This window comes from Bradyrhizobium sp. 2TAF24, assembly GCF_052115025.1.
In the GTDB taxonomy this organism is placed as follows: Bacteria; Pseudomonadota; Alphaproteobacteria; order Rhizobiales; family Xanthobacteraceae; genus Bradyrhizobium_A.
Genome location: NZ_JBFRFW010000008.1, coordinates 228159 through 283067 on the forward strand (window position 1 = coordinate 228159; position 54909 = coordinate 283067).

The following is a 54909-nucleotide window of genomic DNA, read 5'->3' on the forward strand; positions in this document are numbered from 1 at the left end:
ATCAGGGTCGCAAGATCGATCATGTCCACTCCACGGGTCACGCCGGCGAAGCGCCGGACGCATGTTTTGAATGACAAAGATCATGCAATGCGGCAAGCGCCCACCCCCGGGACACACCGACACACCTGCCATGCAACGGGGCCGACCAACACCCGGCAGATGACGAGCTGGGGGATGGAACCCGTGCCCTTTCCCATTGCATACAACGAAGAAATACTGATGATTTTTTAGCCATCCAACGGCGTGGCGGATTTTTGAGCGCCCCGCATATTTGAAAAAGCAAAGGCAAAACAAGCATCTGATACCGGCCGCCTGCTCCCGCGCCATTGGCATGAAGCTTGCGATCCCATTAACGGCCCCGCCCACGGTCGCGGGGCAACGCATGTGTCGGCAATCGCCCTCCGGAGGGAGCACTCCATGCCATTCCACACCCTGTCTCGACGACATCTTCTGCAAGGCGGCGCGGCCCTGACGCTGGGAGCAGCCGCAGGTCTGCGGCCCGCGCTCGCCAAGGACACCACCATCGGCTTCATCTATGTCGGCTCGCGTGACGACTACGGCTACAACCAGGCGCACGCGCTCGGCGCGGCCGCGCTGAAAAAGCTCGGCGACATCAAGGTCGTCGAGGAAGAGAAAGTGCCGGAGACCGACGCGGTCGAGAAGACCATCGAGTCGATGATCAATCTCGACGGCGCGACGCTGCTGTTCCCGACCTCGTTCGGTTACTACAACCCGCACATGATCAAGATGGCGACGAAATTCCCGAAGCTGCGCTTCGAGCATTGCGGCGGCCTGTGGAGCGACAAGGACCCGAAAAACGCCGGCAGCTATTTCGGCTACATCGACGAGGCGCAGCATGTCAGCGGCATCGTCGCCGGCTACAGCACCAAGTCCGGCAAGCTCGGCTTCGTCGCCGCCAAGCCGATCCCGCAGGTGCTGCGCAACATCAATGCGTTCGCACTCGGCGCACGGCTCGCCAATCCCAAGGCCACCGTGCAGGTGATCTTCACCGGCGACTGGTCGATGCCGGTCAAGGAAGCGGAGGCTACCAACAGCCTGATCGACCAGGGCGTCGACGTCATCACCTGCCATGTCGACGGCCCCAAGACCATTGTCGAGAACGCCGCGCGCCGCGGCGCCATGGTCGGCGGCTATCACGTCAACCAGTCGTCGCTCGCGCCGCAGGCGTATCTCACCGGTGCCGAGTGGAACTGGGAGGTGCTGTACCCGCGCTTCGTCAAGATGCTCGCCGCCGGCGAAGCCATCCCGAACTTCTATCGCGGCGGCCTCAAGGAAGGCCTCGTCAAGGTCTCGCCCTACGGCCCGATGGTGTCGGAGGCGGCGCGCAAGCATGCCGACGACGTCAAGGCGCAGCTGACCGCCGGCACCTATACCATCTTCAAGGGCCCGATCAGCGACAACAAGGGCAAAGCTGTCATCACCGCCGGCACCGAGCGCGGCCAGACCGATCCCGAACTCGAGAAGATGGACTATCTGGTCGAGGGCGTGATCGGGGCGACGTCGTGACCATCGAGGTCGACAAGCCGCTCGCGGCGACCGGCGCATCCGCCGGCGTCGCGGCCGGCTGGCGCCGGCGCATCACCGAAAATGCCGACTATGTCGTGATCCCTGTACTGGCGCTGGTCGTCGCACTGGGGTTGTTCGGCATCTTCGTGGCGCTGTACGGCAAGAGCCCGCTCGACCTCTATTTCTACATGTACCAGGGCGCGTTTGGCACGTGGTTCTCCTGGCAGAACACCCTGACCCGCGCGGCGCCGCTGATCCTCACGGCGCTGTGCACGGCGCTGCCGGCACAACTCGGCATGGTGATCATCGGCGGCGAAGGCGCATTGCTGATCGGCGCGTTGACCGCGAGCGGCGCGGCGCTGATGATGCCGGCCGCCCCGCCGCTCGTCGTGCAATGCGCGATGGCCACGGCCGGCATGACCGGCGGCGGGCTGTGGATCATGCTCTCCGGAGGACTGCGCCACTATCGCGGCGTCAACGAAACCATCTCCAGCCTGCTGCTGGTCTATATCGCCCTCGCCGTTCTCAACCATCTGGTCGAGGGGCCGATGCGGGACCCGGCCAGCCTCAACAAACCCTCGACGCGCGAGATCGGCGCCGCCAACATGATCGGCACGATCCCGGGCACCGACATCCACTGGGGCCTGGCGTTCGGTCTCGTCGCCGCCGTGCTTGCCTATGTGCTGATCTTCCACACCACGTTCGGCTTCGCCGCGCGTGTCGCCGGCGGCAACATCCGCGCCGCGAAAATCGTCGGCCTCGGCGTCGGCAGGCTGATCCTGATCACCTGCTTCCTCGCCGGCGGTGCGGCCGGGCTCGCCGGCATGGTCGAGGTCGCCGCCGTGCAGGGCCGCGCCAACGCCAACCTCGCGATCGGCTACGGCTTCACCGGCATCCTGGTGTCGTTCCTCGCCCGCCACAATCCGCTCGCCATCATTCCGGTGGCGATCCTGCTCGGCGGCATCAGCGCCAGCGGCGGCCTGCTGCAGCGCCGCCTCGGCCTGCCTGACGCCTCCGTGCTGGTGCTGCAGGGCATCATCTTCGTCTGCGTTCTGGCGAGCGACACGCTGTATGGCCGGCTCGGGCGGCTGTTCAAGGGGAGGAGTTGACCATGGCGGACGCCTCCGCGATCGGGCTATGGACCATTCCCCTCGCCGTGCTTGGCGGCGCCATCCGCGTCAGCACGCCCTTCCTGTTCGTCAGCCTCGGCGAATGCATCACCGAGCGTAGCGGCCGCATCAATCTCGGTCTCGAAGGCACGCTGGTGATGGGCGCCATGAGCGGTTACGGCGTGTCCTACCTCACGGGATCGCCCTGGCTCGGCGTGCTCGCCGCCGGCGGCGCCGGTGCCCTGCTCGGCGCGCTGCATGCGGCGATCTGCGGCCTGCCGCGGGTCAACGACGTCGCGCTCGGCATCGCCCTGATGCTGTTCGGCACAGGGCTCGCGTTCTTCCTCGGCAAGCCGCTGATCGAGCCGACCGCCGCCCACCTGCCCTCGCTCGACCTCGCGTGGTGGAGCGACATCCCGCAACTGCGTGCGGCGCTGAAGATCAATATCCTGTTCGTGATTGGTCTTGTCCTCGCGCCTGTTCTGGTGTGGGCGCTGAAGACGACACGCTGGGGCCTCCTCATCCGCACCGCCGGCGAAAGCGCCGACGCGGCGCGCGCCATGGGTTACTCGGTCAACGCCATCCGCATGCGCGCCACCATGGCCGGCGGTTTCCTCGCCGGCGTCGGCGGCTCGTTCCTGTCACTGTTCTACCCCGGCAGCTGGAACGAAGGCCTGTCCAGCGGACAGGGCATCACCGCGGTGGCGCTGGTGATCTTCGCCCGCTGGGACCCGATGCTGTGCCTGTGGGCATCGCTGCTGTTCGGCGGCGCCGCCGCGCTAGGCCCGGCGCTGCAGTCCGTCGGCATCACCTCGGGCTATCACCTGTTCAACGCCGCGCCCTACATCCTGACGCTGCTGATCATGATCCTCACCTGCTCGCCCAAGCGCACGCTGACCGGCGCGCCGGCCGAGCTGTCGATCACCAAATGACGCTGTCCCGCATGCAACGAGGCCGCCGCCGATGACCGAGACCCGCATCGCCTCCTCGCCCTACGCCTGGCCCTACAACGGCGACCTGCGCCCGCAGAATACGGCGTTGATCGTCATCGACATGCAGACCGACTTCTGCGGCGTCGGCGGCTATGTCGACAAGATGGGCTACGACCTGTCGCTGACCCGCGCGCCGATAGCACCGATCGGCCGCCTGCTCGCCGCCATGCGCCGTCGCGGCTTTCACATCATCCACACCCGCGAGGGCCACCGCGCGGACCTCAGCGACCTGCCCGCCAACAAGCGCTGGCGCTCGCGCCAGATCGGCGCCGGCATCGGCGATCCCGGCCCGTGCGGCCGCATCCTGGTGCGCGGCGAGCCCGGCTGGGAGATCATCCCCGAGCTCGCGCCGATCGCGGGCGAACCGGTCATCGACAAGCCCGGCAAGGGTTCGTTCTGCGCCACCGACCTCGAACTGATCCTGCGCGTGCGCGGCGTCGACAACATCGTACTGACCGGCATCACCACCGATGTCTGCGTTCACACCACCATGCGCGAGGCCAACGACCGCGGCTTCGAATGCGTGCTGCTCGAGGACTGCTGTGGAGCCACCGACCGCGGCAACCATGAGCACGCCATCAAGATGATCAAGATGCAGGGCGGCGTGTTCGGCGCCGTCTCCACCTCCACCGCGTTCATCGAGGCCATCGGCTGATGCCCGTCGACCTGCACCCGCCCGCGCCCGACCCGATTGGGGTCGAGGCTGTCGCGATGACCAAACGCTTCGGCGACTTCGCTGCGCTCGACGACATCTCGCTGAAGGTCAGGCCCGGCTCGTTCCATGCCCTGCTCGGCGAGAACGGCGCCGGCAAGAGCACCCTCGTCAAGTGCATCATGGGCTACTACCAGCCCGACGAGGGCGACATCGTCGTCAGCGGCCGCGAGCAGCGCATCGGCAACCCGCGCGCCGCTCATGCGCTGGGCCTCGGCATGGTCTACCAGCATTTCACCCTGGTGCCGGCGATGACGGTGGCGGAAAACCTGGTGCTGGCGCGCGACACCCTGCCCGCCGTGATCGACTGGGCGCGGGAGACTCACGAGCTCGTGGCGTTTCTGCAGCGCATGCCGTTCAAGGTACCGCTGCACGCCCGCGTTTCGGCGATCTCGGCCGGCGAGCGGCAGAAATGCGAAATCCTCAAGCAGCTCTACCTGCAGCGCCGCTTCCTGATCCTCGACGAGCCGACCTCGGTGCTGACCCCGGCAGAGGCCGACGAGGTGCTCGGCCTGCTGCGCCAGATGGTCGAACGCAGCGAGCTCACCATCCTGATGATCACCCACAAGTTCCGCGAGGTGATGGCATTCGCCGACGACGTCACCATCCTGCGCCGCGGCAAGCTCGCCGGCCAGGGCCGCGTCGCCGACCTGACACCGGATGCCATGGCCCGCACCATGATCGGCGCCGAAGAACTGACCGTGCAGCCGCCGCGAACAGGCACGTTCGGCGACGCCCGCCTTGCGCTCACCGCGCTCAGTGCGCGCGACGACGCCGGCGCCATTGCGGTCGACAATGTCTCGCTGAGCGTGCGCGCCGGCGAGATCGTCGGCGTCGCCGGCGTCTCCGGCAACGGCCAGCGCCAACTGGTCGAGGTGCTGGCGGGCCAGCGCGAGGCCGAGGGGGGCGAGGTGCGGATCGGTGGCGATCTCTATCATGCCACGCGCGCCGACATGCGCCGCCACAAGCTGTCGCTGCTGCCGGAGGAGCCGCTGAAGAACGCCTGCGTCGGCGGCATGAGCGTCGCCGACAACCTCGCCTTCCGCGAGTTCGATCGCGCGCCGTTCGCCCGTGGCGGATTCTGGCGCAACGGCGCCGCGTTCCAGGCCAATGCGCAGAGCAAGATCGCGCGCTACAGGATCAAGACCCGCACGCCCGACACGCCGATCGCGGCGCTGTCCGGCGGCAATGTGCAGCGCGCGGTGCTGGCGCGGGAGCTTGCCTGCGACGTCGAGGTGCTGGTGGCGGCCAATCCCTGCTTCGGCCTCGACTTCGCGGCGGTGGCGCAGATCCATGCCGAGATCATGGCCGCGCGCAACCGCGGCGCCGCGGTGCTGCTGGTCAGCGAGGATCTCGACGAACTGCTGGAGCTGTCCGACCGTGTCGTCGTCATGTTCCATGGCCGCCTCGTCTACGAGGCGCGCGCCAGCGACGCCGACCTGACCGAGATCGGCCGGCACATGGCCGGCCATTGAGCCCGCCACGCCGCCTTACGCCGCCACGCTCTCCACCGGAATGACGTCGACGCCCACTTCCAGCTCCTGCGCCCCGGAGCCCAGGAACACACCATAGATCGGCGACACATCGGAGAAGTCGCGCCCGGTCGCCAACACGATGTGGTCGTTGCCGACATCGATGGCGTTGGTCGGGTCGATGCCGAACCAGCCGACATCATGGCCGCACCACACCGACACCCAGGCGTGGGAGGCGTCCGCGCCCTCCAGGCGTTTCGTGCCCGGCGGCGGGATGGTGCGGATGTAGCCGCTGACATAGGCGGCCGGCAGGCCGAGACCGCGCAGGCCCGAAATCATGATATGCGCGAAGTCCTGGCACACGCCGCGGCGCTGCGCGAACGCCTCATCGAGCGGGGTCGATACCTCGGTGGAATTCGGCCGGTACGCGAACTCCTTGCGGATGCGGCGCGCAAGATCACGCGCGCCATCGATCACCGGCATGCCCGCAGGAAAGCTGAGCGCGGCATAGTCGGCAATTTCCCGCGGCAGCGTGATCCGCGGGCTGGAAAACAGGCAGTGCACCGGCGACGCCGCCGCGAGCGAGGTATCGGCGATCGCGGCCGCCGCCACGCTGCGCCAGTCCGGGCTGGCGCCGGCGAGCAAGCCGACTGGACGGGCGACCTCGACACGGGCCGTCGCCTCGACCTCGAGGTCGATCAGGCCGGTGTCGATCAGCGCCACCATCACGTCATTGCCGAAGAAGTCGCGCTCGCGGATGAGTTGGCGCGGCTGCGGCCTGATCGCGAGCTCGTGCCGGATCAGGCGCTGGCCGCCGCCATCGGCCGGCGTCAGCCGCAACGCGAGCTTGGCCGAGGAGACGCGCACCTCATAGGAATATTTTGTGACATGCCGGATATCGTAGATCACGCCAGACCGCTCGCGCTTTTCACTTTGAGACCCTCCGGCCGTTGCAGGAAGTAGCGCGACGCGATGGCGTCGGCAAACCGCATCAGGGTCTGCTCGAACGCCAGCACCGACGACGGCTCGATGTCGTCGGCCGCGGCGCTGGCGATCTCGCCGGCGAACAGATCGATGAAGCGCTTGGGCTCCTCGGGAATGCCGTCGTCGTTCAGCGTCGGCAGCGTGTCGATGTGGTCACGCAGCTGGCTGATCTGGAAGCTGACCGAACGCGGATTGTAGGGGTCGAGCAGCGCCATGTCGCGCACCGGCGCCAGCGCCACGCCGATCAGGTAGCGCGAGCGGTAGGTGATCTGGGAGTCGATCAGGTCGAGCAGGATGTCGAGATCGTCAGCGCTGGCGTTGTCGCCAGCGAAGCTGCGCACCATGCGGCAGGTGTTGATGGCGCGCTCGACCCGGCGGCCGATGTCGAGGAAGCGCCAGCCGGCGACGCGGTTGAAGTTCTCCTGCACGAGGCCCGAGATCGCCGCCAGCGTCACCAGCGCGCGGTCGGCCGCCTCATAAGCCTCCGCTTCGGTGGCAAGATCCGCGGTCTTCAGCTGCAGCTGGGTTTCCAGTGCCCCCAGCAGCTTCCAGCTGTCCACTGACAGCCGCTCGCGGATCACGGACGCCGCGCCGTAGGCCATGCGCACACTGCACAGCACTGAGCCATACTGCGTCTCCGAGCCGAGTGCGGTGGCGATGGTCGCGAGCGTGCGCGGCGCCGCCTGCTCCGCCGGCACCGCGCCCCAGGCCAGCAACAGCCCGGCAAGGCGTTGCAGCGAATCCGCCGCGACACCGGAGGCAAGATCGATGTCGACGCTCCGCGCGCACAGGCAGCGCACGATGCGCAAGGTCGCCTCTGCCCGTTCGAGATAGCGGCCGAACCAGAACAGGTTGTCGGCGGCGCGGCTCGGCAGATTGCCGAGGATGCGGCGAATGTTGACGTTCTCCTTCGACGGCAGCAGCGTCTCGACCGGCACCGGGTTCTGCGACAGCACCCAGACGTCGGCGGACTGCACGCCGTCGCCCATACTGACCGCGCGCGCGTCAGCCTTGTCGGAGATCAGGCAGAAGCCGCCGGGCATCACCTGCCAGCCGTCCGGCGTCGCGGCGGCGAACACCCGCAGCACGAACGGTCGTGGCACCAGCTTGCCGTCCTCAAACACCGGCGCCGTCGACAGCCGCACCACCTCCTGGCCGACATAATCGAGCCCGCGCGCCGCGATCGCCGCCTTGACCTTTGCAGCCGCTGCAGGCGCGAGGTCCGCGCCCAGCAGGTTACGCTCCGCAAAACCGGGCACGCGATCCTCGAACGCGCCGGCGATCGACAGCGTGTCGAAGCCGCCGAGCACCCGCTCGCGCGCCTCTCGCTGCCCGCACCACCACGTCGCGATGTTCGGCAGCGCCAGTTCCTCGCCGGTGAGATGCTTGGCGATACGCGGCATGAAGCTGAGCAGCGCCCGCGACTCGATGAAGCCGGCGCCGGGCATGTTGGCGACGACGACGCTGCCGCTGCGGATCGCCGAGATCAGCTGCGGCACGCCGAGCCGCGACGCGCCGTTCAATTCGAGCGGGTCGATATAATCCGCGTCCACCCGCCGCCACAGCACGTCGGCGCGCTTCAGCCCGGCAATGGTGCGGACATGCACCCTGCCGTCGTGCACCACGAGGTCGTCGCCCTCGACCAGCAGGAAGCCGAGATAGCGGGCGAGATACGACTGCTCGGAATAGGTCTGGCTGTAGGGGCCCGGCGTCATCAGGCAGATGCGCGGCTCCGCGCGGCCGGCCTGCGCCGCGAGTCCGCTGCGGAAGGCGCGGAAGAACGGCGCCAGCCGCTGCACATTCATGCCGGCATAGGTGGTGTGATAGGCGCGCGAGATCGCGAGGCGGTTCTCCAGCGCGTAGCCCGCGCCCGAGGGCGCCTGGGCACGATCATTCAGCACCCACCAGCGGCCGTCGGGGCCGCGGCCGATGTCGGCGGCGTAGAGATGCAGCCAGCGTCCGCCCGGCGGTTTCACGCCGGCGAGCGGCCGCAGATATTCCTTGCTGCCCGCCACCGCCGCCGCCGGCAGCACGCCGTCGGCCACCAGCTTCGCCGGCCCATAGACATCGGCGAGCAGCGCCTCGAACATCGACGCGCGCTGCACGATGCCGGCCGAGATGGCCTGCCAGTCGCTCTCGTCGATGACCAGCGGCAGGCTGCTGACCGGCCAGTTACGCTCCTTGGCCTCGTCGCCTACGCGATAGGAGATGCCGAGATCGCGGATGTGGCGCCGCGCCACCGCCAGCGAGCGCTCCATGTCGTTGGCGGAGAGATAATCGAGCAGCCTGCGCCAGTGCGGCCTGGGCTGGCCGTCGGCGCCGATGAATTCATCGGGAATGCCGGGCAGCGGCGCATAGTCCGCGTAGGACGCAGCCCAGTCCTCCTCGAACGAGGCGGCGGCGGCCTTGCTGCCTGCAGCGGGATTCATGGGTCGGGTCCGGGCTCACCAATCGACGCGTCGCCGGAGGTCGAGCGTCAGCGGAAACTCCCCGCTCGGCTCCAGCGGTGGGGAATCGACGGGGCCACCAGTATGGCCGTGATCCTGAAACCGCGCCAGTCGCCGCGCCTGGGCCTCATAGGAATTGACCGGGAAGGTCTCGTAGTTGCGACCACCCGGATGGGCGACATGATAGACGCAACCACCGAGCGAGCGCGCGTTCCAGCTATCGATCAGGTCGAACGTCAGCGGCGCCTGCACCGGAATGGCCGGATGCAGCCCGGTGGGGGGCTGCCAGGCCTTGAAGCGCACGCCCGCCGCCGCCTCGCCCGATACCCCGGTCGAGGTCATCGGCAGGCGGCGGCCATTGCAGGTGACGACATGGCGGCCGGGCACGAATCCGGTGGCCTTGAGCTGCAGCCGCTCCACCGAGGAATCGACGAAGCGCACGGTGCCACCACCCACGCCCTCCTCGCCGAGCACATGCCAGGGCTCGAGCGCCTGGCTCAGTTCGAGGCGCACGCCGCCATATTCGACCGTGCCATAGAACGGGAAGCGGAATTCGCGCTGTGCCTCGAACCAGGCGGGATCGAAAGGGTAACCGGCGCCGCGCAGGTCGGCGAGGATGTCGAGGAAATCCGCCCAGACGAAATGCGGCAGCATGAAGCGGTCATGCAGCGCCGTGCCCCAGCGCACCAGCCCCCCGCTCAGCGGCGCGCGCCAGAACCAGGCGATCAGCGCGCGCAGCAGCAGCTGCTGCGCGAGGCTCATGCGTGCATCCGGCGGCATCTCGAACGAGCGGAATTCGATCAGGCCGAGCCGCCCCGTCGGACCATCTGGCGAGTACAGCTTGTCGATACAGATCTCGGCGCGATGGGTATTGCCGGTGACATCGGTCAACAGATTACGGAACAGGCGATCGACCAGCCATAGCGGAATCTGTCCTGTGCCGGGATCGGGCACCTGCGCCAGCGCGATCTCGAGTTCATACAGGCTGTCCAGACGAGCCTCGTCGATGCGCGGCGCCTGGCTGGTCGGACCGACGAACAGGCCGGCAAAGAGATAAGACAGCGACGGGTGGCGCTGCCAGTAGATGAGGAGGCTGCGAAGCAGGTCTGGCCGGCGCAGGAACGGCGAATCCTGCGGCGTCGCGCCGCCGAGCACCACATGATTGCCGCCGCCGGTGCCGACATGACGGCCGTCGATCATGTACTTGTCGGTGCCGAGCCGGCACTGCCGCGCCTCCTCATAGACGCCAGCCGTGGTCGCGACCGCATCGTGCCAGCTCTCCGCCGGGTGGACGTTGACCTCGATCACGCCCGGATCCGGCGTGACCTTGATGACGTTGAGCCGCGGATCGACCGGCGGCGGATAGCCTTCGATATGCACGGGCAGGCCGGTCTCGCGCGCGGCGCGCTCGATCACCGCAATGAGCGCCAGATAATCCTCCAGCCGCTCCACCGGTGGCATGAATACACAGAGAATGCCGTTGCGCGGCTCGACCGACAGTGCCGTGCGCACGACGCCGCCGATATCGGCGCCACCGATTGGCGACGGCGCGTGCACGACACCGGATGCGCGCGGCGGCATCTGGGTCTGCAGCTTTGCCAGTTCGTCCGGTGTCGGCAGCGGCGGCAATTGCTGTGTCGGGTCCTGCGGGTGGATGTAGGGATAATCCGCGGCGGCGATCCATGGCAGCCCGCCGAGCGGCAGCCGCAGCCCGATCGGGGAATCGCCCGGCATCAGGAACAATCGGCCGCGCCGCAGCTGCCAGCGCTCGCTGCGCCAGCGCCAGTCGCGCGCCGCGGCGTTCCAGGCCTGCACCGGCAGCACATAGCCGGCCGGCTTCGACAGGCCGCGCTCGAAGGTGCGCACCATGCGCGCACGGACTTCGGCATCCTCGATGCGCGGGTCAAGCGCGTCGACATTGACCGGCAACTCGCCTTCCCTGAGCAGCCAGTGCGCCGGATCCTCATAGGCCGGCAGCACGTGATCCGCCGCGATGCCGAGATGGGATGCAATGCCGGTCGCAAGCTGCTCGGCCTGCTCTGCGGTCGCGCCGCGCGGACCGCCCTCGTCGGCGACCAGCGCCGGGTCGCTCCAGATCGGCACGCCGTCCTTGCGCCAGTACAGCGCGAACGCCCAGCGCGGCAGGCTCTCGCCCGGATACCACTTGCCCTGGCCGTAGTGCAGAAAACCGTCGGGCGCGAAGCGGGCGCGCAGCCGCCGCGCGAGATCGTCGGCGAACTGCCGCTTGGTCGGACCGACCGCGGCGGTGTTCCACTCGGCGGCCTGGAAATCATCCACCGCGACGAATGTCGGCTCGCCGCCCATGGTCAGGCGCACGTCCTGGTCTTTGAGGTCACGATCGACGGCTTCGCCCAGCGCATCGAGCTGTGCCCACGCCGCGTCGGAGAACGGCCAGGTCACCCGCGGCGCCTCGTGCACCCGCGTCACGTTCATCTCGAAGCCGAACGCGGTCTCGGCCGGCTCGGTCATGCCCGAGATCGGCGCCGCCGCGCGATAGTGGGGCGCAGCGAACAGCGGGATATGCCCCTCGCCGCACAACAGCCCCGAGGTGGCGTCGAAGCCGATCCAGCCGGCGCCGGGAATGTAGATTTCGGCCCAGGCATGCAGGTCGCAGAAATCGTGCTCGGTGCCCTTCGGCCCGTCGAGCGGATCGATATCGGCCTTGAGCTGGATCAGGTAGCCCGACACGAAGCGCGCGGCGAGGCCGAGATGGCGCGCGATCTGCACCAGCAGCCATGCCGAATCCCGGCATGATCCCGAGCCCAGCGTCAGCGTCTCCTCGGGCTCCTGGACGCCCGGCTCCATGCGGATGACGTAGCGGATGTCGCGCTGCAGCCGCGCATTGAGCTCGACGAGCAGATCGACAGTGCCGATATCACCCTTCGGCAGGCTCGCCAGCAGCGCGGCGAGCCGTGGCGCGGCTACCTCCGGCGTGCGATAGGCCGCGAGTTCACCGATCAGTTCCTCCGGATAGGTGAACGGGAAGCGCTCGGCAAACGGCTCGACGAAGAAGTCGAACGGATTGACCACCGACATGTCCGCGGTGAGGTCGACCTGGACCGCGAACTCCTCGGCCTTTTCGGGGAAAACCAGCCGCGCGAACCAGTTGCCGTGCGGATCCTGCTGCCAGTTGATGAAATGGTTCGATGGCGTGACCTTGAGCGAGTAGCTCCTGATCCTGGTGCGGCTGTGCGGGGCCGGACGCAACCGCACCACTTGAGGGCCAAGCGAGACCGGACGATCGTAACGATAGCGCGTCAGGTGATGCAGCGAGACAAGGATGGACACGATCAAATGGTCCCGCGTTGTGAGCGTCGCCCGCCAGAGTTGAGCGCCGATCCGCCCCTGTCAATGCCGGGAAGATGACAATACCAGCTAATTCATTGAAATTGCCGGCCTTTGCAGCAAATTGCCCAGAAAGCGGCCAGCGGACGCCGCCGTTCGCGGCAGTGTGAGGTCAAGCGTGGAACCGGACGCCGGTTGCCTCATTGTTACGGGCTGCGGCGAACCGGTCCGCCGCAGCGGACGAACGCGGGCGGTGCCATGAGACTGTTCAAGTGCGCGGTCTGCGCCCAGCTCCTCTATTTCGAAACCACGCGCTGCGACACCTGCGGCCATGTGCTCGGCTATGAGCATGAACAGAACCGGCTGCTGGCGCTGGAGACGGAGGATGAAGGCGCGCACGCGACCTGGCGCACGGCACCGCCGTCCGAGGCGCGCTATCGCTTCTGCAGCAATGCCGCCTACGGCGTATGCAACTGGCTGATCGACGCCGCATCCGCCGACGCCTTCTGCCTCGCCTGCCGGCACAACGGCATTATCCCCGACCTCTCGCAACCGCCGAACGCCGTCAACTGGCAACGGATCGAAATTGCCAAGCACCGCCTGCTCTACACGCTGCTCCGCCTGCAGCTGCCGCTGCAGACACGCGCTGAAGATCCCGAAGGCCTGCTGTTCAATTTTCTCGCCGACTCGCCGTTCGATCCCAACGCGCGGGTGATGACCGGCCATGACAGCGGGCTGATCACGCTCGCCATCGCGGAAGCCGACGACGCCGAGCGCGAACGGCGGCGCTCGCTGATGGGCGAACCCTACCGCACCCTGCTCGGCCATTTCCGCCATGAGACGGGGCATTATTTCTGGGATCGCTTGGTACGGGACCGCAACGATCTGGATGCGTTCCGCGCCGTGTTCGGCGACGACACACGCAGCTATCCCGATGCGCTGCAGGCTTATTACAGCGAAGGCCCACCGACGGACTGGCAAGCACATTTCGTCAGCGCCTATGCCAGCGCCCATCCCTGGGAAGACTTCGCCGAAACCTGGGCGCACTACCTGCACATCATCGACACCATGGAGATGGCGCGTGCCTTCAACCTGCGCGTCGAGCCGCGCATCGACGACAGCGGCCAGCTCGAGGCGACGATCGATTTCAACCCCTACAAGATCGCATCGTTCCAGACCATCGTCGACGGCTGGCTGCCGGTGTCGTTCGCCATGAACAACATCAACCGCTGCATGGGCCAGCCCGACCTCTATCCCTTCATCCTGTCGCCCGAGGTGATCGGCAAGCTCAGCTTCATCCACGATCTGGTGCGGGAAAAGCCGGCGACGCCAGCCGAAGCCGCGCCCGTTCCGGCCGCGGCCACCTCAGGTTGAACGATCCGCCGGCGCCGGTCCGCCTCCGTCATGCGCATGCAAATTTGACGGTTCTCAAGACTGAAAACGTTGCTAGCATCACCGCGAGGTCAATCTCGACAAGAAGGATGCCCGGTGGGGACACATCAAGAGCTTCTGCAGGCCACGGCCTGCGATATCGTCGATCGTCTGCGCGGCAACGACATCACGACTCACGATCTGCTCGATGCGCTGGAAGCGCGGATCAGCGAGGTGGACAGCAAGGTCAACGCGCTGCCGACCCTGTGCTTTGATCGCGCTCGTTCAAAAGCAAGTGCACTTTCCGGCAAGCCCGCCGAGGCGCGCGGCTTGCTCGCCGGCCTTCCCGTTCCGATCAAGGATCTCACCGAAGTCGAAGGCGTGCTGACCACCCACGGCTCACCGATCTTCCGCAACAACATCCCGGCCAGGTCCGACATTCTCGTCCAGCATCTCGAAGCCGCCGGCGCCGTGGTCTACGCCAAATCGAACACCCCGGAGTTCGGCGCCGGCGCCAACACCTTCAACGAGGTGTTCGGCGCCACGCGCAATCCCTGGGATCTCACGCGCTCTGCGGCCGGTTCGTCCGGCGGCGCCGCGGCCGCGCTCGCCTCCGGCACGGCATGGGTGGCGCATGGTTCGGACATGGGGGGGTCGCTGCGCAATCCGGCGAGCTTCTGCGGTGTGGTCGGCTTGCGACCGAGCATCGGCCGTGTCGCCCATACCCCGGCTCCCAAGATCGACAGCACCCTTGGCGTGCAGGGGCCGATGGCGCGCAACATCGAGGACGTGGCGCTGCTGCTCGACGCCATGAGCGGCGAGGAGCCCACCGACCCGCTGTCGCTGCCGCGACTGCCGAACTCGTTCCTGGCCGCGGCGCGCTCCGGCCGCCGCCCGCGCAAGGTCGCCTACTCGCYCGACCTCGGCATCACCCCGGTCGATCCGGAAGTCGCCGCGCTCACCCGGCAGGCGGCACAGAAGCTTGCCGACATCGGCGTCATCGTCGAGGAAGCCCACCCCGATCTGCGCGAAGCCCATGACTGCTTCCAGACACTGCGCGCGTTCGATTTCGCGATCGGCATGGCGAAACTGCTGCGTGAGCACCGCGACCTGCTCAAGCCCGAAGTGATCTGGAATATCGAGAAGGGACTGCAGCTCACCGTCGAGCAGATCGAGAAGGCCGAAGGCCAGCGCGTCGCGCTCGTGGCGCGCGCTCACGCCTTCTTCCAGACCTATGATCTGCTGCTTGCGCCTGCGACCATCGTGCCCGCCTTCCCGGTCGAGCAGCGCTACCTCACCGAGTGCGCCGGCAAGACCTTCGACAATTATGTCGAATGGCTCGCCATCGTCTACGCCATCACGCTGTCATGCAGCCCGGCGCTGTCGATGCCCTGCGGCTTCACCGCAAGCGGACTGCCGGTCGGCCTGCAGGTGATCGCGGCGCCGCGTGCCGAAGCGCAGTTGCTGGCAGGCGCCAAGGTGATCGAGGATCTGCTCGGCCTGCGCGGCATCACGCCGATCGATCCTCGGGCCGCGGCCCGCGTCGCCTGACGACGCCAAGGTGCTGCCAGTCCGCCGCACACTGAAAGCCGCACACTGAAGACCGCGGGATGAGATCACGCTCATCCCGCGGTTTTTTGCTGATCGGGCGAAGTCCGGCTTACTCGGACTTGTCGATGTTCCAGAACACCGGGGTCGCTGGGCCGTCGAGCACGCCGGTCAACTCCTTGCGCCATGCTGCCGGGGCCAGGAACTGGCCAAGCGGAATGTAGGTGACCTGCTCGAAAGCGTATTCCTGCACCTGGGTCGCGATCTTGGTACGCTCCTCCGGCGTGCTGGCCCGCGCGAAGGCATCGCGCAGCTGCTCCATCTTCGGATCGTCTGCCCAGCCGAACCAGCCACCATTCTTGCCGCGGCTGTTCAGGCTCGAGTTCACGACAGGATTGAGAATGTCCGCCACCACCCAGTTGGTGAAGAACATGTTCCAGCCGCCCTCCTTCGGCGACTTCTGGCTGGCGCGGCGGGTCACCACGGTCTGCCAGTCGGTGGCGACGACATCGACCTTGAAGCCGGCATCGCGCAGCTGCTGGGCAACCACGATCGGCTGCGGCTTCAGCGTCACCACGTCGCCCGGCGCCATGATCACCACCGGGGTGCCATCATAGCCGGACTCCGCGAGGAGCTTCTTCGCCTCCGCAAGGCCATTGCCCTTGGTCAGGCTCTCGGAGCCGACATCGGTGCTGAACGGCGTGCCGCAACCGAAGAACGAGCCGCAGATCTGATAGTACTTCGAACTGCCGACCAGCGCGTCCAGCACGTCCTTCTGCTTGACGGCGAGCAGCGCCGCGCGGCGCACCTTGGGATTGTCGAACGGCGGGTGCAGGAAATTCATCCGGCCGAGCGTCTGGAAGCCGAACTTGTTGAGGTTCTCGACCTTGAGATCCTTGTTGGCTTCGAGCGCCGGCAAGAGATCGCTCGGCGGGAATTCGATGAAGTCAATGTCGCCCGACTGCAGCGCGTTCACCGCGGTCTGCGCGTCCGGCATCGTCACCCACTCGACCCGGTCGACCTTCACCACCTTGCCGCCCGACGTCCAGCTCGGCGGCTCCGAGCGGGGAACATAGTCCTTGTTCTTCTCATAGACCGCCTTGACGCCGGGCTGGAACTCGGACTGCACGAACTTGAACGGCCCCGAGCCGACCTGCTCCGGGATCGCCTTGTCCGACGGCGTCTCGGCGATGCGCTTGGGCATCATGAACGGCACCACCGAGGACGGCTTCGCGATCGAATCCAGCACCAGGCCATACGGCTCCTTGAGCTTCAGCGTGATGGTCTTCGCATCGGTGGCCTCCAGGCTGGCAGTGTAATCCAGCAGCTTCTGGCCCATGCTGTCGCGCGCGCCCCAGCGCTTCAGCGACGCCACGCAGTCTTCCGCCGTGACCGGCTTGCCGTCATGCCATTTCAGGCCGTCGCGCAGGGTGAAGGTGTAGGTCAGCTTGTCGTCGGACACTTTCCAGTCGGCCATCTGCGGCCGCACCTTGAAGCTGGAGTCGACCGCCAGCAGCGTATCGTAGACCATGTAGCCGTGATCGCGCGAGATATAGGCCGTGGTGATGATCGGATCGATCACCCGCAGGTCGGAATGCATCACGGCAGTGATGGTCTTGCCCGCCTGCGAGGCCGACGAGAAGCCGAATACGACCGCGGACGCGAGCAGCCCCCGCAGCGCGATCCGCGCCAGCGATTTTCGTTCACGCAAGACAACAGACATACCATCCTCCAGAATTGTTCTCGTCCCCGATGGATTTTCCTGGGCGACAGGTTGGCCACAACGGTGAGGCTTTTCCGGCATCCCGCTCAAGATGCTGACGCGCCATGACGATGCGATGTTTTAAGCTTCAAGACTTGCATCAACCACGCAGGGCGTCAATCGTGATTTCGGCGGCGCTGTGCACGGCACCTGCGACACCCCGCACCGGATGCCGTGCACGCGGTTGCGGCGCGCGGGATTTTCAGGACCGCCGCTTGCGGTCACCGGCATCAGACTGCATCATCGCCCCGCCGCCAGGGAGCGCTCGGCAGCCGACAATGACACAGAGAGGGACACGCCCGTGATCAATCCGGCACAACTTCCGTTCGACGTCGACACCATGCTGCAGGGCCTGCGCCCGTGGGTGGAATGCGAGAGCCCGACCTGGGATGCCGCAGCCGTCAACCGCATGATCGGTCTCGCCGCCCGCGACCTTGCAGTGGCCGGCGCCGAGATCGAGCACATCGCCGGGCGCAATGGCTTCGGCGGCTGCGTGCGCGCCCGCTTCCCGCATCCCCGACGCGACGTGCCCGGCATCCTGATCGCCGGCCATCTCGACACCGTCCATCCGGTCGGTACGCTCGCCAAGCTGCCCTGGCGGCGCGAGGGCAGCAGGTGCTACGGCCCCGGCATCTTCGACATGAAGGGCGGCAACTACCTCTCGCTGGAGGCAATCCGGCAATTGCAGCGCGCCGCCATCGCCACGCCTCTGCCCGTCACCGTGCTGCTGACGCCCGACGAGGAGGTCGGCACGCCCTCGACCCGCGACCTGATCGAGGCGGAGGCCGCGCGCCACAAATATGTGCTGGTGCCCGAGCCCGGCCGCGGCAGCAGCGGCGTCGTTTCCGGCCGCTACGCCATCGCCCGCTTCAACCTCGAGGCCAAGGGCCGCCCCAGCCATGCCGGTGCGACGCTCGCGGCCGGCCGTTCTGCGATCCGCGAGATGGCGCGCAAGGTGATCGAGATCGACGGCATGACCGCCGAGGACTGCACCTTCAGCGTCGGCCTCGTCCATGGCGGACAGTGGGTCAACTGCGTGCCGTCGCTGTGCACCGGCGAGGCGCTCAGCATGGCGAAGCGCCAGGAGGATCTCGACCGCGGTGTCGCGCGCATGCTGGCGCTGTCCGGCACCGCCAACGACGTCACCTTCACGGTCACGCGCGGCGTCACCCGCCCGGTGTGGGAGCCGAACGACAAGACCATCGCGCTGTTCGAGACCGCGCGCGGCATCGCCAGGACGCTCGGCATCGATCTCATCCATGGCAGTGTCGGCGGCGGCTCCGACGGCAATTTCACCGGCGCGATGGGCATCGCGACCCTCGATGGCCTTGGCGTGTGCGGCGATGGCGCCCACACGCTGGAAGAACATATCGAAGTCGACAGCCTGGTGACCCGCGGCCGCCTGATGGCCGGGCTGCTCGCAACGCTCGACTGAGCCGGAACCGGTCGTTCTGCATCGTTTCCCGGCACCGCCATGCCACGGGATGAGAGTCACCTCATCCCGTTTTCATGTGCCAAAGCAGACACAACGCAGCACGATCCGCCATCCGAATTGCGTTGCACAATGAGACGGCAACGCGGAGCGAAATTTAGCCTTGCCCAATCGGAAGGCCCATCCTAGGCTTTGAGCGTCCGTATTGACGTTGCGGGAGAGATCGAAAGGGATGTGCAAGCATTCGTTTCGGCGCCGACGGAGCAACCGCCCCGGAAACTCTCAGGCCCAAGGACTGTGACGTCAGGACAATCTGGAGAGAGACGCCATCGCAACGATGGGGTCCACCGAAGGGGATATCCTTCTTGCGCTTCGGCGCGGGTGGATGAAGCTCTCAGGTACCGTGACAGATGGGGCGCATGCACCGGTTTTTGGCCGGTGACAACGCGACTCAAACGCACGGGAGCCTGAAGACCAACCATGACCCATTTTGCAGTGATCGGCGCCGGTATCACCGGCGTGACGACGGCCTATGCCCTGTTGAAACGCGGCTACGCGGTAACGGTGCTGGATCGTCATCGTTACGCCGCGATGGAAACCTCCTTCGCCAATGGCGGGCAGTTGTCGGCGAGCAACGCCGAAGTCTGGAACAACGCCGCGACCATGCTGAAAGGTTTGCGCTGGATGTTCCGGCGCGATGCGCCGCTGCTGATGAACCCGGCGCCCAGCTGGCACAAATACTCATGGCTCGTGGAATTCGCCCGCGAGATCACCAACTATCGCGACAACACCATCGCCACCACACGCCTCGCCATCGCGGCGCGGCAGCATCTGTTCGCCATGGCCGAGCAGGAAAATATCGCCTTCGATCATGAGCGACGCGGCATCCTGCACATCTATCATGACAAGGCGGGCTTCGACGCCGGCCTGCGTGTCAACACCTTGCTCAGGGAAGGCGGCCTCGATCGCCGCGCGGTGACCCCCGCGGAGATCCGCGACATCGAGCCGGCCCTGCAGCGCAGCTATCACGGTGGCTTCTTCACGCCGTCAGATTCGACCGGCGACATTCACAAGTTTACCCGCGGCCTCGCCGCGGCGTGCATGCGGCGCGGCGCCCGGTTCGTCCACGAGGTGCAGGTCGATACGATCACGCCGGTGCAAGGCGGATATGATATCCGCTGGCAGCAGTCCTCGGATAACGACGTCGGGGCAGCGCAGCCGCTCCATGTCGACGGCATCGTGGTCTGCGCCGGGGTCGGCAGCCGGCACATCGCTGCGCAGCTCGGCGAACGTGTCAACGTCTATCCGGTCAAGGGCTACTCGATCACGGTGCATCTCGACACAGCGCAGAGCCGCGACGCAGCCCCTTATGTCAGCCTGCTCGACGAATCCGCCAAAATCGTCACCAGCCGGCTGGGAGCCGATCGTTTCCGTGTTGCCGGCACCGCCGAGTTCAACGGCTTCAACCGCGACATTCGCGCCGATCGCATCCAGCCACTGACCGACTGGGTGCAGCGCAACTTCCCTGGCGTGGAGACCGCGCGGGTCGTGCCCTGGGCCGGCCTGCGTCCGATGATGCCGAACATGATGCCGGTGGTGCGATCCGGAACCAGGCCCGGGGTGTTCTACAACACCGGCCATGGCCATCTCGGCTGGACGCTGTCGGCGGCCACCGCCGAAGCGATCGCGCTCGCAGTCGAGAGCTGGCGGCACGCTGCGGTGCATACGGCCATGATCACCTCGCGCGGGACATCGGAATTGTCCACGGCGAAGTTTGGCGGCACGCCGGCCCTTGCCCCCTCGCCGGCCTTGGCACACAATTTACCTGGAGCCGAGCAAGTGCCGGCACCAGCGACAGAAACGACCAGCGAAGCGCGACGCGAGCGATGTGCATGACGGAAACCGGACACCGATCCAGCAGGGTCTTGCGACCCAAATCCTGGGACAACGGGAGATAACGCGCATGGCTGGCTATCTGATCCGGCGCCTGCTGGCCTCCATCCCGGTGATGGGCGTCGTGGCGTTGTTTGTGTTCCTGCTGCTGCGGCTGACACCGGGTGATCCGGCGGCGATCATCGCCGGCGACACCGCCACCCCTGAGCAACTCGAGCGCATCCGCACCTCGCTCGGGCTCAACGAGCCGCTGGTGACGCAGTTCGTCACCTGGCTCGGCAAGATCCTGCAGGGCGATCTCGGCGTCTCGCTGATTTCCAACGTGCCCGTGCTGACCATGATCGGCCAGCGCCTCGAGCCAACCATCAGCATCGCCCTCACCACCATCGTACTCGCGGTGGTTGTGGCGGTTCCACTCGGAGTGGTTGCCGCGTGGAAGCAGGGTACCTGGATCGACCGCTGCGTGATGGGGCTGTCGGTGCTGGGCTTCTCGGTGCCGGTGTTCGTGATCGGCTACGTGCTGGTCCAGGTGTTTGCGATCGACCTGCGCTGGCTGCCGGTGCAGGGCTTCCGCAGCATCGGCAAGGGTGTCTGGCCGTTCTTCGAGCGAGCGCTGCTACCGACCCTCGCCCTCTCCTTCATCTACATCGCGCTGATCGCGCGCATGACCCGCGCCTCGATGCTCGATGTGCTCGGCGAGGACTATGTCCGCACCGCGCGCGCCAAGGGTCTCACAGAGCGGCGGGTGCTGCTGACGCACGCACTGCGCAATGCCGCGGTGCCGGTCATCACCGTGATCGGTACCGGCTTTGGCCTCCTGATCTCCGGCGTGGTCGTCACCGAGAGCGTGTTCAACCTGCCGGGCATCGGACGGCTGACGGTCGATGCGGTGCTCGCCCGCGACTATCCGGTGATCCAGGGCGTCATCCTGCTGACCAGCGCGCTCTATGTGGCGATCAATCTCCTGATCGACGTCGCCTACACCTTCCTCGATCCGCGGATCCGCTACTGATGACCGTCGAACCCTACACGGACTCCGCCGTCGCGGCCCCCGCCGGCTCGCGGCTTAAATTCCTCGCCTCGGGCCCGATCGTCACCCTTGCGACCGTATGCCTCGCACTGGTGGTCGCCTCGGCGCTGTTCGCGCCATGGCTCGCGCCGCACGATCCGCTGCAGCTTGCGCCGGCGCTGCGGCTCAAGCCGCCGAACGCGGAATTCCCGCTCGGCACCGACGCCTATGGCCGCGATCTGCTGTCGCGCATCCTCTACGGCGGCCGCATTTCTCTGCTGATCGGCATTGGCGCCGCGGCCGTCAGCGTGGTGATTGGTCTTGCGATCGGCCTCGTCTCCGGTTTCTTCCGCTGGTTCGATGCCGTCATCATGCGGATCATGGACGGCCTGATGGCGATCCCCGGCATCCTGCTCGCCATCGCGGTGATCTCGCTGTCGGGCGCCAGCATCAAGACGGTGCTGATCGCCATCGTCATTCCCGAAATTCCCCGCGTCGTCCGTCTGGTGCGCTCCGTCGTGCTGTCGGCGCGCGAGGAGCCCTATGTGGAGGCCGCCATTTCCATCGGCTCGAGCCTGCCGAAGATCCTGTGGCGGCACCTGATGCCCAACACCATCGCGCCGCTGATCGTCCAGGGCACCTACATCTGCGCCTCCGCGATCCTGACCGAGGCGATCCTGTCCTTCCTCGGCGCCGGCATCAGCCCGGAGACGCCGACCTGGGGCAACATCATGGCCGAGGGCCGCGCCGTGTTCCAGATCAAGCCATCACTGATCTTCTGGCCGGGCCTTCTGCTCTCCATCACCATCCTGTCGATCAACCTGATCGGCGATGCGACGCGCGACGCGCTCGATCCGCGCATGAAACAGCGGGAGGGCAGCCGATGACCGATCAGGCCGACAACGTCGTTCTCGACATCCAGAACCTGATCGTCGGGCTGCAATCCCAGAGGGGCAGCGAGGGCATCATCAACGACATCTCGCTGCAGGCCCGCACCGGCAAGACGCTGTGCGTGGTCGGCGAGAGCGGCTCGGGCAAATCAGTGACCTCGCTTGCCGTGATGGGGTTGCTGCCGAAGAGATCGCTCACCGTGACCAGCGGCAGCATTCGTCTCGCCGGCGAGGATATCCGCGCCGCATCCGAGCGGCGGCTGCGGCAGCTGCGCGCTACCACCATGGCGATGATCTTCCAGGAACCGATGACCGCGCTCAATCCGGTGATTCCGGTCGGCCGCCAGATCGACGAGGTGCTGCGCACCCACACTTCGCTCGATGCCCGGGCGCGGCGCCAGCGCATCCTTGCCATGATGGAGCAGGTGCGGCTGCCGGACGTCGAGCGCATCTTCGGCTCGTATCCGCACCGCCTGTCCGGCGGCCAGCGCCAGCGCATCATGATCGCCATGGCGCTGATCCTCGAGCCCAAGCTGCTGATCGCCGACGAGCCGACCACTGCGCTCGACGTCACCACCCAGAAGCAGATCCTGTCGCTGATCCGCGACCTGCAGAAGGACCACGGCACCGCGGTGCTGTTCATCACCCACGACATGGGCGTGGTCGCAGAGATCGCCGACGAGGTCGTGGTGATGCGGCGCGGCCGCCTCGTCGAACAGGGACCGCTGCGTCAGGTGCTCAGCAACCCGACGCAGGAGTACACCCGCAACCTGCTCGCCACCGTGCCGAGCCTCGTGCCGCGCCCGGCGCGCGCGGCCAGCGATGCGCCGATCGTGCTCGAGACCACGGACCTCGGCAAAGTCTACCGCGAACGCTCGCTGTTCGGCGGCGTGCGCGAGGTCGCCGCCGCCAAGGACGTGACGCTGTCGCTGCAAAAAGGTCGCACCCTCGGCATCGTCGGCGAGAGCGGCTCGGGCAAGTCGACCGTCGCGCGCTGCATCGTACGCCTGATCGATCCGACATCCGGCGGCATTCGCCTTGTCGGCCGCGAGATTTCAGACCTGTCGCGCCGCCTGCTGCAGCCGCACCGCAAGCGCATCCAGATGATCTTCCAGGACCCCTATCGCTCGCTCAACCCGCGGCTGACCGTCGGCGAGACCATCGCCGAGGGACCAGTGAACTACGGCACGCCGCACAAGGATGCGCTGACCCGGGCGCGCGACCTGCTGCGGCTGGTCGACCTGCCGACCGACGCCATTGCGCGCTACCCGCACCAGTTCTCCGGCGGCCAGCGCCAGCGCATCGCGATCGCGCGGGCGCTCGCCATGGATCCCGACGTGCTGGTGGCGGACGAGGCGGTGTCCGCGCTCGACGTCTCGGTGCAGGATCAGGTGCTCAAGCTGCTCGACGATATCCAGGCCCGGCTCGGCATCGCGCTGCTGTTCATCACCCACGATCTGCGCGTCGCCGCCCAGATCTGCGACGATGTCATCGTGATGCAGCACGGCCTTATCGTCGAACAGGGCCCCGCTGGCGAGATTCTCACCCACCCGCGGCAGGCCTATACACGCCAGTTGCTGGATGCGGCACCGGGCCGGGACTGGGATTTCGCCAACTTCCGACCTATATCCGCCCAATTGTCCTGATCCTCCAGCAACGTCACAAGACGCAGCCAACGCGCCAGGTTCTCCATGTCCTTCCGTATCGCCATCGGCGGCTTTCTCCACGAGACCAACACCTTTGCTCCGACCAAGGCCGAGTATGACGGCTTCGTGCATGGCGGCGGCTGGCCGCCGATGGAGAGAGGCGCCGACGTCGTCGCGAAAATCCGCGGCATCAATGTCGGCCTCGCCGGCTTCATCGACAGCGCCGAACAAAACAACTGGGATCTCGTCCCCACCATCTGGTGCGCAGCCAGTCCCTCCGCCCATGTCCGCAAGGACGCCTATGAGCGGATCGCGGCCGTGATCGTCGATGACATCGCCAAGGCAGGTCATCTCGACGGTGTCTACCTCGACTTGCACGGCGCCATGGTCACCGAGCACCTCGACGACGGCGAAGGCGAACTGCTGGCGCGGGTGCGCCGGATCATCGGTAAGGACGTGCCGCTGGTGGTCAGCCTCGACCTGCACGCCAACATCACCCCGGCCATGGCCGAACATGCCGACGCGCTGATCGCCTACCGCACCTATCCCCATGTCGACATGGCCGACACCGGACGCGCGGCGGCACGGCATCTCGCATTGCTGCTCGGCACGCCGCGCCGTTTCGCCAAGGCGTTCCGGCAATTGCCGTTCCTGATCCCGATCAGCTGGCAGTGCACCAACGACGAGCCCTGCAGAAGCATCTATGCCGACCTTGCGAAGCTGGAAACCGACGCGGTGCCGACGCTGTCGTTCGCGCCCGGCTTTCCGGCGGCGGACTTCCCCGACTGCGGGCCGGTGGTCCTTGCCTATGGCAACACCCAGGCCGACGCTGACCGTGCCGCCGATGCCGTTGCCAAGCTTGTGACCGACCAGGAGGCCGCGTTCGACGGCCGCATCTTCACGCCCGACGAGGGCGTCACGCACGCGATGAGCCTCGCCGCCACGGCGCGCAAGCCGATCGTGATCGCCGACACCCAGGACAATCCAGGTGCCGGCGGCGATTCCGACACCACCGGCATGCTGCGCGCGCTGTTGAAGAACGGCGCGAAGAAAGCGGCGATCGGTGTCATCGTCGATCCCGAAGCGGCGCAGGCGGCCCATGCGGCCGGCGCCGGACAGAGCGTGACGCTGGCGCTCGGCGGCAAGTCCGGCATTCCCGGCGACGCGCCGCTCACCGAGACGTTCGTGGTCGAGCGCTTGTCGGACGGCCGCTTCCTCGCGCCCGGCCCCTATTTCGGCGGCAGCCAGATGAATCTCGGCCCGTCCGCCTGCTTGCGCATCGGCGATGTCCGCATCGTGGTCGGCTCGCGCAAGGCCCAGCTCGCCGACCAGGCCATGTTCCGCTTCGTCGGCATCGAGCCTACCGAACAGGCGATCCTGGTCAACAAGAGCTCGGTGCATTTCCGCGCCGATTTCGAGCCGATCGCGGAAACGATCATCGTCTGCGCCGCGCCAGGCGCGATGCCGGCCGACACCGCCGCGCTGCCCTGGACGCGCCTGCGTCCTGGGGTCCGCATCAAGCCCAACGGCCCGGCGTTCGCCAGCCGGCCGCAATAACAACCTGATCTCCCCTCAACTGGATCACGCCCATGCCCAACATCGCGCGCATCGACAGCTACGCCGACGAACTGACCGCCATCCGCCGCGACCTTCACGCCCATCCCGAGATCGGCTTTGAGGAGCACCGCACCTCCGGCATCGTCGCGGACAAGCTCGGCCAATGGGGCATCGAGGTGCATCGTGGCATCGGCGGCACCGGTGTCATCGGCCTGCTCAAGGGCAAGGGCACCGGCAGCCGGCGCATCGGCCTGCGCGCGGACATGGATGCGCTGCCGATGGAGGAGAAGACCAACCTGCCCTGGCGCTCCACCATCCCCAACCGCTTCCATGGCTGCGGCCATGACGGCCATACCACCATCCTGCTGGGAACCGCGCGCTATCTCGCCGAGACGCGCAACTTCGATGGCACCGCGGTGTTCATTTTCCAGCCGGCGGAGGAAGGCCTCGGCGGCGCACGTGCGATGATCGCCGACAAGCTGTTCCAGCGCTTTCCCTGCGACGAGGTCTATGGCCTGCACAACGCGCCGGATCTCGGACCGCGTCAGGTCACGGTGTTCCCGGGACCGGCGATGGCGGCGGCCGATTTCTTCGACATCACCGTCACCGGCTACGGCAGCCATGGCGCCATGCCGGACCGCTCGCGCGATCCCGTGGTGATCGCGATGACTCTGGGACAGGCGCTGCAGACCATCGTCAGCCGCAACGTCGATCCGCTGAAGTCAGCCGTGGTGTCGATCACCCAGTTCCACGCCGGCTCGGCCTATAACGTCATTCCGAACGAGGCCAAGCTCGCCGGCACCGTGCGCACCTTCTCCGAAGACGTTCGCGTGCAGGTGCGCGAGCGCATGCGCACCCTCGCCGCCGGCATCGCCAGCGCCTTCCAGGTCGAGATCGACGTCGACATCCGCGACATCTTTTCGGTGCTGGTCAACCATGAGCAGCATGCCCATGCGGTCGCTGACGTGGCCCGCGAAATCGTCGGCACTGCGAACGTCTCGACCACGCCGGCGCCGAAGATGGGCAGTGAGGATTTCGCCGACATGCTGCACGCCGTGCCCGGCGCCTATTTCTGGCTGGGCCACGAAGGCTCGGTGCCGGTGCACAACCCCGGCTTCGTGCTCGACGACGCCATCCTGCCGGTCGGCGCCAGCCTGTTCTCGCGCATCATCGAGAGGCGTATGCCGCTCGCCGGCGCGTGACGCTTTGATCCTCATGGTGAGGAGGCGCGAAGCGCCGTCTCGAACCATGAGGCCACCACCTCGGCCTCATCCTTCGAGACGCGGCCCCTTCGGGCCGCTCCTCAGGATGAGGTGAGAAGGTCGCGCTGCTCGTCACCCCTTGTCGGCGTAGCTCACCCGCAGCTCGCGCTTGAGCAGCTTGCCGGCGGTGTTGCGCGGCAGGGTCTCGGTGAAGAACACCTGCTTGGGCACCTTGAACGGCGCGAGATGCTCGCGGGCGTGGGCGAGCAGCGCGGCTTCGTCCGGCAGGTGTCCGGGCCGCAGCACCACGATCGCAGTGACCGCCTCGATCCATTTCGGGTCCGGCAGCCCGACGACGGCGACCTCGGACACGGACGGATGCTCGAACAGCACTTCCTCGACCTCGCGGCCGGCGACCACGACGCCGCCGGTCTTGATGATGTCCTTGACGCGGTCGACGACGAACAGATAACCGCCCTCGTCCATGTAGCCGACGTCGCCGGAGTGGAACCAGCCACCCTCGAACGCCTCGCGGGTTTCCTCCGGCTTGTCCCAGTAGCCCATCAGCAATTGCGGCGAGCGGTGCACGATCTCGCCTTGCGTGCCCGGCGGTACGTCGCGCATCTCCGGATCGACGATCCGGGTCTCGACATTGAGGATCGGCCGGCCGGCTGACGCCGGCCGCGCGTCGTGCTCCTCCGGCCGCAGCACGGTCGCGAGCGGGCCGATCTCGCTCTGGCCGTAGCAGTTGTAGGCGCCGATGCCCGGCAGCCGCTGCCGCAATTCCTGCAGCACCGGCACCGGCATGATGGAGGCGCCATAATAGACATTGCGCAGCGACGACAGATCGCGCTTGTCGAAATCGCCATGGCGCAGAAGACTGATCCACACCGTCGGCGGTGCGAAGAACGAGGTGATGCGATGCTGCTCGATCAGCTTCAGCACCACTTCCGGCACGGGCGTCTCGATCAGATGCGTGGTCGCGCCGACCAGCAACTGCGGCATCGAGAAGCAGTGCATCTGCGCAGAGTGGTAGAGCGGCAGCGCCGCCAGCGCGACATCGGAGCCGCGGAATTCGAGATCGACGATGCAGCTGGCATACTCGGCGAGCAGCGCACGATGGGTCATCATCGCGCCCTTGGGGGCCGCGGTCGTGCCCGACGTATAGAGCAGCTGGGCGAGATCGTCGTCGGACACATCCGCCTCGATCAGGCTGGGCGCATGCGGATCCCGAGCGATCGCCAGCACGTCGAATTCGTTGCTGCCGGCCGCAGCGAAGCGGCCATAGAACGCGACCTCGACCTCCGGCCGCACCGTGGCCACCGTCTCGGCCAGCCCGCCGTCATAGACCAGGGCGCGGGCGCCCGACTGGCTGAGGATGTATTTGAGTTCGCCGCTGGTCAGCGCATAGTTGACGGGAACATGCACGAGCCCGCTGCGGTTGCAGGCCAGCCATAACAGCAGATAGGCGTCGGAATTGCGGGCATAGGCGGCGACACGGTCGCCCTTGTGCAGGCCGAGCGTGACCAGCCGGTGCGCCACCCGCCCCGCCGCCAATTCGAGTTCGTGGAACGTCCATTGCCGATCCGCGAAGGTCAGCGCAATGCGATCGTGGAATTTCGCGGCAGCCCGCCGTGTCGCATCGGCAATGGAGTTGCGGCGCAGGATCTCCGGCCCCGCCTGTCCCGTGGTCATTCATGTCCTCCCGGATGTCGTTCTTGATAACGTCGGGAGAGATTAAGGCAGGACCGGCCATGGTGGAAACCGATTTTCGGCGCGCAAAACGCAGCGCAATATCCGGTCAAAAAGAAAGGGAGCAAATGCCGCTATACGGCAAATGCTCCCCTTCGATCTCGACGATGAGACGATCGCGCGTCAGGTCGGCTTCAGCTCGAACGCCTTGATGTCCGCGGCGCGGGCGGACTTGGCCGCCGCGCGATGGTCGGTCGCGATCGCCACATACACCGCCGGCAGCACGAACAGCGTGAACAGCGTGCCGATCAGCATGCCTGCGACGACGACGAGGCCGATGGAGAAGCGGCTCGCCGCACCGGCGCCGTTCGCCGACAGCAGCGGGAACAGGCCGGCCACCATGGCGGCGGTGGTCATCAGGATGGGACGCAACCGCACCCGCGCGGCCATCTCGATCGCGGAGCGGCGATCGAGGCCTTCCTTGAGCTGGAGCTCGTTGGCGAACTCGACCATCAGAATGCCGTGCTTGCTGATCAGGCCCACCAGCGTCAACAATCCCACCTGGGTGTAGATGTTGATGGTGGCGACGCCGAAGAACAGCGGCAGCAGCGCACCCGACACCGCCATCGGCACCGACACCAGGATCACCAGCGGGTCGCGCAGGCTTTCGAACTGCGCCGCCAGCACCAGGAAGATGATGATCAGCGCGAAGCCGAAGGTGACGGCGAGCTGATTGCCCTCCTTCACGTACTGGCGCGAGTCCGCCAGATAATCGTGGCTGTAGCCCGCCGGCAGCTTCTTGGCTTCCTTTTCCAGGAAGTCGACCGCCGTGCCGATGGTGACACCCGGCATCGGCACCGCCTGGAAGGTTGCCGAGTTGAGCTGGTTGAAATGGGTCAGCGCGTTCGGATCGGTGCCGGTCTCGATCGACACCAGCGTCGACAGCGGAATCTGCTGCCCGTTGGGCGCCGACACGTAGTAGCCGCCCAGCATCTCCGGCGACAACCGCAAGCCCCGCGGCACCTGCGGGATGACCTGGTAGGAGCGCCCTTCCAGGTTGAAGCGGTTGATGTAGTTGCCGCCCAGCAGCACGGCCAGCGTATTGCCGATCTGCTGCATGGTGACGCCGAGCTCGTTGGCCTTGGAGCGGTCGATCTTCACCCGCACCACCGGCTGGTTGAAGTCGAGGTCGCTGTCGCTGACGATGAACATGCCGCTCTTGCGGGCTGCATCCTTCAGCTTCTGCATCTCCTCATAGACTGCCTTGAAGTCGCGGGTCGAGCTGATCACCATCTGCACCGGCAGGCCGCCGGGACCGCCAGGCAGCGGCGGCAGGTTGAAGGCGAACGCCTGGACACCCTCGATCTTGCTGAGCTCGTTCTGCACGTCCTGCTTCATCGCCGTCGACGAGCGCTTGCGCTCATCCCATGGCTTGAGGATCATGCCGGCGATGCCCTGCCCCGGGGAGGGAAGGCCGTTGAGCACGAAGCGCAGGTCGGTCTCCGGGAACTTGGCGAACGCCTTGTCGAGCTTGTCGCCGTAATAGTCGACATAGTCGATGTTGGCGTATTTCGGCGCCTTGGTCACCGAGAACAGGATGCCCTGGTCCTCCTCGGGCGCGAGCTCCTTGGAGGTGTTCATGTACATGAAGCCGACCAGGCCGAGGATGGTCACGGCAAACACCGTCGTGATCGGCCGGTAGTCGAGCGAGCGGTCGAGCTGACGGCCGTACCACCGCGTCACCGCCCGGAACACGCGGTCGACCGCCTTGGCGAAGCGCCCCTGCTCCACATGGGTCAGCAGCACCGAGCACATCATCGGCGACAATGTCAGCGCGATCACGCCGGACACGATGACCGAGCCGGCGAGCGTGAAGGCAAACTCCTTGAACAGTGCGCCGGTGACGCCGCCGAGGAAGCCGATCGGCGCATACACCGCCGCCAGCGTGATGGTCATCGAGATCACCGGCCCGACGATTTCGCGCGCGCCGATCAGCGATGCCTGTACTGGTGATTTGCCTTCCTCCAGGTGGCGGTGAATGTTCTCCACCACCACGATGGCGTCGTCGACCACGAGACCGATTGCCAGCACCATGGCCAGCAGCGTCAGCAGGTTGAAGCTGAAGCCCAGCGACAGCATGAAGATGCAGACACCGACCAGCGACAGCGGGATGGTCACCACCGGGATGATCACCGAGCGGAACGAGGCCAGGAACAGGAAGATAACGACGATGACGATGACCACCGCCTCGATCAGGGTCTTCTTCACCTCGTCGATCGACGACTGGATGAACTTGGTCGAGTCGTAGGCCACCTTCATCTTCAGCGACGGCGGCAGGTTGCGCTCGATTTCCGGGAACAGGGCGCGCACGCCCTTGACGATGTTAAGCGGGTTGCCCTGCGGCGTCGCGTTGACGCCGATGAAGATGGCGTGCTCGCCGTCCATCGCCACGCTCGCGTCCGTGGTCTGGGCCGCCAGCTCCACGGTGGCGATATCCTCGATCCGGATCAGCGCGCCGTCCTTGACCTTGACGGTCATCCGGCGGAACTGGTCGAGGCTGGTCAGGTCGGTGTTGGTCGAGACGTTGGCGACCGTGAAGTAGCCCTTCGACTGACCGGCGGCGGCCTGGAAGTTGTTGGCCTGGATCGCCTGCGCCACGTCGCTCGCCGACACGCCGCGACCAGCCATGCGCGCCGGGTCGAGCCAGATGCGCATCGAGAACTGCTGGTTGCCGAGGATCTGCGCTTCCGCAACGCCGTCCACCGTGGACAGGATCGGCTGCACCACGCGCGTCATGTAGTCGGAGATCGCCGAGCCGCCCAGCTCATCGCTGGAGAAGCCGATATACATGACCGACGTGGTCTGGCCGGTCGATTTCAGGATGACCGGGTCGTTGGATTCCTTCGGGATCAGGTATTTGACCGAGTTGACCTTGGCCAACACCTCGGTCAGCGCCTGGTTCGGGTCGAAGTTGAGCTTCACATACACCGAGATCGTGCTGGTGCCCTGCACCGAGGACGAGGTGATGTAATCGACGCCTTCGGCGGAGGCCACCGCCTGCTCGATCGGCGTGGTGATGAAGCCCTGCATCAGGTCCGGCGACGCGCCCGGATAGGACGTCGTCACGGTGATGACGGTGTTCGACAGCTTGGGATACTGACGGATCGGCAGGTTGAACGCCGCGTTCAGGCCGATCAGCAGGATCAGCAGGCTGACGACGACCGACAGCACCGGTCGCTTGATGAAGATATCAGTGAATACCATAGGTCCGGGCCTTCGATCAGTAGCGCGGCGTCGGGTTCGGGGTCGACGGCAGCGGATCCTTGGAGATCACGACCGGCACGCCGGATTGCAGCTTGAGCTGGCCGACCGCGACGACACGGTCGCCGGCCTTCAGACCGGAAAGAATGACGGTACGGCCGTCGACCCGCGTGCCGCTGCGCACGAAGGTGCGCTCGGCGACGAGATGGGCCTCGCCCTTGTCATTCTTGGTCTCCTTCACGACGAACACCGAGTCGCCGTACAGTGTGTAGTCGACAGCGGTTTCCGGCACGGTGACGACAGCCGGATCAGGCGGCAGCAGCACCGTGGTCGACGCGAACATGCCCGGCTTCAGGCTGTGATCGGTGTTGTCGATCGTCGCCTGGATCTTGACGTTGCGGGAGTCGGGGCTGATCTGCGGGTCGATGGTGGTGATCTTGCCCTCGAACACGCGGTTCGGATAGGCGTCGACCTTGACCCGAACCGTCTGGCCGACGGCGAGAATCGCGCGATCCTTTTCCGCCGCGGTGAAGTTCAGGTAGACCTTCGACAAATCGGTGAGCGAAACGATCTGGTTGCCGGCGCTCAGGAACTGGCCGACCTCGACGCGACGCACGCCGAGGTCGCCGCTGAACGGCGCCTTGACCAGCTTCTGCGAGATGATCGCCTCGGTCTTGGCGATCGCGGCGTTCGCCTGGTCGAAAGACGCCTGGTTCTGGTCGACGGTCGCCTGCGGGCCGAACTGGCGGGCAGCGAGCGACTTGGAGCGATCGAGCGCGAGTGCGGCGGCGGTCGCCTGCGCCTTGTAGCTCGCAAGGTCCGCCTGCTCGGGTTCATCGAACAACTGCACCAGCGGATCGCCGGCCTTCACCGGGGCGCCCGCCTCGAACATGATCTTGGTGATGCGGCCGGCGACATCGGTGGTGACGTCGACCTGGTGCACGGCGGCGAGATCGCCGATGCCGAACAGCAGGTGCGGGATCACCTCGGACTTCGCCTCGACCACCGAGACATTCGCCGGCGGCGGCTTCATGTTGGCGAAGAACTGCGCGATCATATGGTTGCGGAAGGTGTTGAAGCCCCACAAGGCTCCCACCAGCAGCACCAGCAGCACGCCGACGATCGCGAACCAGCGCTTCATCCGCACCGGACGCACGCGCGGCTTCTCTTCGATCGACTTGGTCGAAATGTTCGCCTCGGTGGAGATCGTCATGTCATGCACTCTCTGAAACCAATTGGGTCGTGGCTTGGTCGACCGGCAAAGCGCGGTCGAGATAAGTCTGGATTGCGCGCTCTTTAAGGCCCAATCCGCGAAGGGTGAACTCACTCACCTGCCGCTGCAGGCTGTCGGTATCACCGTAGGTCAGTGAAGGGACGGCCGGCATCCGGGTCAGCGCCACCATGTGGATCATCTGGTGGGCGAACCAGAACAGGTTCATCGGCGGGGTGCCGACGGACATCGCGTCCCCGGACTGCACCGCACGGTCGAGCGACACGGTGAAGATCGGGGCGATGATGTCGGAGATCTTCTGATACAGCAGCCGCGCGAATTCGCCATCCTCCAGATGGCTGGAAATCAACAGCTTCATCCGCTGCACGTCTTCCTCGTCGGGGCGTTCGACCGCCGCCAGGAAATGCCGCACCATTTCCCGCACCAGAAAGACCAGCGTCTCGGTCGACGGCTCGAGCGCCTGCAGCCGCTGCAGATCGGGATCAGCCTCGCAGGCTTCGTCGAGAATTTCAGCGTAGAGCGCCGACTTGCTGGAGAAGTGCTTGAACAACAACGCCTCGGAGATGCCTGCCGCCGCCGCCACGCTCTTGGTGGTCGTGCCGGCGAAGCCATGGCGCGCGAAGCACGCCTTGGCGGCAGCCAGAATCGTTTCCCTGCGGGCTTCGCTCGACAATCGGATCGGGGACATTTGTTGAGTAAGCACTCACTTATCACAAAAGTCAAGGACGTTTCGCAATTGCGAAGGGGAAATGCATGAAAAACGGTCACTGCTCAACCCGACGCAGCGACCGAGGAGTCTGACAACTTGTAAGGATTGGTTCACGGATACCGGGTTCAGTACCCCGCCACACATCCCGGGATTGGTGATGCCAGCCTCGCTCAACCTGTTCGACCTCATGGTCGCCGCAGCCGCGCTGGTGGCGGCCTTCACCGGCTTCAGGGCCGGGCTGATCCGCAGCCTGGCCATGATCCTCGGCTATGCCTCCGCCATGCCGCTGGTACTGCTGGTGATGGGGCATGCCGGCCCGGCTTTCGACACGACCGGCTTGACCCGGAATGCCTTCGTATTTTTCGGCCTGTTCGTCGCCGCCGGCTTCCTGATCGGATCCCTGCTCCAGGTCGCGGTCAATGATCTGCTGGGGCCACGCATCAGCGTCCTCGACCGGATCGCCGGCTCGGCGCTTGGCGTCGCGCGGGTCGGCCTCGTGGCGATCGCGCTGGTCGTGGTGTTCGACCGCATCGTCCCGAGTGACCGCCAGCCGGCGATGCTGCGCGACTCGCGGCTGCACCCGATGCTGTCCGGCGCCGGACAGTTGGGCCTCGGCGCGCTGTCGCCCGAAGTCGCCGCCGCGATCGACCAGCTCAAGCGTGAACAGAAGATCTGAGGCTGGCACGCCAGCCTCCGCACCGGCGCATTTGCCGGGCAGCCCTGCCCGATCGCGCTTTGCCGAACCGCCGGGGTATGCGAGGTAAGGGACCGCCTCGCAGGAGATTGTCATTATGGTTGTGCGCGCTGGCCGCGAATTCCTTGCCATCCCCGGTCCGACGACGATGCCGGACGAGGTGCTGCGCGCCATGCATCGCCCCGCCGTCGACATCTATGCCGGCGAGCTGATCGCCCTGACCGACAGCCTGCACGCCGACCTCAGCAAGCTGTTCCGGACCCGCGGGCGGACCTACGTCTACATCGCCAACGGCCATGGCGCGTGGGAAGCGGCGCTCACCAACGTGCTGTCACGCGGCGACAAGATCCTGGTGCTGGAGAGCGGCCGGTTTGCGCTCGGCTGGGGCGACGCCGCCGAAAAGCTCGGCGTCGAGATCGAGATCCTGCCCGGTGCCTGGGACCGTGCCGTGCGCCCTCACGAGGTCGAGGCGCGGCTGCGCCAGGACAAGGAAGGCCGTATCAAGGCCGTGCTGACCGTGCAGGTCGATACCGCCTCCGGCGTGGTCAACGACATCGCCGCCATCGGACGCGCCATCAAGGCCGCCGGCCATGACGCCCTCTTCATGGTCGACGCGGTGGCCTCGCTTGGCTGCATGCCGTTCGAGATGGACGGCTGGCATGTCGATGTCGCCATGTCGGCGTCGCAGAAGGGTCTGATGACCCCGCCGGGTCTCGGCTTCGTCGCCGTTGGCGAGCGCGCCCGAGCGGTTCACCATGCCGCGAACTTGCGCAGCCCGTACTGGGACTGGACGGCGCGCGAAGGCCACGAACATTACCAGAAGTATGCCGGCACGCCGCCGGTGCACCTGCTCTACGCGCTACGCCAGGCGCTCGACATGTTGTTCGCCGAAGGCGCCGAGCACACCTTCCTGCGCCATCGGCTGCTGGCGGAGGCGGTACGCCGCGCCGTCGGTGTCTGGGCCGAAGGCGGCGTGCTCTCCTTCAACATCCTCGAGCCGTCGGAACGCGCCGATACGGTCACCACCATCCGCGTCACCGGCGACGGCACCGCCGAAGCGCTGAAGGACTATTGCCGCGACAAGTGCGGCGTGGTGCTCGGCAACGGCATCGGCGCGCTGTCCGGCCGGGCCGTCCGCATCGCGCATATGGGCCACATCAACGCGCCGATGATCCTCGGCACCCTCGGCGTTGTTGAAGTCGGCCTCAATGCGCTGCGCATTCCGCACGGCCGCGGCGGCGTGCTGGCCGCGACCACCTGGCTCGGCGACAACGTCCCGGCCTGACCTCCCAGCGACGACCTCCGATCGGCAACGCAGCCACCCGGTTTTGCGCCACGCGCGGCGTTGCGTCCGCGCGCCGCGCTGCCACAATGGCCGGCGACAAGAACAGCCGATCATCCGGAGGAATCCCGTGTCGCAGCAAATCAGCCATCAGTACGTGACCGTTGTGCGCAAGGGCCGCGTCACCGTCGTGACCTTGAACCGTCCCGAGGTGATGAATGCCCTGCACACCGATGCGCACAACGAACTGCATGACGTCTTCAATGCCTTCGCCGCCGATCCGGAGCAGTGGGTCGCGATCATCACCGGCGCCGGCGATCGCGCCTTCTCCGCCGGCAACGATCTGAAATGGCAGGCCGCCGGCGGCAAACGCGGCTGGAACACCAGCGGCTTCGCCGGCCTCACCGCGCGCTTCGACTGCGACAAGCCGATCATTGCCGCGGTCAACGGCGTCGCCATGGGCGGCGGCTTCGAGACCGCGCTCGCCTGCGACCTGATCATTGCGGCTGAAAACGCCACCTTCGCCCTGCCCGAGCCGCGCGTCGGCCTCGCCGCGCTCGCCGGCGGCCTGCACCGCCTGCCGCGCCAGATCGGCCTCAAGCACGCTATGGGCATGATCCTCACCGGCCGCCATGTCAGCGCGCGCGAAGGCTTCGAGCTCGGCTTCGTCAACGAGGTGGTGCCGAAGGGTGAGGCGCTGCAGGCCGCCGAGCGCTGGGCAGCGCTGATCTGCCAGAACAGCCCGATGTCGATCCGCGCCTCCAAGCAGACCATCACCCGCGGCATGAAGGTGTCGCTGGAGCAGGCGATCGCCGAGCAGCGCGAGTACCCGGCGGTGCAGGCGATGGTCGCCTCGCAGGATTACATCGAAGGCCCGAAGGCCTTCGCCGAAAAACGCCCGCCGCGCTGGCAGGGGAAGTAAGACGACGCGCTTGCACGTTTTCTGCGTCATCACCGGGCCGGTGCGAAGCACCGAGACCCGGTGATCCAGCTTCAGGGTCTTTCGTGATGTTGCGAGTCAGCTGGATTGCCGGATCAAGTCCGGCAATGACGCATTGGGTATGGCCAACGCCTCAATTAAACCGCAGGTCCGCAGGCTTCGCGCCGCTCCTCACCATGAGGAAAAAGAAGCGGCGCGGGATCCGCAAGACTACCGCCCGGTGAACTTCGCCGGCCGCTTCTCCAGGAACGCAGTGACGCCCTCCCGGAAATCCTCGGCCGCGCCGGCCTTCTGCTGGCTCTGGCGCTCCAGGTCGATCTGCTGCTCGAACGAATTCTCCGGGCTCTCCCAGTACAGCTTGCGGATCAGCGACAGCGCGACGGTCGGACCGGCAGCCAGCTCACGCGCGAGCTTGAGCGCCTCGTCCATCAGCGCCGCGTCGTCGTGCACGCGGTTGATCAGCCCCCAGGCGAGCGCGGTCTCCGCCGGCAGGCGCTCGCCGAGCAGCGACAGCTCGATGGCGCGCGCCTTGCCGATCAGGCGTGGCAGCAGCCAGGTCGAACCGCAATCCGGCACGAGGCCGATGCGGCGGAACGCCTGCAGGAAATACGACGAGCGGGCCGCCAGAATGATGTCCCCCATCAGCGCAAAACTCATGCCGGCACCGGCGGCCGGACCGTTGACCGCGGTCACCAGCGGACAGTGCAGCTCGCGCAGACGGCGCAGGAACGGATGGAAGGCGGTCTCCAGCGTCACGCCGGCATTGCTGCGCGAGCCCGGCTGCAGGTTGCGCCCCTGCAGGTTGGCGCCGGTGCAGAATGCACGGCCGGCGCCGGTCAGGACGACGCAGCGCACCTCGTTGCGCTTCTCGCCGATGACGTCGAGGGCTTCACCCAGGCCCTGCAGCATATCCACCGACACCGCATTCATCACCTCCTGATGATCGAGGCGAATGATGGCGACCGTTCCGTCGATTTCCAGCGTCACGTGTTTGAATTGCATCGCATCCTCTTTGGCAGCGCGACGTCCGCGCAGGGTTTCCTCGCACCGATATTCGAACCTCGTCACACGCTTGTCCATGGCCGCGACGGATCATTGCAGCCATGACGATGGAACGTGCCGTAGCGTGGAAATTGCTCAGATCGGCAGCATGGTGGAGTATTTGAGCTGGCGCAGCGCGAAGTCCGATTGCGCCGACGCCACGCGCGGATGCGCGAGCAGCTTGTGCATCAGGAAGTCCTCATAGGCCGCGACGTCCTCGGCTCGAATCAGCAGCACATAGTCGTGCGGGCCGGTGACCGAGAAGCACTCCAGCACATTGGGCTGGTCGGCAATGAAGCGCTCGAACGCCTCGCGAGATTCCGTCGAATGATCGCGCAGGTTGGCGTGCACGAACACGCAGACCCCGAGCCCGAGGCGGCCCGGATCGAGCAGCGTGACACGCGAGGTGATGAGGCCCGAGGCCTCGAACTCCTGGATGCGGCGCCAGACGGTTGACTGCGACATCGCCAGACGCTCGGCCAGATCCTTCAGCGATAACGTGGCGTCACGCTGAATTTCGCGCAGCAGGCGGCGGTCCGGCTCGGACAAAGTCATTGAATGATTTTAGTCCAAAATCCATTCTTCGTGAATAAATGATTTCATCTTCGCGCAATACGCGAAATACTTGCAGACAGCCACCAATCCCGCTCCTAGTCTTGCGGGACGCGGGCCCTGAGGCCGACCCTCGGGTGACAGGAGACGGCGATGAGCGGAACGGTTGCGATGATCACGGGTGCGGCGGGCAATCTCGGCCGCGCGGTGGCGCATGTCTTCGCGGAGAGCGGCGCACGGCTGATCCTGGTCGACGCCAGCCTGTCCCACCTGCGGACCGCGTTTCCCGACGCTCCGGCCGGCTGGCAGCTCGCCGAGGTCGACCTGACCCGTCGTGATGCGGCGCAGCAACGCCTTGGCGAGGCGATCGCCGCCGCGGGCCGGCTCGACGCGCTGTGCGCCATCGCCGGGGGATTTCGCATGGGCGAAGCCGTGCACGAGACCTCGCCCGAAACCTGGAAGCTGATGATGGACGTCAATGTCCAGACGCTGCTGAACACGGCGCATGCGGCGGTGCCAGCGATGCTGGCACAAGGGCGCGGGCGCATCGTCACGGTGGGCGCGGCCTCGGCGCGGCAGGGCCTTGCGGCAATGGGAGCCTACACCGCAGCCAAGAGCGCCGTGATGCGGCTGACGGAAGCGATGGCGGCCGAGCTCGGCCCCAGGGGCATCAATGTCAATGGCGTGCTGCCGAGCGTGATCGACACACCGCAGAACCGCGCGGCCATGCCGGATGCGGACCCCGCCGCCTGGGTCAAGCCGGCCGACCTCGCCGCCGTCATCCGCTTCCTTGCCTCAGACGCGGCGGTCGCCATCAACGGCGCCCTGATCCCCGTAAACGGCCGCGGCTGAAGCCGCCGCTCCCGGTTCCTGCCCCGCGCCAGCGCGACAGCGCTCACCGACCGTGCTATCCAGCCATCATGAACGCGCCCGCCAAGATCGCCATCCGCCACTCCACCTGCCCTCATGACTGCCCTTCGGCCTGCGGGCTCGACGTCGAGGTGATCGACGGCTCGACCATCGGGCGTGTCCGCGGATCGAAACGCCAGACCTACACATCCGGCGTGGTCTGCGCCAAGGTCGCGCGCTATGCCGAGCGCATCCATCATCCCGAGCGGCTGATGCACCCGCTGCGCCGCACCGGCCCAAAGGGCTCCGGCCAGTTCGCGCGCATCTCCTGGGACGAGGCGCTGGACGAGATCGCGCAGCGCTTCGACGCCGCCGAGCGCGAGTTCGGCGCGGAGGCGGTGTGGCCCTATTACTATGCCGGCACCATGGGCCTCGTGATGCGCGACGGCATCAACCGCCTCGCCCACGTGAAGAAGTATTCGCGCTTCTACTCGACGATCTGTTCGACCATCGCCTGGGCCGGCTACGCCGCCGGCACCGGCCGCGTTTCCGGCGTCGATCCCCGCGAGATGGTGAAGTCGGATCTGATCGTGATCTGGGGTACCAACCCGGTGTCGACCCAGGTCAACGTCATGACCCACGCCTCCCGCGCCCGCAAGGAACGCGGCGCGCGGATCGCCGTCATCGACGTCTACGACAACGAAACGATGAAGCAGGCGGACATCAAGATCATCCTGCGGCCCGGCACCGACGGCGCCTTCGCCTGCGGCGTGATGAATGTGCTATTCCGCGACAACCTCGCCGACCGCGCCTATCTCGCCGACTACACCGACTGCCCGGGCGAACTCGAAGCCCATCTCGCCGGTCGGACGCCGGAATGGGCGTCGGCGATCTGCGGCGTGCCGGTCGCCGAGATCGAGGCGTTTGCGCGGCTCATTGGCGCGACCCCGCGCACCTTCTTCCGCCTCGGCTACGGCTTCACCCGCAGCCTCAACGGCGCGGCGCAGATGCATGCGGCGCTGTGCGTGCCGGCGGTGACCGGTGCGTGGCAGCACGAGGGCGGCGGCGCCTTCTTCAACAACGGCGCGATCTGGGGCTTCAACACCACACTGATCGAAGGCAAGGACGCCGCCCACGGCCTCACCACCCGCCAGCTCGACCAGTCGAAGATCGGCCGCGTGCTGACCGGCGACGCCGAAGCGCTGGCCCACGGCCCGCCGGTCAAGGCGATGCTAATCCAGAGCACCAACCCAGTGACGGTCGCACCGGAGCAGACCTTGGTGCGGCAGGGCTTTGCGCGCGAGGATCTGTTCGTCGCCGTGCACGAGCAGTTCATGACCGAGACGGCGCAGATGGCCGACATCGTGCTGCCGGCAACCATGTTCATGGAGCACGACGACATTTACTACGGCAGCGGCCATCAGTACATTTCGCTGGGAATGAAGCTGATCGATCCGCCCGGCGAATGCCGCTCCAACCATGAGGTGATCCAGGGCATCGCACGCCGCGTCGGCGCCGAGCATCGCGCCTTCGACATGACATCGCACGCGATCATCGACGAGACGCTGAAGACCAGCGGCCATGGTGAACTCGCCGCGCTCGAAACCGAGACCTGGCGCGACGTCCAGCCGGACTTCCGCGCCGCGCACTTCCTCGACGGCTTCGGCCATGCCGACGGCAAATTCCATTTCAAGGCCGACTGGGCCAAGGTGCAGGTGCCGCGCAACCGGCCGATGGGGCCGCTTGGCGACATGCCGTCCCTGCCCGACCACTGGGCGATCATCGAGAACGCCGACGAGGCCTATCCCTTCCGCCTCGCCACCAGCCCGGCGCGCAGCTATCTCAACACCAGCTTCACCGAGACGCCGTCGTCGCAGGCGCGCGAGGGCGAGCCGACTGTGCTGATCCACCCGCTCGATGCGGACCGTCTCGCCATCGCCGACGGCGACATGGTGACGCTCGGCAGCCCGCGCGGCGAGACGACGCTGAAGGCGAAACTGTTCGACGGCCTGCGCCCGGGCGTGCTGGTGGCGGAATCGATCCATCCCAACCGCACCCATGCAGGCGGCCGCGGCATCAACACGCTGACCAGCGCCGATGCCGTCGCGCCATTCGGCGGCGCCGCCTTCCATGACAACAAGGTGTGGCTGAAGAAATTGGCGCCGGCGTCCTGACGAGGTTGCCTCTCGCCGCGTCTCCGCCGCGCGCTGCGGCCGTTCGATCCGCCGCGCCGTTTCAATGAGACTTAAGACTTCAACGAGACTTGGACCCACGATGAGCCGTTTCTGGAGCAGCCTGACCCACGACCTCAAGCCCTATGTCCCGGGCGAGCAGCCCCGCATCGCGGGACTGGTCAAGCTCAACACCAATGAAAATCCCCTGGGACCGTCGCCCCGCGCGCTGGAGGCGATCCGCGGCGAGGCCGCGGAGACGCTGCGCCTCTATCCCGACCCGCAGGCGCTCGCGCTGCGCGCCGCTCTGGCGGACTACCACCAGGTACGCCCCGAACAGGTGTTCGTCGGTAACGGCTCCGACGAGGTGCTGGCCCACACCTTCGCGGCGCTGCTGAAGCACGACGCACCGCTGCTGTTCCCGGACATCACCTACAGCTTCTACACGGTCTATTGCCGCCTGTTCAGCATCGCCTACGATGCCGTGCCGCTCGATCAGACCATGCGGATCCGCCTCGCCGACTATCGCCGGCCGGCGGGCGCCATCATCATCCCCAATCCCAACGCGCCAACGGGGATCGCGCTGTCGCGGGCCGAAATCGCGACACTCCTGGAAGATCACCCCGACGCGCCTGTGGTGATCGACGAGGCCTATGTCGATTTCGGCGCCGAGACCGCAATCCCGCTGGTCGATGCGCATCGCAACCTGCTGGTCGTCCAGACCATGTCCAAGTCGCGGGCGCTGGCCGGCTTGCGCATCGGTTACGCGATCGGCAACGCCGACCTGATCGAGGCGCTGACGCGGGTGAAGGACAGCTTCAACTCCTATCCGCTCGGCCGCCCCGCCCAGGCCGGCGCCATCGCCTCGCTCGCAGACGACGCCTATTTCCGGCAGAGCCTTGCGCAGGTGATCGCAAGCCGCGAGCGGCTCAACCATGGCCTCGGCCGCCTCGGATTCGAGGTGCTGCCGTCGGCGGCGAACTTCGTGTTCGCGCGCCATCCCGGCCATCAGGGCGCGGCGCTCGCCGCAGCGCTACGCGAACGCGCTGTCATCGTCCGCCACTTTGCGGCGCCGCGCATCTCCGACCATCTGCGCATCACGGTCGGCACGGACGAGCAGATCGACCGCCTGCTGGCGGCGCTGGCGGAAATCCTCGGCGGCCCGCCTGCAACGGTCTGACGGGTCGCCCCTCAGGCGGAAGTCCCCTCACAAGCGACATCACGTCCCCTCATGGTGAGGAGCGCGGCGGAGCCGCGCGTCTCGAACCATGAGGCCAGGTCGCAGCCACGCACGGGCCTCATCCTTCGAGACGCAGGCTTCGCCTGCTCCTCGGGATGAGGGATTGCGCGCATACCTACTTCTTCGCCACCAGCGGGCAGCCGCCTTCGGCGAGCGGCCGGAAGGCTTCCGCGGCAGGAATGGTCTGCACCAGCTTGTAGTAGTCCCAAGCGCCTTTCGACTCCGCGGGCGTCTTCACCTGGAACAGGTACATATTGTGGATGTGCCGGCCGTCGGCACGCACCTCGCCGTCACCGAACAGCGGATCCTTCGACGGCAGTTCCTTCATCTTCGCCACGACGGCCTGACCATCACCGCTGTTCGCCGCCGCAGCCGCACGCAGATAGTGCAGCGTGCCGGCATAGACGCCGGCCTGGTTGGCGGTCGGGCGCTTGCCGTTCATCTGCGCGGCGAAGCGATCGGCGAACTTGCGGGTGCCGTCGTTCATGTCCCAGTAGAAGCCCTCGGTGAGATAGAGCCCCTTGGCGCTGTTGAGCCCGATGGCATGGACGTCGGTGAGCTGCATCAGCAGCGCGGCGAGATCCTGGCCGCCTGCAGTGAGGCCGAACTCGCCCGCCTGCTTCACCGAGTTGATGGTATCGCCGACCGCGTTGGCCAGCGCCACGACCTTGGCCTTGCTGGCCTGCGCCTGCAGCAGGAACGAGGAGAAGTCGGACGTGCCGGTCGGATGCCGCACGGTGCCCAGCACCTTGCCGCCCTCCGCCTTCACCACCGCTGCTGCGTCGCTCTCGAGCGCGTGGCCGAAGGCATAGTCGGCGGTGACGAAGAACCAGCTGTCCTTCTTGGCGCGCAGCAGCGCCAGCGCCGTGCCATGGGCCAGCGCCCAGGTATCATAGGTCCAGTGCACGGTGTTCGCCGAGCACTTCTCGCCGGTCAGCACCGCGGTGCCGGGGCCGGAGGCAATGAAGGCGGCCTTGCTGCCACGCACCGCCTCCTGCACCGCGAGCGCGACCGAAGAGAACGGCACGTCGAGGATGGCGTCGACCTTGTCAACGTCGAGCCAGCGCCGCGCCAGCGCAGCGCCGATATCGGGCTTGTTCTGATGGTCGGCCTGGATCACCTCGACGCTGAGACCGGGCTTCTCGGCCTTGAAGTCCTCAACCGCGAGCTTCGCCGCCACCACCGAACCGGGTCCGGTGGAGTCAGCGGCAAACCCGCTGAGGTCGGTCAGTACACCGAGCTTGATGGTGTTGTTGGCGATCTCCGCATGCGCCGCGGACGCGGCAAGCAGCATGACGGCGGCGCCCGCCAGCGCGCGCTTGAGATGACGGGACATGTCTCCTCCTTCGTTTGTGTTGTTGGATGTCGTCATCGCGACGCGCTCAGGCGCGTCGCAGTTCGTTCAGGACCTGTTCGGCGACGTCGACACGCACCGTGCCCTTCGCTACCAGCGCCTTCGCCACCGCGTCGACCTCGTCGCCGACCGCACCGGCCATCATCGCGATGTTCTGTGCATGCAGGTCCATGTGGCCCTTCTGGATGCCCACCGTCGCCAGTGCCTTCAGCGCCGAGAAGTTCTGCGCGAGGCCGACCGCGGCGATGATGCGCGCCAGCCGCTCGGCGGTGCGCACGCCAAGGATCCTCAGACAGGCCTGCGCGGTCGGATGCAGCCTGGTCGCGCCGCCGATCAGGCCGACCGCCATCGGCAACTCGATCGAGGCGCTGAGGTCGCCCTCGCGCGTCACCTCGTAATGGGTCAGGCTGCTGTAGTGGCCGCAGCGCGCCGCATAGGCGTGGGCGCCGGCCTCGACCGCACGGGTGTCGTTGCCGGTCGCAAGCACCACGGCGCTGATGCCGTTCATGATGCCCTTGTTGTGGGTCGCCGCGCGATAGGGATCGGCGGCGGCAAAATGATACGCTGCCAGCATGCCGTCGCGGACCTCGGCGCCGCCGATGTCGGCGAGCTTCCACACCGCGTGGGCCCGCGCGAGGCGCCGGTCGGCGAGGTTGGACAGGATACGCAGGTACACCCGCCCGCCGCTCCACGCCGCGATCTGCGGCGCCACCTTCTCGGCCATGGTGTTGACCGCATTGGCGCCCATGGCGTCGCGGGTGTCGACGATGAGATGGGTGATCAGCATCGGGCCGCCGCGCGTCTCCAGCAGGCGTACCTCGAGGTCACGGAAACCACCGCCGAGCTTGACCAGCACCGGGTCGCAGGCGTCGCAGATCGCCCTGATGTCGTCGCGCCGCTCCAGCAGGCGCAGCCGCGCCGCGTGGGGATCAGGCACGTCGACCGCCTGCACCTGGGCGATCATCAGCGTGCCTGACAGCGATGTGGTGAAGCCGCTGTCGTAATTCTGCCGGGCGGCGTTGCACACCGCGGCAACCACGGAGGATTCCTCCGTCGCCATCGGCACCAGCACATCCTCGCCGTCCACCTTCATGTTGGTGGCGATGCCGATCGGCACATTCATGGTCGCGATGGCATTCTCGATCAGCTTGTCGGCGAGCGGCACCGGCAGGTTGCCCATATCGGCGAGATGGCTCCTGGCCGCCTCGTCGAGGTCGGCGAACGCGGCGACAAGATCGAGCCGCTCCAGCGGCGATTTGCGGTGGAAACCGCCAATCCGCGAACTGCGGTTGCGGCCGGAAAGAGTGGAGTTCATCGCGCGATCCCTGGTGGCGGCAGCCGCGCCCACGGGAACGCAGGGGAACGACACCCGCGCCGGCCATGCCGCCGATCGCGTGCCTGTCGCGCCCGCCTCGGCGAGCGGCGCCCTCCCCATCGTCCCGCCTTGCGCGGCGAACGTTTGTGATGCCAGCAACTTGAAGCGCCGATGGGTACGGTTCAAGGAACGCTTTGCACATTTATCCGAAGCCCCGTACCATCTCGACGATGGGTACAGTTGCCTCCACAGGCCGGCCGGGACAGGCCAAATCGCGTGTCGACATGGTGATCGACACGTTCGCCGAGCGCATCGAGCGCGGCCAGATGCGCGGCGGCGAGCGGCTGCCGTCGATTCGCAGCGCCGCGCAGGCGTTCGGCGTCTCCAAGAACACCATGGTGGACGCCTATGAGCGCCTCGTCGCCACCGGGCTGATCGAGAGCCGCCCCGGCTCGGGCTTCTATGTCAGCCAGCGCCGCGCCAAGGCCGCCGTCGTGCCGACGCCGGTAGCGGTCGACGCTGTCGACAGCGTCTGGCTGCTGCGCGAGCAACTCGAGAAGCGCTACGCCGTGCGCGTCGGCGACGGCCGGCCGCCGCCGGCGTGGACCGAAGGCTCCGAGGTCGGGCGCTATCTGCGCCCGGTCAATAAGCCAGGCCAGCGCACCATTCCGGAGAGCTATGGCAGCCCCTACGGCCTGCTGCCGCTGCGCGCCCGCCTCGCCGGCCTGCTCGCCGAACGCGCCATCACCGCGACGCCGGCGCAATTGCTGATGACCCATGGCGCCAACGACGCGCTCGACATGATCGTGCGCCACTTCGTCGAGCCCGGCGACGCCGTGCTGGTGGACAGCCCCGGCTACTATCCGCTGTTCGGCAAGCTGCGGCTGGCGAAAGCCCGTCTGGTCGGCGTGCGCCGCCAGGCCGATGGGCCCGATCCCGACGACCTCGCCGCCCAGGCCGCCGCCAGCGGCGCAAGACTGTTCTTCACCCAGTCGCTGGCGCACAACCCGACCGGCTGCTCGATCAGCCTGCCGGTGGCCTATCGCGTGATGCGCGTCGCCACCGACCACAACCTGATCATCGTCGACAGCGACCCGTTCGCCGATGTCATGCCGGCGAGCCAGCCGCGGCTCGCCGCGCTCGACGGGCTCGACCGCGTGATCGTGGTCGGCACCTTCGCCAAGACGCTGTCCGCCAGCCTGCGCTCGGGCTACATCGCCGCCCGCGCCGACATCGCCGCCGCCCTCGCCGATCTCAAGATGATCACGCGGACCAACTCGTCCGGCTATGTCGAGCAGATCGTCCACGACCTGATCGTCAGCGGCCGCTATCGCGGTCACGTCAAGCGCCTCGCCGGACGCATCCGCGAGGCCACCCATCGCGCCCACGAAACGCTGGCGCGGCTCGGCCTCTCCTGCCTCGGCGAGCCGTCGGGCGGCTTCTACATGTGGTGTGAACTGCCCGCGCACATCGACGACGAGGAACTGTCGCGACGGGCCGCGGAGCGCGGCATCCTGCTCGCACCGGGGTCGGCGTTCCATCCCGGCGGCAACGAGACGCGTCCGGCGATGCGGCTGAACATCGCCTACCTGCAGGATCCGCGGTTCGAGGAATTCATGCAGGCGCAACTGCGGGCGCCGGTCGAAACGGGAAAGACCCCCGCACGCAAACCGCGCCCGCAGCCTTGAACGTTCAGGCGGCCGACGACAGCGACGCCACGAGCGCGCGGAAGCGCGCGAGTTGATCCGCCTTGAGCTGGCGCGCCTCGTCGCGGCCGACGAACACCTTGAACATGATGCCGCCATCGACGTTGAGGAACGCAACGAACGCCGAGGTCTTGTTCATGAACGGCCGTTCGACGAACGCAACCCCGCCACAGCGGGTGTGGCGCAAATGGCCGTGCAGGCCCTTCGGCTGCATCAGGTTGAAATAGCCGCGGCCGACCTCGCCGCTTGGCAGCGGCCCGGTGAACTCGAAGATGCCGTCGTCGGTGTGCACGATCAGCGTCACCTCGCCCCACCCGGCGATGTCCTGCATCACCTCTGCGAACGCCTCGCCGGCGCCGAAGCGCGCCATGCCTTCCGGCAGCGCCTCCAGCACCGCACGGGCGGTGACGCCGCGCTCGCGCGCGACGTCCTCGATCACCGCGCCGGCATTGGCGGCCATGTAGGTCTTGAGATCGTCGGCCGTGATTATCGCCTGTGCGTCAGCCATCCGGTCACGCCGCCGCGCTGGACTTGCGTTCAGTCTGGATGATCTCGAAACCCTCGAACCTGGGGTGGCCGAGATAGAGGCTTTCGCCGGTCGGGTTGCCGGCACGGGCATGCGCGGCGCGAAATTCTTCCGAGCGCGTCCACGCCTCGAACGCCGCCTTGCTCGCCCACAGCGTGTGGGTGGAATAGAGGCGATGGTCCTCGGCGTCCGGCCCGCGCAGCAGGTTGAACTCGATGAAACCGTCCATCCGGTTGAGATAGGTTTCGCGCTTTGCCCAGATCGTCTCGAACGCCTCCTCGGCGCCCTTGCGGACCTCAAAGCGATTCATGGCGATGTACATGTCAGACTTCTCCCTTGGTAACGCGTGTCAGTTTCGGAGCAACAGTTGTCCGCTCCCTCGCGGGATCGGACGACGGCGAAAGCAGCAAGGCGGACCGCGCGAAGCGCGGCCCGCCAGGATGCCCCCGGTGGGCGCGGAGGTCAGGCGCCACCGAAATGGATCTTCAGGCCGCCCTTGTAGGTGATGCCGGGCCCCGGGCTCGAGAACAGCACGTCGTTCTGCGTCGTGCCGTCCGTCGAGGAACCGGGAATGGCATAGGGCCGGTAGTAGCGGTTGGCGACGTTGTCGACCGAGAAGTTCAGCGTGATATCCTTGGTCGGCTGGTACGCCAGATAGAGATTGACGAGATCACCCGAGGTCGCCGGAAGGTAACCAGCCGGCACGTCGGTGTTCGCGGCAAACGACACCCACTGCGCCGAGACGGTGAGCCGCCGGTCGAGGAAGCGCAGGCCCGCGGTGCTCACCACCTTCTTGGGCATGATCAGCGAGGCGAGGCCGACATTGGTGACCGTGTTCTTGCCTTCCATCACGTTGCCGGCGACGCTCGCGAACCAGCTGCCGGCGTCGTAGGCAACCTCGCCCTCGAAGCCCTGGATGCGCGCGTTGGCGATGTTCTGGTACTGGTAGAATTTGCTGTAGTTGCCGAACCGCGGCCCGAGGATCGAGGGCTGCGGCGTCGAGGCGACGAGGTCGATATAATCCTCAACATCGTTGCGGAACACGTTGAACTTGGCGCGGAAGGCATCGGTCGCCGAGAAGATGCCGTCATACTTGAGATTGACGCCGACCTCCTTGTTCTTGCCGACCTCGGGACGCAGGTACGGGTTCTGCTGGAAGCAGAACAGGCCGCCGCTGCCGTCCGGACAGTTGAACAGCACCGGACCGCCGCCGGTGGCATGCGAGCCCGCGATCAGGGTCTCCGTGATCGACGGCGCGCGATAGCCTTCGGCGTAGCTGACATAGGGCGTGAAGCCTGCGAACGGCGTGAGGCCGACCGTGATCTTCGGCGACACACGATCGCCGCTCGACGTCACGCCTCCGCCATTGAGCTCGTAGTGATCATAGCGCGCGGCGCTGACGATCTCGAGCCAGGTCGAGTAGTTGGTCTTGAGCTGCACGAAGCCGCCGGACACCGTGCGACGTCCGCCCGGCGTGGTGACGTTGGAGTTGCCGCTCTTGTCGAAGGTCGTCACGTTGTCCTGGAACGCATCGACGCCGTAGGTCAGCGCATTGCGCCAGTCGCCGAACGTGAACTTCGAGGTGTTGTTGACGTCGATGCCGACGGTATTGAGCAGGTAGCTGCGCTGGTCGCCGACGCAGCCGGAAATGTTGTTGCCGGGGTTGGTCAGCGAGCACACCCCGCCACCGGTGGAGATGCGGTTGTTGTAGGTCTTGACCTGATCGTTCTCGGTGCGATTGGCGTAGAGCGTGGCGTTCCAGTCGAACAGGTCGTCGTCCGGCTTGTAGTAACGCCAGTTGACCGTACCGGTATAGTTCTTGACGTTGGAGTCGTAGACCGACGTGCCGGCAATCGCGGCGATCGGCGCGGTGGTGGTGGTCGGGCCACGATTGAACTGGCCGATACTGTAGTTGAAGTCCTGGAACGTGCCGCCGATCTTGACCGTATGGCCGTCGGCCGGGCGTGCGGTCAGCTTCAGCATGCCGGCGGCGAGGTCGTTGCCGGTGTTGCYGATCTCGGTGCCGCTGCCGTCCTTGTAGTTGCCCTGGTTGCGGTAGACCGCGCCGCCGAACACGTCGAGCGTCGGATCGGCACGCACACCGCCGAACACCGAGCCGACGCCGCCGAAGCCGTTCGACTTCAATGATCCGCTGAGGTCGACACCCCAGCGCTCACCGGGACGCACCACATCGTCGATGTCCTTGGTGCGGAACGAGACCAGGCCACCGATCGCACCGGAGCCGTAGACATTGGCGATCGGACCGCGCACCACGTCGATACCGCCGATCAGCTCCGGATCGAGGAAGAACGAGCCATTGGCGTTGTGGCCGGTACGCTGGTAGTTCTGCCGCGCACCATCGACCAGCACCGCGACGCGGCCGAAGTCCTGCAGACCGCGCACATTGACCGCTGTCGACGGCTCGTCGCCGCGATCCTGCATCGTCACCCCAGGCACCGTGCGCAGCACGTCGCCGACGCGCGTCGGCTGCATGCCCTGGATCTGCTCGCCGCTGACCACGCTGACCGGCGCCAGCGCATCGATCGCCCGCTCCTCGGTCTTGCTCGCCGACACCGTGATCGTGTCGAGGGTCTGCGCGGCCTGCGCATGCGCATTCAGCGCCTGTGATGCCGGCGGCTGCACGACCGGGCGACGCACCGCCGCGCGACGCTTTGCAGGTTTTGCCTGATCCTGCGCGGCCGCTTGTGTCGCCCGCGCCGGCTGCGCATCCTGCGCGTGACCGAACGACGCACCGCCCAATCCCAGCGCCAGCACCGACGCGCCCCAAAGGAGCACATGCGTACCCCCGGCCCGATTTTGCATCTTGCCCCCAACCAAAAACAGAGTGTGACCTGGTCGTGGCTGGCGGGCGGCCGGAAGCGGCAGCTAGCTGGCTAGCGCGCCCTTGATCGTGGGCGCAAACCAATGATGAACGTTCCGTAAGGCGCGCATCCAACACGGTCAAGCAGCAGCGGCGGCAGTTTATATCAATTGTAAAATCCCGCGCTTGGAGGACGTCTTGCTGACCCCGTATATCGGAAGCCGATTGAGGATCGGCGAACGATGGATCGACACACGCAAGACACGACAGCAGCGGAGACCGCGGTGCAGAGCCGCCAGATCGCGCTGACCGGCAACCGCCTGGACGCGCGCGACCTGTTCGTCGCCACGCGCGAGATCATCATCGCCCATGGCGAGGAGACCTACCGCCTGCGGCTGACCTCGCAGAACAAGCTGATCTTGACCAAATGAAAATCCAACAGATGCACCATCGCCCGCTGCTGCGTCCTTTGGCCACGCTGCTGACCGCAGCGCTCGCCACCGTAGCGCTGTGCACGCCGTCTCCCGCTCACGCGGTCGATGCCGCACCATCGCAAGCTGCGCCCGCGCGCATCGTCTCCGTCGGCGGCGCGGTCACCGAAATTCTCTACGCGCTCGGCCTTGCCGACCGCATCGTCGGCCTCGATGTCACCAGCCTCTATCCACCCGAAGCGCTGCGCACCAAACCGAACGTCGGTTACATGCGGCAGCTCTCGCCGGAGGGCATTCTCGGCCTCAATCCGCAGCTCGTTGTCGCCATCGACGGCGCCGGACCGAAGGAAACGCTCGCCGTGCTCAAGGACGCGAAGGTGCCGGTGATGACCGTACCCGAGATATTTTCCGAGCAGGGCATCCTCGACAAGATCGGCTTCGTCGCCGACCGGATGGGGGTCACGTCGCGCGGCGCCTGCCTTACTGCTGCGGTCTCGGCCGACCTCGCCTCGATGCATGCGTTGCGCGACAAGGTCGGCGACAGGCGCCGCGTGATGTTCGTGATGTCGCTGGTCAGCGGCCGCGCCATGGTGGCCGGCCGCCATACCGCCGCGGACGCGATCATCGACCTCGCCGGCGGCATCAACGCGGTCGCCGACTATGACGGCTACAAGCCGATCAGCGAGGAAGCCATTGTCGCTGCGAACCCCGACGTCATCCTGACCATGCAGCGCGGCGCCGATGCGGTGACGCCCGAGGCGGTGTTTGCCAATCCCGCCTTCGCCATGACGCCGGCTGCGCGCGACAAGTCCTTTGTCGCGATGGATGGCCTCTATCTGCTCGGCTTCGGCCCGCGCACCGCGGCGGCCGCCCATGACCTCGCCGGCAGGCTTTATCCCGCCCTGTCCGGGCAGCAGCCATGGACGTCGCGCGTGCTCTCCGCCGACTGCCGCCACTGATGTCGGCGCTCAACACCAGCCCGGCACGCATCACGGCACGCGCCCACGCCGGGACCGTGCGCCCCCGCGCGCTGCCCGTGCTCATTGTTTTGGCTCTCGGCTTCGTGGCCTGTGCGGCTGCGGCCGCCAGCATCGGAGCCGCGGGCATTCCATTGTCCCGCCTGCCGGCCGCGCTCGGCCTTGCAGCATCGAACGCGGATCCTGCGCTGCAGGCGCGCGATGCGCTGGTGCTGTGGTCGATCCGCATCCCGCGCATCCTGATCACCGCCATGGTCGGCGCCATGCTGGCGGTTGCCGGCGCGATCATGCAGGGCCTGTTCCGCAACCCCCTGGCCGATCCGGCGCTGGTCGGCGTCTCCAGCGGCGGCGCCTTCGCGGCCGCCACCGCCATCGTGATCACCGACAGCGCCTGGATGGCCGGCCTGCACCTGCCGCAGTTCGAGCTGCTGCCGGTAGCCGCATTCCTCGGCTCGCTCGCCACCACATCGATCCTGTACCGGATCGCCAGCCGCAACGGCCGGACATCGGTGGCGATCTTCCTGCTGTCGGGCCTCGCCGTCGCCGCGCTCGCCAATGCCGGGATCGGCCTCCTGGTGTTCGTCGCCGACGACCGCCAGTTGCGCGACATCACCTTCTGGATGCTCGGCTCATTCTCCGGCGCGACCTGGTCGAAAGCCGCCATCATTGCCCCGGTGACGGCCACCGTGCTGCTCGCCACCACGCTGGTCGGCCGGCAGCTTGACGTGCTGGTGCTCGGCGAGGCGGAGGCCTTCCACAGCGGCATCCATGTGCAGCGCCTGAAGACCATCTGCATCGTGCTGGTCTCCGCCATGACCGGTGCCGCAGTCGCCGTCGCCGGCGTGATCGGCTTTGTCGGCATCGTCGTGCCGCACTTGCTGCGCCTTGCGGTCGGGCCCGGCCATCGCCTGCTGCTGCCGGCCTCGGCGCTGTTCGGCGCGGCCCTCGTGACCGGCGCCGACACCCTGGCGCGGACCCTTGCCGCCCCCGCCGAGGTGCCGATCGGCGTGCTCACGGCCGCGATCGGCGCACCGTTCTTTCTCGCTATCCTGCTGCGCCAGCGCGCCACGGTGCTGGCATGAGCCCGGTCTACGAGCTCGCCGCCGTCAGCGCCCGGATCCGCGGCGCGACGCTGCTCGACGGCGTGTCGCTGTCGGTCACGGCCGGCGAGACCGTGGCCATCGTCGGCCCGAACGGCGCCGGCAAGTCCACTCTGATGCGGCTACTGTCCGGCGACCTCGTGCCGACCAGCGGCACGGTACGGCTGAAGGGCCACGCCATCACCGACTATCGCGCGGCGGATCTTGCCGCCAACCGAGCAGTGCTGTCGCAGCACGTGCAGGTCAGCTTTCCATTCATGGTGGCGGAGGTCGTCGGGATGGGCGGCGGCCGGCAGCCACGCGCCGAAGTCGAGCCGCTGGTCGCCGCGGCGCTGGCGGAAGCAGAACTCGACGGCTTCGCCGCGCGGGAGTTGCCGACGTTGTCCGGCGGCGAACAGCAGCGCACGCATTTCGCCCGGGTGCTGGTGCAGCTCGCCTGTGGCGAAGCCGACCACGGCGCCGGTGCGCTGCTGCTCGACGAGCCGACCGCGAGCCTCGACATGCGCCACCAGATCAACCTGCTGGAATCGGCGAAGCGCCGCGCCCTGCAGGGCACGGCGGTGATCGCGGTGCTGCACGACCTCAACCTCGCGGCACGGTTCGCCGACCGCATTCTGGTGGTCAGGAAAGGCCGCCTGGTGGCGGATGGCGCGCCCGCAACCATCATCACCGACGACCTGTTGCAGCGCGTGTTCGAGGTCGAGGCGCGTGTCGGCACCACGCCGGGCGGCTTGCCCTTCGTGCTGCCGCAACAGATGGCGCGGACGGCGACCGCCATCGCCGCCGCCCGGCACTGACCCGCGGCTTCGGTTCAGGATTCCTTGAAGCCGTATTCCGGCACATTGCCGCTGGCGCCGTAATATTTGTACGGCAGGAACTTGCCGGACATGGTGATCTTGACGCGATCGCCCTTCGGATTCGGCAGCCGCTCCATCACCATGTCGAAGTCGATAGCTGACATGATGCCGTCGCCATACTCCTCCTCGATCAACGCCTTCCACGCCGGCCCGTTGATCATCACCAACTCATAGAAGCGGTAGATCAACGGATCGGTCGGCGGCATCGGCGAGCCGCGCATCGGCGTCTCGTTCAGCATAGCGATCTCGGATTTTGACAGGCCGAACAGCTCGCCGGCATTGGCTGCCTGTGGCTTGGTCAGTTTCATCTGGCCGAGGATCGCGCCGACAATCAGGACTTCGGAATAGCCGCCGATCTTCTCGCAGATGTGTTTCCAGCTCCAGCCATTGTCGCGCTTGATGTCGAGCAGCTTTTCAGTGAGGTCGGATCGCTTCATGGAAGTCTCCTCTGCATGGACGTCTCCTGTGGTCGTTGGGGGGATCTTCGTCGGATGGCTCCGGCCGCACCACCGCGACGACAGGGTTGCAATCTCCCGTCGTTTCGACAAACGTCGTGGCCGGAAGTATTGCAGCCTCCACCCCCGCCGCGCAACGACGCGGCCGATGCGAGATGGAAGGACGAGCCGTCATGCCGACCGACGAAGCATTCCTGCGCCGCACCTTCGATGTGGCGAGCCGCGCCAAGGCCCACGGCAACCATCCATTCGGCGCCATCCTCGTCGATGGGAAGGGACAAGTGCTGCTCGAACAGGAGAACGGCTACCTGCCCGCGCGCGATGGCACCGCCCATGCCGAGCGGGTGCTGGCGACACGGGCCTGCACCTCCTTCGCGCCGCAGGTGCTGGCGACGGCCACGCTGTATTCGTCGGCCGAGCCCTGCGCGATGTGCGCTGGCGCAATCTACTGGGCCGGCATCGGCCGCGTGGTGTACGGCCTCAGCGAGCACCACCTGCGCACGCTCACCGGCAATCATCCTGAGAACCCGACACTCGACCTGCCCTGCCGCGACGTGTTTCGCACCGGTCAGCGCCCGACCGAGGTGGTCGGACCGTTGCTCGAGGACGAAGCGGCCGCGCAGCATCTCGGCGCCTGGTCGTAACAACGCGACGGCGCCGCGGGAGGTTCGCGGCGCCGTCTCGGCTGTCGGTCTGTGCTCAGAACTTGACCGACACGCCGGAGTACAGCGACTTCTCGGTGCAGCTCTTGTTGTTGACGCCACCCGCAAAGAAGCAGACGCCGTTGGCCGGATTGCCGTCATCGAGGCCGAACTTGTTCTCCCAGTAGCGGTAGGCCACCCAGAC

At 66.7% G+C, this 54909-nt stretch carries 42 protein-coding genes, 1 pseudogene and 2 riboswitches (1 of these 45 cut by a window edge); of the genes and pseudogenes, 26 read left to right on the forward strand and 17 right to left on the reverse strand.

Annotation, left to right across the window (positions count from 1 at the left end):
• On the reverse strand, positions 1-23 hold the beginning of the coding sequence (locus AB4Z37_RS15015) for a thioesterase family protein (RefSeq protein ID WP_441517529.1). 763 nt of this gene lie to the left of the window's left edge; 23 of the gene's 786 nt are visible here — the first part of the coding sequence; the start codon lies at positions 21-23; its stop codon lies beyond the left edge, outside the window.
• Positions 24-417: 394 nt separating this feature from the next.
• On the opposite strand from AB4Z37_RS15015, the gene AB4Z37_RS15020 reads away from it, so the two are divergent.
• Genes AB4Z37_RS15020 through AB4Z37_RS15040 form a run of 5 tightly spaced genes read left to right on the forward strand, consistent with a single transcriptional unit; the run spans position 418 to position 5815 of the window.
• Positions 418-1527, forward strand: coding sequence for a BMP family ABC transporter substrate-binding protein (locus tag AB4Z37_RS15020; RefSeq protein ID WP_441517530.1), 1110 nt, complete (start codon positions 418-420; stop codon positions 1525-1527).
• Positions 1524-2636 carry an ABC transporter permease gene (locus AB4Z37_RS15025; protein WP_441517531.1) on the forward strand — a complete coding sequence of 371 codons (1113 nt, stop codon included), beginning with the start codon at positions 1524-1526 and terminating at the stop codon, positions 2634-2636. The genes AB4Z37_RS15020 and AB4Z37_RS15025 overlap by 4 nt, the downstream gene beginning before the upstream one ends.
• Before the next feature lie 2 nt (positions 2637-2638).
• Positions 2639-3568, forward strand: coding sequence for an ABC transporter permease (locus AB4Z37_RS15030; protein WP_441517532.1), 930 nt, complete (start codon positions 2639-2641; stop codon positions 3566-3568).
• A gap of 31 nt (positions 3569-3599) precedes the next feature.
• Positions 3600-4283 (forward strand): biuret amidohydrolase, encoded by a 684-nt coding sequence (gene biuH, locus AB4Z37_RS15035; RefSeq protein ID WP_441517533.1) that lies wholly within the window; start codon positions 3600-3602, stop codon positions 4281-4283.
• A complete protein-coding gene (locus AB4Z37_RS15040; protein ID WP_441517534.1) occupies positions 4283-5815 on the forward strand; it encodes an ABC transporter ATP-binding protein in 1533 nt (510 codons plus the stop codon). The genes biuH and AB4Z37_RS15040 overlap by 1 nt, the downstream gene beginning before the upstream one ends.
• A 15-nt stretch (positions 5816-5830) precedes the next feature.
• On the opposite strand, the gene AB4Z37_RS15045 is transcribed toward AB4Z37_RS15040, so the two are convergent.
• Genes AB4Z37_RS15045 through AB4Z37_RS15055 form a run of 3 tightly spaced genes read right to left on the reverse strand, consistent with a single transcriptional unit; the run spans position 5831 to position 12552 of the window.
• Positions 5831-6721, reverse strand: a complete 891-nt coding sequence (locus AB4Z37_RS15045; protein WP_441517535.1) for a transglutaminase family protein — start codon at positions 6719-6721, stop codon at positions 5831-5833.
• Positions 6718-9225 (reverse strand): circularly permuted type 2 ATP-grasp protein, encoded by a 2508-nt coding sequence (locus AB4Z37_RS15050; protein WP_441517536.1) that lies wholly within the window; start codon positions 9223-9225, stop codon positions 6718-6720. The genes AB4Z37_RS15045 and AB4Z37_RS15050 overlap by 4 nt, the downstream gene beginning before the upstream one ends.
• A 15-nt stretch (positions 9226-9240) precedes the next feature.
• On the reverse strand, positions 9241-12552 hold the full coding sequence (locus AB4Z37_RS15055) for a transglutaminase family protein (RefSeq protein WP_441517537.1): 3312 nt from the start codon (positions 12550-12552) through the stop codon (positions 9241-9243).
• Between the two features lie 255 nt (positions 12553-12807).
• On the opposite strand from AB4Z37_RS15055, the gene AB4Z37_RS15060 reads away from it, so the two are divergent.
• Together AB4Z37_RS15060 and AB4Z37_RS15065 are read left to right on the forward strand one after the other, a co-directional pair.
• Complete coding sequence (locus AB4Z37_RS15060; RefSeq protein ID WP_441517538.1) at positions 12808-13923, forward strand: zinc-binding metallopeptidase family protein; 1116 nt, start codon at positions 12808-12810, stop codon at positions 13921-13923.
• Between the two features lie 114 nt (positions 13924-14037).
• Positions 14038-15471, forward strand: coding sequence for an amidase (locus tag AB4Z37_RS15065; RefSeq protein WP_441517539.1), 1434 nt, complete (start codon positions 14038-14040; stop codon positions 15469-15471).
• A 109-nt stretch (positions 15472-15580) separates the two neighbouring features.
• Here AB4Z37_RS15065 and AB4Z37_RS15070 read toward each other — a convergent pair whose 3' ends face one another.
• A complete protein-coding gene (locus tag AB4Z37_RS15070; protein ID WP_441517540.1) occupies positions 15581-17191 on the reverse strand; it encodes an ABC transporter substrate-binding protein in 1611 nt (536 codons plus the stop codon).
• 343 nt (positions 17192-17534) lie between these two features.
• Here AB4Z37_RS15070 and AB4Z37_RS15075 point away from each other — a divergent pair, with 343 nt between their 5' ends.
• From AB4Z37_RS15075 to AB4Z37_RS15105, 7 genes and pseudogenes are all read left to right on the forward strand, one after another.
• The gene (locus AB4Z37_RS15075; RefSeq protein ID WP_441517587.1) at positions 17535-18665 is read left to right on the forward strand and encodes a M20/M25/M40 family metallo-hydrolase; all 1131 of its coding nucleotides are present in this window, start codon (positions 17535-17537) and stop codon (positions 18663-18665) included.
• A 201-nt stretch (positions 18666-18866) separates the two neighbouring features.
• Positions 18867-18970, forward strand: a riboswitch (glycine riboswitch).
• A 1-nt stretch (position 18971) separates the two neighbouring features.
• Positions 18972-19076: riboswitch (glycine riboswitch) on the forward strand.
• Positions 19077-19142: 66 nt separating this feature from the next.
• Positions 19143-20372 (forward strand): annotated as a pseudogene (locus AB4Z37_RS15080) (D-amino acid dehydrogenase); the annotation flags it as partial.
• 253 nt (positions 20373-20625) lie between these two features.
• Positions 20626-21567: an ABC transporter permease gene (locus AB4Z37_RS15085; RefSeq protein WP_441517541.1), complete on the forward strand. Its 942-nt coding sequence runs from the start codon at positions 20626-20628 to the stop codon at positions 21565-21567.
• Positions 21567-22451: an ABC transporter permease gene (locus AB4Z37_RS15090; RefSeq protein ID WP_441517542.1), complete on the forward strand. Its 885-nt coding sequence runs from the start codon at positions 21567-21569 to the stop codon at positions 22449-22451. The genes AB4Z37_RS15085 and AB4Z37_RS15090 overlap by 1 nt, the downstream gene beginning before the upstream one ends.
• On the forward strand, positions 22448-24100 hold the full coding sequence (locus AB4Z37_RS15095) for an ABC transporter ATP-binding protein (protein ID WP_441517543.1): 1653 nt from the start codon (positions 22448-22450) through the stop codon (positions 24098-24100). Before AB4Z37_RS15090 ends, AB4Z37_RS15095 begins: the two co-directional genes overlap by 4 nt.
• A 45-nt stretch (positions 24101-24145) precedes the next feature.
• Entirely contained in the window at positions 24146-25657 is a 1512-nt protein-coding gene (locus tag AB4Z37_RS15100; RefSeq protein ID WP_441517544.1) for a M81 family metallopeptidase, read from the forward strand.
• Between the two features lie 32 nt (positions 25658-25689).
• Complete coding sequence (locus AB4Z37_RS15105; RefSeq protein ID WP_441517545.1) at positions 25690-26859, forward strand: M20 aminoacylase family protein; 1170 nt, start codon at positions 25690-25692, stop codon at positions 26857-26859.
• 132 nt (positions 26860-26991) lie between these two features.
• Here the strand turns inward: AB4Z37_RS15105 and AB4Z37_RS15110 are convergent, their stop codons facing one another.
• The 4 genes from AB4Z37_RS15110 to AB4Z37_RS15125 all read right to left on the reverse strand — a co-directional run bounded on the left by AB4Z37_RS15110 (position 26992) and on the right by AB4Z37_RS15125 (position 33731).
• Positions 26992-28554 carry an acyl-CoA synthetase gene (locus AB4Z37_RS15110; protein ID WP_441517546.1) on the reverse strand — a complete coding sequence of 521 codons (1563 nt, stop codon included), beginning with the start codon at positions 28552-28554 and terminating at the stop codon, positions 26992-26994.
• A 180-nt stretch (positions 28555-28734) separates the two neighbouring features.
• Positions 28735-31815, reverse strand: coding sequence for a MexW/MexI family multidrug efflux RND transporter permease subunit (locus AB4Z37_RS15115; protein ID WP_441517547.1), 3081 nt, complete (start codon positions 31813-31815; stop codon positions 28735-28737).
• A 16-nt stretch (positions 31816-31831) separates the two neighbouring features.
• Positions 31832-33025, reverse strand: coding sequence for an efflux RND transporter periplasmic adaptor subunit (locus tag AB4Z37_RS15120; protein ID WP_441517548.1), 1194 nt, complete (start codon positions 33023-33025; stop codon positions 31832-31834).
• Between the two features lies 1 nt (position 33026).
• The gene (locus AB4Z37_RS15125; protein ID WP_441517549.1) at positions 33027-33731 is read right to left on the reverse strand and encodes a TetR/AcrR family transcriptional regulator; all 705 of its coding nucleotides are present in this window, start codon (positions 33729-33731) and stop codon (positions 33027-33029) included.
• A 178-nt stretch (positions 33732-33909) separates the two neighbouring features.
• Between AB4Z37_RS15125 and AB4Z37_RS15130 the strand changes: the two genes are divergently transcribed.
• The 3 genes from AB4Z37_RS15130 to AB4Z37_RS15140 all read left to right on the forward strand — a co-directional run bounded on the left by AB4Z37_RS15130 (position 33910) and on the right by AB4Z37_RS15140 (position 36650).
• Positions 33910-34428 (forward strand): CvpA family protein, encoded by a 519-nt coding sequence (locus AB4Z37_RS15130; RefSeq protein WP_441517550.1) that lies wholly within the window; start codon positions 33910-33912, stop codon positions 34426-34428.
• A gap of 115 nt (positions 34429-34543) precedes the next feature.
• Positions 34544-35731 (forward strand): pyridoxal-phosphate-dependent aminotransferase family protein, encoded by a 1188-nt coding sequence (locus AB4Z37_RS15135; protein ID WP_441517551.1) that lies wholly within the window; start codon positions 34544-34546, stop codon positions 35729-35731.
• A gap of 127 nt (positions 35732-35858) precedes the next feature.
• Entirely contained in the window at positions 35859-36650 is a 792-nt protein-coding gene (locus AB4Z37_RS15140; protein WP_441517552.1) for an enoyl-CoA hydratase-related protein, read from the forward strand.
• Positions 36651-36878: 228 nt separating this feature from the next.
• Here the strand turns inward: AB4Z37_RS15140 and AB4Z37_RS15145 are convergent, their stop codons facing one another.
• Positions 36879-37670, reverse strand: coding sequence for an enoyl-CoA hydratase/isomerase (locus AB4Z37_RS15145; RefSeq protein ID WP_441517553.1), 792 nt, complete (start codon positions 37668-37670; stop codon positions 36879-36881).
• A 135-nt stretch (positions 37671-37805) separates the two neighbouring features.
• Entirely contained in the window at positions 37806-38264 is a 459-nt protein-coding gene (locus tag AB4Z37_RS15150; protein ID WP_441517554.1) for an Lrp/AsnC family transcriptional regulator, read from the reverse strand.
• Positions 38265-38414: 150 nt separating this feature from the next.
• Between AB4Z37_RS15150 and AB4Z37_RS15155 the strand changes: the two genes are divergently transcribed.
• The 3 genes from AB4Z37_RS15155 to hisC all read left to right on the forward strand — a co-directional run bounded on the left by AB4Z37_RS15155 (position 38415) and on the right by hisC (position 42461).
• Complete coding sequence (locus AB4Z37_RS15155) at positions 38415-39113, forward strand: SDR family NAD(P)-dependent oxidoreductase (RefSeq protein ID WP_441517555.1); 699 nt, start codon at positions 38415-38417, stop codon at positions 39111-39113.
• A gap of 68 nt (positions 39114-39181) precedes the next feature.
• Positions 39182-41284 carry a molybdopterin-containing oxidoreductase family protein gene (locus tag AB4Z37_RS15160; RefSeq protein WP_441517556.1) on the forward strand — a complete coding sequence of 701 codons (2103 nt, stop codon included), beginning with the start codon at positions 39182-39184 and terminating at the stop codon, positions 41282-41284.
• 100 nt (positions 41285-41384) lie between these two features.
• Positions 41385-42461 carry a histidinol-phosphate transaminase gene (gene hisC / locus AB4Z37_RS15165; protein WP_441517557.1) on the forward strand — a complete coding sequence of 359 codons (1077 nt, stop codon included), beginning with the start codon at positions 41385-41387 and terminating at the stop codon, positions 42459-42461.
• A 175-nt stretch (positions 42462-42636) separates the two neighbouring features.
• Here the strand turns inward: hisC and AB4Z37_RS15170 are convergent, their stop codons facing one another.
• Together AB4Z37_RS15170 and AB4Z37_RS15175 are read right to left on the reverse strand one after the other, a co-directional pair.
• Positions 42637-43857, reverse strand: coding sequence for an ABC transporter substrate-binding protein (locus tag AB4Z37_RS15170; protein WP_441517558.1), 1221 nt, complete (start codon positions 43855-43857; stop codon positions 42637-42639).
• A gap of 46 nt (positions 43858-43903) precedes the next feature.
• The gene (locus tag AB4Z37_RS15175; RefSeq protein WP_441517559.1) at positions 43904-45190 is read right to left on the reverse strand and encodes a hydroxymethylglutaryl-CoA reductase, degradative; all 1287 of its coding nucleotides are present in this window, start codon (positions 45188-45190) and stop codon (positions 43904-43906) included.
• 284 nt (positions 45191-45474) lie between these two features.
• Here AB4Z37_RS15175 and AB4Z37_RS15180 point away from each other — a divergent pair, with 284 nt between their 5' ends.
• Entirely contained in the window at positions 45475-46878 is a 1404-nt protein-coding gene (locus AB4Z37_RS15180; protein ID WP_441517560.1) for an aminotransferase-like domain-containing protein, read from the forward strand.
• 4 nt (positions 46879-46882) lie between these two features.
• Here the strand turns inward: AB4Z37_RS15180 and hutX are convergent, their stop codons facing one another.
• From hutX to AB4Z37_RS15195, 3 genes are all read right to left on the reverse strand, one after another.
• Positions 46883-47404, reverse strand: coding sequence for a heme utilization cystosolic carrier protein HutX (gene hutX, locus AB4Z37_RS15185; protein WP_441517561.1), 522 nt, complete (start codon positions 47402-47404; stop codon positions 46883-46885).
• 4 nt (positions 47405-47408) lie between these two features.
• On the reverse strand, positions 47409-47744 hold the full coding sequence (locus AB4Z37_RS15190; protein ID WP_441517562.1) for an antibiotic biosynthesis monooxygenase family protein: 336 nt from the start codon (positions 47742-47744) through the stop codon (positions 47409-47411).
• Between the two features lie 140 nt (positions 47745-47884).
• The gene (locus AB4Z37_RS15195) at positions 47885-50245 is read right to left on the reverse strand and encodes a TonB-dependent hemoglobin/transferrin/lactoferrin family receptor (protein WP_441517563.1); all 2361 of its coding nucleotides are present in this window, start codon (positions 50243-50245) and stop codon (positions 47885-47887) included.
• 240 nt (positions 50246-50485) lie between these two features.
• Between AB4Z37_RS15195 and hemP the strand changes: the two genes are divergently transcribed.
• From hemP to AB4Z37_RS15215, 4 genes are read left to right on the forward strand one after another with little or no spacing between them, the layout of a single operon-like run.
• Positions 50486-50674: a hemin uptake protein HemP gene (gene hemP, locus AB4Z37_RS15200; protein WP_441517564.1), complete on the forward strand. Its 189-nt coding sequence runs from the start codon at positions 50486-50488 to the stop codon at positions 50672-50674.
• Between the two features lie 11 nt (positions 50675-50685).
• Entirely contained in the window at positions 50686-51633 is a 948-nt protein-coding gene (locus tag AB4Z37_RS15205; RefSeq protein ID WP_441517565.1) for a heme/hemin ABC transporter substrate-binding protein, read from the forward strand.
• The gene (locus AB4Z37_RS15210; protein ID WP_441517588.1) at positions 51633-52733 is read left to right on the forward strand and encodes a FecCD family ABC transporter permease; all 1101 of its coding nucleotides are present in this window, start codon (positions 51633-51635) and stop codon (positions 52731-52733) included. The genes AB4Z37_RS15205 and AB4Z37_RS15210 overlap by 1 nt, the downstream gene beginning before the upstream one ends.
• Complete coding sequence (locus tag AB4Z37_RS15215; protein WP_441517566.1) at positions 52730-53548, forward strand: heme ABC transporter ATP-binding protein; 819 nt, start codon at positions 52730-52732, stop codon at positions 53546-53548. Before AB4Z37_RS15210 ends, AB4Z37_RS15215 begins: the two co-directional genes overlap by 4 nt.
• A 14-nt stretch (positions 53549-53562) precedes the next feature.
• Here the strand turns inward: AB4Z37_RS15215 and cynS are convergent, their stop codons facing one another.
• Entirely contained in the window at positions 53563-54045 is a 483-nt protein-coding gene (cynS, locus tag AB4Z37_RS15220) for a cyanase (RefSeq protein WP_441517567.1), read from the reverse strand.
• A gap of 191 nt (positions 54046-54236) precedes the next feature.
• Between cynS and AB4Z37_RS15225 the strand changes: the two genes are divergently transcribed.
• Positions 54237-54707, forward strand: a complete 471-nt coding sequence (locus tag AB4Z37_RS15225) for a nucleoside deaminase (protein WP_441517568.1) — start codon at positions 54237-54239, stop codon at positions 54705-54707.
• Positions 54708-54909 lie beyond the last annotated feature (202 nt).

Coding starts and splice junctions, on each gene's coding strand:
- AB4Z37_RS15020 (WP_441517530.1), top strand. CDS start 418: ATGCCATTCCACACCCTGTCTCGACGACATCTTCTGCAAGGCGGCGCG.
- AB4Z37_RS15030 (WP_441517532.1), top strand. CDS start 2,639: ATGGCGGACGCCTCCGCGATCGGGCTATGGACCATTCCCCTCGCCGTG.
- biuH (WP_441517533.1), top strand. CDS start 3,600: ATGACCGAGACCCGCATCGCCTCCTCGCCCTACGCCTGGCCCTACAAC.
- AB4Z37_RS15040 (WP_441517534.1), top strand. CDS start 4,283: ATGCCCGTCGACCTGCACCCGCCCGCGCCCGACCCGATTGGGGTCGAG.
- AB4Z37_RS15050 (WP_441517536.1), bottom strand. CDS start 9,225: ATGAATCCCGCTGCAGGCAGCAAGGCCGCCGCCGCCTCGTTCGAGGAG.
- AB4Z37_RS15060 (WP_441517538.1), top strand. CDS start 12,808: ATGAGACTGTTCAAGTGCGCGGTCTGCGCCCAGCTCCTCTATTTCGAA.
- AB4Z37_RS15070 (WP_441517540.1), bottom strand. CDS start 17,191: ATGTCTGTTGTCTTGCGTGAACGAAAATCGCTGGCGCGGATCGCGCTG.
- AB4Z37_RS15085 (WP_441517541.1), top strand. CDS start 20,626: ATGGCTGGCTATCTGATCCGGCGCCTGCTGGCCTCCATCCCGGTGATG.
- AB4Z37_RS15090 (WP_441517542.1), top strand. CDS start 21,567: ATGACCGTCGAACCCTACACGGACTCCGCCGTCGCGGCCCCCGCCGGC.
- AB4Z37_RS15095 (WP_441517543.1), top strand. CDS start 22,448: ATGACCGATCAGGCCGACAACGTCGTTCTCGACATCCAGAACCTGATC.
- AB4Z37_RS15100 (WP_441517544.1), top strand. CDS start 24,146: ATGTCCTTCCGTATCGCCATCGGCGGCTTTCTCCACGAGACCAACACC.
- AB4Z37_RS15105 (WP_441517545.1), top strand. CDS start 25,690: ATGCCCAACATCGCGCGCATCGACAGCTACGCCGACGAACTGACCGCC.
- AB4Z37_RS15110 (WP_441517546.1), bottom strand. CDS start 28,554: ATGACCACGGGACAGGCGGGGCCGGAGATCCTGCGCCGCAACTCCATT.
- AB4Z37_RS15115 (WP_441517547.1), bottom strand. CDS start 31,815: ATGGTATTCACTGATATCTTCATCAAGCGACCGGTGCTGTCGGTCGTC.
- AB4Z37_RS15120 (WP_441517548.1), bottom strand. CDS start 33,025: ATGACGATCTCCACCGAGGCGAACATTTCGACCAAGTCGATCGAAGAG.
- AB4Z37_RS15125 (WP_441517549.1), bottom strand. CDS start 33,731: ATGTCCCCGATCCGATTGTCGAGCGAAGCCCGCAGGGAAACGATTCTG.
- AB4Z37_RS15130 (WP_441517550.1), top strand. CDS start 33,910: ATGCCAGCCTCGCTCAACCTGTTCGACCTCATGGTCGCCGCAGCCGCG.
- AB4Z37_RS15135 (WP_441517551.1), top strand. CDS start 34,544: ATGGTTGTGCGCGCTGGCCGCGAATTCCTTGCCATCCCCGGTCCGACG.
- AB4Z37_RS15145 (WP_441517553.1), bottom strand. CDS start 37,670: ATGCAATTCAAACACGTGACGCTGGAAATCGACGGAACGGTCGCCATC.
- AB4Z37_RS15150 (WP_441517554.1), bottom strand. CDS start 38,264: ATGACTTTGTCCGAGCCGGACCGCCGCCTGCTGCGCGAAATTCAGCGT.
- AB4Z37_RS15155 (WP_441517555.1), top strand. CDS start 38,415: ATGAGCGGAACGGTTGCGATGATCACGGGTGCGGCGGGCAATCTCGGC.
- AB4Z37_RS15160 (WP_441517556.1), top strand. CDS start 39,182: ATGAACGCGCCCGCCAAGATCGCCATCCGCCACTCCACCTGCCCTCAT.
- hisC (WP_441517557.1), top strand. CDS start 41,385: ATGAGCCGTTTCTGGAGCAGCCTGACCCACGACCTCAAGCCCTATGTC.
- AB4Z37_RS15170 (WP_441517558.1), bottom strand. CDS start 43,857: ATGTCCCGTCATCTCAAGCGCGCGCTGGCGGGCGCCGCCGTCATGCTG.
- AB4Z37_RS15175 (WP_441517559.1), bottom strand. CDS start 45,190: ATGAACTCCACTCTTTCCGGCCGCAACCGCAGTTCGCGGATTGGCGGT.
- AB4Z37_RS15180 (WP_441517560.1), top strand. CDS start 45,475: ATGGTGATCGACACGTTCGCCGAGCGCATCGAGCGCGGCCAGATGCGC.
- hutX (WP_441517561.1), bottom strand. CDS start 47,404: ATGGCTGACGCACAGGCGATAATCACGGCCGACGATCTCAAGACCTAC.
- AB4Z37_RS15190 (WP_441517562.1), bottom strand. CDS start 47,744: ATGTACATCGCCATGAATCGCTTTGAGGTCCGCAAGGGCGCCGAGGAG.
- hemP (WP_441517564.1), top strand. CDS start 50,486: ATGGATCGACACACGCAAGACACGACAGCAGCGGAGACCGCGGTGCAG.
- AB4Z37_RS15205 (WP_441517565.1), top strand. CDS start 50,686: ATGCACCATCGCCCGCTGCTGCGTCCTTTGGCCACGCTGCTGACCGCA.
- AB4Z37_RS15210 (WP_441517588.1), top strand. CDS start 51,633: ATGTCGGCGCTCAACACCAGCCCGGCACGCATCACGGCACGCGCCCAC.
- AB4Z37_RS15215 (WP_441517566.1), top strand. CDS start 52,730: ATGAGCCCGGTCTACGAGCTCGCCGCCGTCAGCGCCCGGATCCGCGGC.
- cynS (WP_441517567.1), bottom strand. CDS start 54,045: ATGAAGCGATCCGACCTCACTGAAAAGCTGCTCGACATCAAGCGCGAC.
- AB4Z37_RS15225 (WP_441517568.1), top strand. CDS start 54,237: ATGCCGACCGACGAAGCATTCCTGCGCCGCACCTTCGATGTGGCGAGC.